Below are 52943 nucleotides of genomic sequence, written 5' to 3'. Positions count from 1 at the left end.
CGAGCGGCCAGATGAAGCGGGCCAGGATCAGCAGGCTGGTCAGGCCGAAAATGAGCTGGGGAATAGGTTTCGCTCCGGATCGGATCGGTTAAGGCTGTGCAGGTCGGCGCCCAGCGAAGGTAGGGTGGATCGGCCGCGCGCGTAAGCCGCCATCATCAGCACATCTTCGGCAAGTTGCGCTTCGCGGAAACGTCCTGCGCGCACACGGCCGCCGCCCCGCAAAGCCGAAGGCCACGTTGAAGCTTTGGTTGAGGTCCCCAGGCGCCTCCCCGCATAGACATCACCAGCCGCTCCTTCGGAAATAGAACTTGAACGTCGCTCAATTTTCGCCACGGCCGCAATCGTCTGGGGGCTGACGCGTCGATCCTCCGATGGCGGCGGTCGGGCATCATCTCGCCACTCGGCTGCAGCGTGATGGGTTTCGCGGAGTTTATCATCGGGCCGCGCGCTGCGCGGACCCGTTGGCTCTACATCCTACGCTGCCCCTACACTGTCGGGTTCGGCAGATTGACCCACACTTTCGAGCGGCTGCGAGCGCCCGGGTTATTTCGGAATAATGGAAAAGTACCGCTGATTTGCCCGACGCGTCAAGTCGTACTTCGGAGTGCCGGCGGCAACCTACTTTGCATGGGGTTGTTTTCGATATTTTGGGTGGGCAGCTCTGCTTCCTCGATCGCATCGGGCGGATTGACCGGCGTGGCGACCGCATCCATATGCATCTGCATGAACCGGCTGCTCCCCGCCGTTTCGCACCCACCCGGACACAGCCAAATACCATCGGCTCCCCGTCCCTAACGCTCCGGAGTCGCCGTGGCCGCCCTCTCCATACTCGATCTCGTCCGCGTCACCGAGGAAACCGACGCGCGCGGCGCGCTCTATAACGCGCGCGATGTCGCTCGCCATGCGGAGGCTCTCGGCTATCGCCGCATCTGGGTGGCGGAGCATCACAACATGGCGGGCATCGCCAGCGCCGCGACGTCGGTCGTGATCGGGCACATCGCGGCGGGCACCAAGACCATCCGGGTCGGCGCCGGCGGCATCATGCTGCCCAACCACGCACCTTATGTCATCGCCGAACAGTTCGGCACGCTGGCGCGGCTGTTTCCGGACCGCATCGACCTCGGCCTCGGCCGCGCGCCGGGCACCGACCAGCTCACGCTGCGCGCTCTGCGCCGCACGCCGGAATTGGCCGAGAACTTTCCGCAGGACGTGCTTGAGGTGCAGGCTTTCCTCGCGGCGGCCGGTCCCAACCAGCGCATCCAGGCGGTGCCGGCCGCCGGCACCGACGTGCCGCTGTGGATTCTCGGCTCGAGCAATTTCGGCGCGATGCTGGCTGGCGAGCTCGGCCTGCCCTACGCGTTCGCCTCGCATTTTGCCCCCGAGCTCTTGATCCAGGCGCTGCAGATCTATCGCGCCCGCTTCAAGCCGTCGGAGCAGCTCGATCGTCCCTACACCATGGTCGGCGTCAACATCATCGCCGCCGACACCGACGAGGAGGCGCGGCGGCTGGCGACCACGCAGCAGATGTCGTTCACCAACATCTTCCGCGGCGCGCGCGGCCTCAGCCAGCCGCCGATCGACGACATCGAGAGCTACTGGTCGCCGTCGGAGAAGGTGCAGGCGATGCGGATGCTCGCGCGCTCCATCATCGGCTCGCCCGCGACGGTGCGCGCCGGCATCGACGCGCTGGTCGCGGAGACCGGCGCCGACGAGCTGATGATCGTGTCCGACGTCTATGATCACCAGAAGCGGCTGCGATCGTTCGAATTGATCGCCAAGGCCGGCGGGATCGCGCCGCAGACGTAAACCTGCAGGATGGGTGGGATCACTTCGGCGCACCGGCGGGCGCCTGCGATTGCGCGAGCTGGCCCAGCGTCACGCTCAGCGAATTCGGCGCATTGTCCCGCAGCATCGAAAGCTTGACCGAACTGCCCGGCGCTCCCGCATAGACCTTCTTGGTCAGTTCGTTGGCGCTCTTGATCGGCTCGTCATTGACCGAGGTGATCACGTCGCCTCGCCTCAATCCGGCCTTCGCCGCCGGACCGCCGGTCTGCACGCCGACCACGACCGCGCCGTGCAGATTGTTCGCACCTAAGCTTTCGGCAATGCCGGGGGTGATCGATTGAATCTGGGCGCCCATCCAGCCACGCGTGACCGTGCCCTTGTCCTTCAGCTGCGGGATCACCGTCTTCACGGTATCCGCGGGTATCGCAAACGCGACACCGACCGAGCCGCCGGAGGGCGAGAAGATCAGGCTGTTCACGCCGATCACCTCGCCATGCGTGTTGAAGCTCGGCCCGCCAGAATCGCCGCGGTTGATCCGCGCGTCGATCTGGACGAAATCTTCCGACGACCCGGTCTCCAGGTCGCGTGCACGCGCCGAGACGATCCCCGCGGTGACGGTGTTTCCGAGGCCGAATGAATTACCTGCCGCGAGCACCCAATCGCCGGTGCGCGGCGCCTGATCCGCGAGCTTGACATAGCTGAAGTCGGTCCGCCCATCGACCTTGAGCAGGGCCAGGTCGCTGACCGGATCCTTGCCCAGGACTTTCGCCTTGTAGACCTTGTTGTCGCTGGTGCGGACATCGGCGCGGTCGCTGCCGCCGAGGACGTGATTGTTCGTCACTGCGTAGCCGTCCGCCGAGATGAAGAAGCCCGAACCGATCGAGGTCATCTCACCCAACTTCGGCACATTGCCCGGTCCGCGCCTGCCAGGATTCGGAACAGCCCTCCCTGGCGTGTCCTGATCGGGCGAGCCGTCCGGCCCGAGAGAACCGCCGGGGGAGTCTACCGGGAGACTCGCCTGGAGAAGAGTCGTCGTCATCCGCCGCTGCCGCCACCTTGGCGTTGACGCCAATCACGGCCGGCCCGACCTTCTCCGCAAGGTCGGCGAACTCGCCGGGACCACCATTGCCATGATCCGCGCGCGAATTCACTGGCTGTGCGTGGGCAAGACTTGCGCTCACAAGACTAGCGCCCACCAGCAACGCCGACGTGAAGGCGGCGGTGACGAGCGACGTGCGAAGGCAGACGAAGGCCGAATTTCTCTGATTCATCTTCCGCGTCCATGTTTGGGATCAGCCGATTGCTCCTGGATGAGTTGCCGGCCCGGACGCGACGATCAGTGAACCGTTCCCTGCAGCACAGGGGCGCAATGCCGAGCGACGGACGGCAACGGATAGAGGCGCAGACCGTTCCACCGGCATCCGCGGGTGGACGAGTGGCTCGCCACCTTTGCGCCGCTTTGCGCATCAAATCGCCGGGTTTTTGCTTGCTTTGGCCGCCTGTGCCTCTACGGTGCGCCCGCAACGACGGAGACGATCTCGACTATGGACGCCGCAATGAACTGCCCGAAATGCAATTCCGAGCATGCCTATCAGGACGGCGTTCTCTGGGTTTGCCCGGAATGTGCCCATGAGTGGAGCAGCGATGCGGCCGCGGCCGCCGAGACCGCCCAGCAAGCGGGCGTGCGCGACGCGCACGGCAACCCGCTGACGGACGGCGACAGCGTCATCGTGATCAAGGACCTCAAGGTCAAGGGCTCGTCGTCGGTGGTCAAGGGCGGCACCAAGGTCAGGAACATCCGCCTCACCGAGGGCAGCAACGGACACAACATCGCCTGCAAGATCGACGGCATCGGCGCGATGAATCTGAAATCGGAGTTCGTCAAGAAGGCCTAGCGTAGCCCAGCTTACGCATCCGCCAATGCTTTCGCCGGTGCGGCGGCAGCCTTCGCGACGTGCCGGTTCTTGTCGTCGACCAGCACGACCCGCGGATGAAATTTGCGCGCCTCGTCGGCGTCGAAGCTGGCATAGGCGACGATGATGACCTTGTCGCCAGCCATGGCAAGCCGTGCGGCCGCGCCGTTGAGGCCGATGGTGCCCGATCCCGCCGGCGCCTCGATCACGTAGGTCGAGAAGCGCGCGCCGGTGTCGACGTTATAGATGTCGACGCGTTCATTGATGAGGAAACCGGCGGCCTCGATCAAATTGCGGTCGATCGAAATCGATCCCTCGTAATGCAAGTCCGCTTCGGTGACGTGCGCGCGATGAATCTTGCCTTTCATCAAAGTCACTTGCATCGAGACCATCCCGTATCGTTGCGTCGGAACTTTCCGCGCCGCCAATAACGGCGCGCCGCCTCCGCGTCAACGTTGTCCGGGTGTACGCTCGCTTCGAGCGCAGTTCCGCCGCGATGGGTTTGTCCTGAAATCGCCGACCGCGCCGGTCTGCAATGCTCCACGCCACCCAAATCGAAGAATGAACGCGCTGCGGCGGAGCCTTTCCGGAGCAAGCTATTATTTGTGACCCGGTGGCGAACGCCCTACTCCTGCTTGCTCGCAATCTCGTTCGCCAAGACCACTATCACCTCGCCGTCGAGGATCGGCTTCGCGACCTCAAAGAAGCGCGCCACAGCCGGCGAATTGTTGTGCCGGTCCATCGCCGCCTGATCCAGGTATCGCTCATACGTCGAAAATATCCGCGGACTGTCGAACATCCTGCGAGACGTAGTAGCCGACGGTGGACGGCTCGTTGGCGCGGACATGCTCGACGACGTCGAGCAACGCCTGACGCATCGCCGCCTCATGGCCCTTCTTCGCGCGGATGATCGCCGTGATTGCCAGCATGCACTCTCTCCGGAGGTTGGTAGCCCGTAGGACGGGTTTCGTGGAGTTTATCATCGGGCCGCGCGACGCGCGGCCCCGTTGGCTCGACCCATCCTACACGCTTTTGACTGGCTCACACCCGGCTCAACGCCTGCGCGATGTCGGCCACCAGGTCGGACGGATGCTCGATCCCGATCGAGAGCCGGATTGTCGAATCCAGCACGCCGATCCGCTTGCGGATATCGGCTGGCACGCCGGAATGCGTCATGGTGGCCGGCAGGCTCGCGAGCGACTCGGTGCCGCCGAGGCTGACTGCGAGCTTGAAGATCTGCAGCGAGTTGAGGAATTTCTCCGCCGCCTGCTGCCCGCCGACGATATCGAACGAGAAGGTCGAACCGGCGCCGCTGCTTTGGCTCGCGAACACGCGCCCCGCAGGCGACGCCGGATCGTGATGGCCGAGATAATGCACCTGCGCCACCTTGGGATGGTCGCGCAGATAGTCGGCGACGATCCGCGCGTTGCGGTCGGCCTTTTCCATGCGCAGACTGAGCGTTTCCAGCGAACGGCTGATCATCCAGCAGGAATGCGGATCGAGCTGGGTGCCGATCGCGCCGCGCAGCGCCTTGATGTCCTTCATCAGCTTCTTCGAGCCGAGCGCCGCGCCCGCGATCAGGTCGGAATGACCGCCGACATATTTCGTCAGCGAGTACAGCGAGAGATCGGCGCCGTGCTCGATCGGCCGCTGAAATACCGGCCCGAGCAGCGTGTTGTCGCAGGCGATGATCGGCGTATGGCCCCGTGCCTTGCCGATCGCATCGGCGATGCGCCGCGTCAGCGCGATATCGACCAGGCCGTTGGTCGGATTGGCCGGCGTCTCGATGAAGATCATCGCGACACGGCCCTTCTTCATCGCCTCGTCGGCAGCGGCGCGGATGACACTCTCGTCGAGGCCGTCGGCAAAGCCCACGGCGTGAATCGAGAAGCCCGCCAGTGTCCTGGTGAACAGCGTCTCGGTGCCGCCATAGAGCGGCTGCGAATGCAGGATCACGTCGCCGGGCCGCGCGAAGGCCAGCACCGTGGTCGAGATCGCCGACATGCCGGAGGAGAACAGCGCGCAGCTCTCGGTGCGCTCATAGATCGCAAGCCGGTCCTCGACGATCTCGCTGTTCGGATGATTGAAGCGCGAATAGACCAGCCCCGCCCCCATGCCCTCCGGAGGCTCGCGCCGGCCCGCGACAAAGTCGAAAAAGTCCTTGCCGTCCTCGGCGGTGCGGAACACGAAGGTCGAGGTCAGGAACACGGGCGGCTTGACGGCGCCCTCCGACAGCTGCGGGTCGTAGCCGTAGTTCAGCATCTGGGTTTCCGGATGCAGCAGGTGATTGCCGATATGGGTTTTGGACGGAAACGGTTTTGTCATGGCCGGTCTCCTGTTCACGGGCCGCCGCGCTGGCGGCGATTCCCGGAATGATGGGACCAGCATACCCCAGCTTTATGCCATTCAGCCAAAGCACGGCATCAGACAGTTCTGGATAACGAACGGCCGGCGTGCGCCCTGCTCCGCCGGCCGTTCCGAATGTCAGGCAGTGTGAAGACGCGGGCTACCAGCCGCGATCCACGTTGCGCACCTCGCCGGTCCGCGCGTCGACATCGACCTTCATCCAGCGGCCGAGGCGGTCACGCCCCTCGACCTCCCACTCGTCGCCGAGGAACTGGGTGTTGGACACCGTCACGATGCCGAGACCGGTCGCGACATCGAGCGCGGCCTCCATCGAGACCTGGCTGCCGGAATCGTAGGCCATCGCCGGCGTCGCTGCGCCGATCGCCAGGGCCGCGATCGCGGGAATAATGAAACTTCGCATGGCTCACTCCTCATGGAACAGGATGTTATGCCGCATAAAACGAGCGGCGCACCCATCAGTTCCGACAACAGGAGTGCGAAGCAGCGCGAAACTTCGGCAGTTGCGGCGATTTGGTGGCGGTTCCGGTTTCATCGACGCGCGCCGTTCGCCTTGCGCGCTCGCTTCTTCCACATTCGAAATCCGCCCTCGAATGCGTTGGCGTTGTCGCCGAACCTCACCTTGGGCGGCGGGTTGTCGACCTTGTCGGCATTGCCGCCGCCGAGCACGATGTACTCGGGCTCCAGCGCGGCTGACAGCCGCGCGATGACGTCGTCGACGCTCTTGCGCCATTTCTTCCGGCCGCGCCGCTCGAGACCCGCGGCGCCGACATAATCCTCGAACGTCGCGCCCTTGCGGTACGGCAAATGACCAAGCTCCATCGGCTCGTAAACACCGTCCACGATCATCGCCGAGCCGAGGCCGGTGCCGAGGCCGAGAAACAGCATCCGGCCGCCCTGATAGCTGCCGATCGCCTGCATCAGCGCATCGTTGACGACCCTGGTCGGGCGGCCGAACGCGCGGTGAAAATCGAAGCCGGCCCAGCCGCGGCCGAGATTGTGCGGCTCGGTCAGCGGACGGTTGTGAACGACCGGTCCGGGATAACCGACCGAGATCACATCATACGACCAGTCCTTGGTGAGCAGCTTGACCTGCCGCACCATCTCGGTCGCGGACAGAGTTGGACCCGAGTCGAATTCGCGCTTGATGCGCTCCTTGTCGGTCATGACCTTCACATGCGTGCCGCCGACGTCGATCGCCAGCACGGTGCGGCGCGACGCGGGCCTGTTCATTTTCTTGCTGGTCTTGTTGCCTGCCTTCTTGGCCATCAATCCGCTCTCCTATGCGCCGAGTGGAGCAGAGAAACGTATCGCGCGCCACAGCGGCGTTCGCGATCCGACTCCAGTTTGTTCGCGAAGAACGAATCGGAATCAGGAAAATCGGCGCGATCCAGATGTTAACAACGCACATACATCGACCGCATCCGAACAATCGATGTTGTATCATGATGGGATTATTGCTTTCGGCGTGCAACACCGCGGCGCATCTCAGGCACACTGCGTTCTCCCGCATCACTGATCGATCGATGAGTTCGCACCACGGCCACGTTCCCGATCCGACTCCAGTTTGTTCGCGAGGAACGAATTGGAATTCGAAAAATCGACGCAAAACGATTCTTAACAAGAGGTTTGCGCGATTCGATGCCGCGGCGCTTCGTACGGCGGATGAGCGCAAGCGTAATCGGACATCCACCGACGACATCACCGCGTCGGGTTACTCCGCGCCCATTATCGGCCGCGCTTCGCGCGGACCGGTCGGGTCGCCCGCCCTGCACGCTGAGCGAGCCGCCAGCCTTTGAGGTGAAGCCAGAGCGCTTCGGCGACCGGTCCGTGCGAATGCTGACGATGACGGACTGCCGCAAGATTTTCCTCGCGGCCCGGAAAATTCGGTCCAGCGATGCTGATCAGCCTGCCGTCCCGTAGTTCGTCCTCGACCAGCCATGCGGGCAGATGGCCCCAGGCGAGACGATGCAGGATCAGCTCCTTCTTCATCATCTGGTCCGGCACGCTACACTGATGCGCACCTTCGATCAGGAAGAAGTCTTCCGACGACGCTCGCCGCGCCGTGTCGCGGATGACGCACTGCGTGAAGGGGCGCATCTGCTCCGGCGTGACTTTCTTCGTCCACGCAAACGGCAGAAAGCCGGGAGCGACGACCGGCACCATGGTCGTGCTCGAGAGCTTGATCTGCTCGAAGCGCGAATCGGACGGCTCCGCGCGATGAAACACCAGATCGGCGTTATCATCGATCAGGCGCTCGAGCGGCCCGCCGACCGCCTCATATTCCATGTGCAGGCGCGTGTTGGGATGGCGGGCAAAGAACGCCGAGAGCATCTGCAGCACCGGCGGCCGCGGGCACAGGTCGCCAATGACCACGCGCAGGACGACCTCTTCTCCGCCGGCAAGCTGCTCCGCATAGCCCTGCAGCAGATCGAGTTCGCGCAGCGTCACCTGCGCGCGTGCGTGAAACGTCCGGCCGGCGTCCGTCAGCCCGATACGGTATCCGCTGCGATCGAACAGCGTGAGGCCGAGTTGCTGCTCGAGCCGGGCGACAGCCGCAAACACCGACGGGTGCGACCGGTTCAGCGCCGTGCCGGCGGCCTGAAAGCTTCCCTCGGTCGCGACAGCGTCAAAGCAGCGCAAATCGTGCAGCTTGATCCGATCCATTGTCCATAAAACCTACAGAGATTGATCAATCTTAGTAATTTTTCTTCGAAGGCGCGAGTCCTAGCCTGGGTCGACGCGAAGCCTGCCGGCTTCCACCAGCACAAGGGACTGACGAGATGAGCGGCGATCGACGCTTCACCACGGCGGATGGCTGCCGGATTGCGTACCGCATCGACGGTCCTGACGATCGGCCGGTGCTCGCGCTGTCGAACTCGATCGCCACCAACCTGCACATGTGGGACCGTTCGATGCCGGCCCTCAGCCGGTCGTTTCGGGTGCTCCGCTACGACACCCGCGGTCACGGCGGTTCGGACGCGCCCACGGGCGCCTACTCGATCGACCGGCTCGGCCGCGACGTGGTCGAACTGCTCGACGCCCTCGGCATCGATCGCGCACATTTCCTCGGTCTGTCGCTCGGCGGGTTCGTCGGGCAATGGCTCGGCATCTTCGCGCCTGACCGCATCGACCGCCTGATCCTCTCGAACACCTCGTCCTATCTGGCGTCCGAACTGCCGTTCGACGAGCAGATCCGCGCGGTGCTTGCGGCCAAGGACATGAATGGAATCGCAGACGGCTTCATGCGCAACTGGTTTCCGGCGACGATGCTGGCCGCGCCGAACGAGGTCGTCGACGAATTCCGCAACATGGTGCTGACCACGCCGCCGCGCGGTCTCGCCGGATGTTACGCCGCACTGCGCGACGTCGATCTCCGCCGCGCCATCTCGCTGATTGCGGCGCCGACCCTCGTCATCGGCGGCGAGAGCGACACGGTCACGCGGGCCAGCCACAGCGCTGATATCGCCGCGACAATCACCGATGCCAAGCTTGTCCTGCTGCCCGGCGTTCACATCCTCAATATCGAGCAGCCGGATCGATTCAACAGCGAGGTCGTGAGCTTCCTGGCGCTCTCCACCACATGACTGCGTAGCCCGGATGAGCGAAGCGACATCCGGGACCGCTCCAAGAGTACGTGATCAGGCCCGCATATCGCTTCGCTCGTGCGGGCTACATGGATCACGCACCACATGTTCCCCATTCGACTCCATTTTGTTCGCGAAGAACGAATTGGAATCGAACAAATCAGCGCGGAGCGATCTTAACAACACGTTTGCGGATTCGATGCCGATCGACTCTATGGCGCGGATTAGCGCAAGCGTAATCCGCCCTCTGTTGCGTAGAGACAGCGCCGGGTTACACGGAGCTGACCCGCCTTCCGCACGGTCCAATGTCGTATTCAAGCTCCGGCCGCAGCGCGCGCATCTTCTCCGCCAGCCTTTGGCTTGCCGTCTCCTCCGCGCGCGCGAGGCGATTGACCAGCGCGACATAATCGGCATCGCTCTTGTGCTGGTTCAGCTTTGACTGGCCCTCGATCTCGTCGACGACGATGTCGATCACCCTGATCCCCGCCAGCATCGCTTCGCGCTTGCTGGGCTCCATCTGCATCAGGTCCCAGGGTTGCTTTTGCAGCCGCGCCTCGGAGACCGCGAGCAGCGCGTCGCCATGGCCGCGGTTCTCGCCATGATCGCGCAGATGCGCGACGCCGGACAAATGCACCGCTTCGTAGAGCCAGGTCGAGACGTTGTCGGGTGAGACATACCAGTCGTTCGAGATGTAGGCGTCATCGCCGGAGACGATCAGGAGGAAGCGCCTGACACCGTCGGCGAGCTCGACCAGCGGATTCTTCGCGGTGAGATGGATCTGCACGATCACGCGATCGTCGCGCCGCTCGATCACGAACGGCACGTGGGACGCGCGCGGGCCGCGTGCATCGGCGGCGACGATGGCGCCGAAGCCGCGCGCCGCCGCAAAGGCGAGCGCGCGGTCTTGCTCAATGCGAAACTGGGGACGGAGGATGTGCATGGCGGCGGCGCTCGCGAGCTGGAGGGAGACGACCCAGCAAGGCTAGCGCAACTTTCGCCGGAGATCACCGCCATGCACGATCCGGCTCAGCAGATCATGGCATTGTCGCCGTGATCGCAGACGCCGCCGGGCTGGTCGCGAGGCAGCGCCTCGGACTCGCCGAAATGCGGGACCGCCATGCGCGGCGGACCGCCGCTCCAGCGGCCGGCGGCGGCATGGCTCTTCACGAGCGCGGATGGGCCCGCCGCCGGCACTTCGTGTGCCATGGCCGACGCCGTCAGCATGGCGAGCGCGGTCAGCGCGGCCGCAATCTGTTTGATCCCTGACATCAGTTGCTCCTGTTGGATCTGGCGCGCCGGCGCATTGTTCGCCGCCCGCCGATCGGTTCGCGCTCACATCATGATCGATCGCTCTGCCGTCTTGTTCCGACGCCATGAGGCAAGCGTTTGGATGCAAGACAGTCCACCCGTGCATCTTCTTCCACGTCGATCCGACACGATCGGTTGATCGCAGCGTGACAGACGAGGTCCCGACGCGAACCGGCAAGACAAACCCGGCTGCGCCGCCTGCGACAAAACAGCCCCACGGGCAACTCAGCAAAACCTGTCGATATCAGAATAAGAAAATATTCCGCTTGCTGCCCTTTGCTCGCGGCCCATGGGTACGATCAGACAAAACATGTCGCGAGAATGCGGATGTATGACTTGCAGCGCACCACACGTTCGATGTCGTCCCGGCGAAGGCCGGGACCCAACCACAAAAGGATGTTGTTGAGCATCGCTGGAACGACGAGTCCCATTCACTACACTTGCTGCGGCGTATGGGTCCCGGCCTTCGCCGGACGACGAATGGAGAAAGATGCGCGCGCCGACTCCATCACCGTCATGCCGGCAGTAAAGGCGAGGGCTTTGCCCAGGAATGATCGAGCTTAGCAATGCCGCGGAATCCCGATCCGCCGTTGAACTGACTGCAACTGGCAGGTTACGCTGTCTCCACGCTCACGCCCTCCCGCTGGAAGGATTTCCCCATGAACGGCAATCGATATTATGGCGTCCGCGTCGAGGGCGCGAAATACGGCGTGGGGTTCGGCTCGGCGCTGGCGATCGCGATCTCCTACACCAAGAACCATTCGATCCTGTGGGCCATCATCCACGGTATCCTGGGCTGGCTCTACGTCATCTACGCCGCACTGTTCGGGTGATGCGCACAAGATGACCGTCATCTCGATCCAGTCACAGGTCGCCTGGGGCCATGTCGGCAACAGCGCCGCCAGCTTTCCGATCCAGCTGCACGGCATCGATGTCGTCGCCGTGCCGACCACGCTGCTCAGCAATCGGCCGGGCTATCCGACCATCCGCGGCCGGGTGCTCGACGTGCAGCTGGTCGCTGACCTGCTGCGCGGCATCGAGGAGCGCGGCGCGGTCGAGGCCGCGCGGCTGATCCTGTCGGGCTATCTCGGCTCGGCCGACATCGCGATGGACGTGGCCGACTTCGTCGAGCGCGCGAAGGCGACGAACCCGGCCCTGCTCTATTGCTGCGATCCCGTGCTCGGCGACCGCGACCGCGGCATGTTCGTGCGATCGGACATTCCGCCGCTGGTGCGCGACCAGCTTTGCCCGCTCGCCGACATCATCACGCCCAATCATTTCGAGTTCGAATTCCTCTGCGGCGCGCGCGTGACGACGATCGACGACGTCGTCGCGCAGGCGAGTGCGCTGATGGCGCGGGGACCTGCGACCGTCGTCATCACCAGCGCCGAGCTGGCGGGCACGCCGCACAGCGAGATCGAGACGCTGGCGATCGAGCGCACCCAATCCGACAAGACTTGCGCCTGGCGCCTGCGCACGCCGCGGGTTCCGATCAGCCCGTCCGGCACCGGAGACCTGTTCGCCGCGCTGTTCGTCGCCGCCCGCGCGCGCGGCCTGGCGACGCCGGATGCGCTCAGCCACGCTGCGTCAGGCATCCACGGCGTGCTGGAGCGCACGGCGCAGAGCGGAACCGAGGAAATGCGCATTGTCGAAAGCGCCGGCGTGATGCTTGATCCGAAGCCACGCTTCGCGGCGGTCGCCATCGCCGTATCCTGACATCCGGGACAGGTCTTCATGATCGACATCACCACCCTCCTCACCTACGCCGCCGTCGTGCTCGGTCTGTTCCTGATCCCCGGGCCGGCGGTGCTGCTGGTGCTCGCGCGTTCGATCACCGGCGGAGCGCGCGTCGGCGTCGCGACCGGGTTCGGTATCGCGCTCGGCGATCTCGTCCACACCGCGATGGCGACATTCGGCCTCTCGGCCGTGCTGATGACCTCGGCGCTGGCGTTCTCGGTCGTGAAATATGCCGGCGTGATCTACCTGATCGTGCTCGGCGTCCGCGCCCTGTTCGAGAAGAACGACGAGCTGGATTTGCCGGCGGCGCAGCCGGTCGATCCGCGCCGCGCGTTCCGGCAGGCGATCTGGGCGGAAATGCTCAATCCGAAGACCGCGCTGTTCTTCCTCGCCTTCTTGCCGCAGTTCGTGCATCCCGGCCACGGCTCGGCGGTGGCGCAGTTCGCGACCCTCGGCCTGATCTTCGTCGTGATGAGCGCGGTCTACACCTCGCTGCTGGCGCTCGCCGCCGGCCAGATCAGCCCGTGGATCAGTCGGCATCGCCGCATCGGGCAGTGGCAGGGCCGCGTGGTCGGCACGATCTATATCGCGCTCGGTGTCCGCCTTGCGTTCCAGGAGCGCTGATGTCCCCGCTCAAGCCGCAGGCCAGCTACGACGACTTCGCCCGCCTCGATATCCGGATCGGCGAGGTCGTCGAGGTGCAGCCGTTTCCCCGCGCCCGCAATCCGTCCTACAAGGTCGGCGTCGATGTCGGCGCCGGGCGAATCATGTGGTCGAGCGCACAGATCACGAATTACGAGCCGGCGGCGCTGGTCGGCTCGCTGGTCGTGTGCATCTGCAATCTCGGGCCGAAGAACATCGCGGGTTTCACCTCGGAACTCCTGATCCTCGGCGCCAAGGACGCCAGCGGCGAGGTGATCGTGCTCGGCCCGCGCAGCGAGGTTGCGATCGGCGAGCCGATCTTCTGACGTCGGGCTGATCACGGCCGCGTGATTCAAATCGTCTGGATTTCCCGTAGTTTACCGATGGGGGATCACCCGGATTCTCAGTGCCCGCGCGCGCTGCTATTGCAGCGCGCGAGAATCGCTTCGGCATGGGAATCGGAAGAATGTCCGCAGTTTTCTTTCACTGCTCCGACGACAAGCACGTCATCCTGGATCGCACCGGCGCCGCGATGGATCTGGCGGAGGCGCGCGTGTATGCGGAGCAACTGGCGCGCAGCTTTGTCATGACACCGAGCGTGGAGGACTGGCGCAACTGGGCGGTCCACGTCACCGACGACATCGGAACCGAGATCTTCGAGCTGCCGTTCACCGCCATCCTCGGCGAGCTGCACTGAGGGCATGCCATGAATGCGATGGAACTTGCCCTGCAGCCGTTGCGACGCCACCTCGCCCGCCTCGTCGCGCGCTGCGTCGCGCTGATCGATGGCGTCATCAATCCCTATCGCCCCGAACTGTATTACATGCGCGGGCCTGGCCCGAAGTGCCGCGCCCGGCGGCAAGCCGCACTGCGCGACTAGCTTCGCGGCATCCACAACGAGAAAAGGCCGGCGGGCGTTACGCCACCGGCCTTCTCCTGCAGCTGCCGGTTCCCGGAGTCCGGTTCCGCTGCGATTCCACTTGGTCTTGAGCTTGCGACGACTGTTTTAATCAAATCTTAACGGCATGGCGGTGAGCTGGTTCAAAGGACTCCTTCGCCGTGCGGCGTGGCTTGTTCGTTCGTCGTGCTTGATGCGCTGCACATCGTTTTTGCGCCGATCGCACGCCGATTGTGCGCCACGCATCTTAGGGAATGCTCGACTGAGTGTTACCCTGTGATGCAAACCGAAACGGAGACTTCGGAATGCCGTACTACACCTTCGATCTCGTGGTGGGGGACGAGTTCCGCAATCAAGGAACCATCATCCTCGAAGACATCAGCCTCGCCTCCGACCGCGCCGACCAGCTCGCCAACGAGCTGTCGCAGGTCAAGCCGGAGCTGAAGGCGCGCGGCTGCGCAGTGCGCGTCACCGACATCGACCGGCGCGAGCTCTACCGCACGCCGCTCGATCCCGTGCCGCGGTGGCGCCGGGCGGGCTAGCGTCCGTCGGTTAGGGTTGCGGCGATCGCGCTCGCGCGGTCCTTGTGTCGTTGCGCGACGGCGGGGTCGTCTAGCCTGCCCGCCGTCAGCTCTGATGCGGTCCGCGCATCATCTTCAGCGCGTCCTCGATATGGCGCCAGTCGCGCGCGTCGTCGGTCTCGCCCTTGCTCTCGCAAGCAACGGCGTTCTGCGCGGCCTGGGCGATCGCCTGCGGACCGTGCTTCAACAGCATCTGCCGCGCGATGGTGTGGATTTGCATCTCGGCTAACATGGCGCTCTCCTCGGCTGTCGACTGCTGACATCAGAAACCACTGAGCGCCGCGTCTGGTTCCAGCAGCGCGCCGGGCGCGACACAATCAGCGGTTCCCACACGCTGCGGCGGCGGTTACAGAAAGAGCCATGGCGCAGAACATCTATGACGATCCCGGCTTCTTCGCCGGCTACAGCCAGCTGCCGCGGCAGGTCCGCGGACTGCTCGGCGCGCCCGAATGGCCGGCGGTCCGCGCCATGCTGCCCGATGTCGCGGGCAAGCGCGTGGTCGATCTCGGCTGCGGCTTCGGCTGGATGTCGCGCTGGATGCGCGAGCAGGGCGCATCCGACGTGCTCGGCATCGACCTCTCGCAGAACATGATCGCCCGCGCCACCGCCATGACGCAGGATGCGGCGATCACCTACGAGATCGCCGACCTCGAGACGCTGGAGCTGCCGAAATCGACCTTCGATCTCGCCTACTCCGCCCTCGCCTTCCACTACATCAGGGATTTCGATCGCCTGGCGCGCATGCTGTATCGCGCGCTGGTCCCGGAGGGGCATCTGGTCTTCACTGTCGAGCATCCGGTCTATATGGCGGCGGCCCATCCGGACTGGGGGCAGGACGAAGACGGCCGCAAGACCTGGCCGGTCAACCGCTACTTCATCGAAGGCGAGCGCCGGACCGACTGGTATGTGAAGGGCGTGCTGAAATATCACCGCACCATCGGCACCACGCTCAACGCGTTGATCGCCGCCGGCTTCACGCTGCGCCATGTCGAGGAGTTCTGCCCGACACGCGAGCAGGTCAAGGCGATGCCCGAACTGGCCGACGAGTTCGAACGGCCGATGATGCTGCTGGTGTCAGCGCAGCGCTAGGCCGCGAGCAGCTTGTTCGAACTCCTCGGGCGGGTATGATTTACCGTCCTTGTCGGTGATCACCACCTGCCACCCCTCGCTCGCCCAGACCTTGGCCTTGGCGATGATGATGAAGGTGCTCTCGCGCTCGATCCTGACCGTTTCGTTCTCGCGTTCTGCGATCATCTTGTAGGCCAACGCTTGTCCCTCGCCGACTTGGTCCATCCGGCGTTTGTTGGCAGCGGCTTTGGGCCGGATTTCGCTGGGACTGTGACAATTTGGTGGAACCGCCGGCGCAGGATCCGCTAGCGCGCAACGTTCGGTCGCGCCTATGCGAGCTTTCCCATCAAGGTCGGCATATCCAGCGCCAATGAGTTGACGTTGACGCTGCGCGCGAATCGCATCTGCGGTCCCTCGAAGGTGCGGGTCACGGTATCGCGAAACGCCGATTCCACGAAGGTCCAGGTCATCACGAAAGTGCGCAGGTCGCGCCAGGTACCGCTCGCGACCACGCGCATCAGGTCGGGCTGGTATTCGTGATGCAACTTGTTGCCGGTCGTCGTCGTGGTGCCCTCGCGCGGCGCATCGAGGCCGACCTCGATCCGGTGCGTGCCTCTGCCGTCCTCGAGCGTGCGAAGCCGTCCGTTTCTTGATTGTTGTTTGGCATCGCCGCCCTCCAAAGCAGAACGGAGGCTATGGCGTCGGCCTGCGCTGTCAACGCATGCGGCGCGCATGGCGGCCCACAAGAAAAACCCCGCCCTGGAGGGACACCAAGGCGGGGAAGGTTCATTGGGTAGAAATCCACGCGCCTGGAAATGGAGAGCGCGGGGAAGTAGCGGCAACAATTCGATTTGCCGCCGTCGTTCGGACAACAGGATTAAAGCGCACGCAACGCCGGGACTTTTTCCCGATCGAGCTGGCAAAAATCCCGAACCTGGCTTGCGCCACGCTGTTCACTGCACGACGTCGAGCCTGACATTCGTGATGCCCTTGCCGATCATGCCGAGCGATTGCGCCGCAGAATGCGAGACGTCGACGATGCGCCCGGGAACGTAGGGTCCGCGGTCATTGACGCGCACCGTGACCGAACGGCCGCTCTTGACGTCGGTGACGCGAAGCCTGGTGCCGAACGGCAATGTCGGATGCGCGGCGGTCAACTCGCGCCCATCGAACTTCTCGCCGCTCGCGGTCGGCTGCTCCTCGCTGTAGAAGCTCGCGACGCCGTGCGAGGCGATCTTGCTGTCGCCCGTTTTGCGCGAGGCATAAGGCGTATGCCTACGCGCAGTGGCGACGCGTGTGCGCGTGGCCGACGACGCAGCCCGTGTCGGCTCGATCGATACCGGCCGGCTCGCGAGCGCCTGCGAGCGCTGGCTGACAACGGAGGACTGCGCGCACGCCGCGAGCGACGCCGCGCCGATCATCACCGCAAGCAGCCGGAGCGGCTTTCGGGCATGCACAAACAGGATCGGGGCCGCAGCACCATGCGCGCTGCATTTGACGCCGACGTACGAGTTGACTGCATCGTCGCGTGACATGTTGCACCCCCAACTTGCGCCCCCAGCCCAAGCCGAAAATCCAACGGCCTATCAGCCGAATCCAATCGGGGCGGAACGGTGGCGGAGCACGGTCGGACGTGCCGGACGCGATGCGATTTGCCCTCGGGTGTGGTGGATGCGCCACACAACCCAGGGAGCTTTCATCCGGAATGCAGTACGGGGCGCTACGCGAGAGGCCGTGGACGCTCGTGCGCTTCGTCCCCGGCTTGGGTTCCCGAAACTCCCCAACCTCTCCACCCTCTCGCCTTGCTTTGGTCAAACCGGACTGGAGTCGTGGGGCAGGGTCAGGGGTCAATACAGAGCGTAAATTTGCCGGCCGCCCATTTGCGGTTGACCTTGGAATGAAACGGGGACCGCCATGCAATCGACACTGAAAGACGCAGATCCACACGATATTTTCGCGATCGAACCGAGCTTCGCTCCGGTACGTCCGGACAACGCCGCAGCGCCAGCCGGAAGGGCAGCGCCGGGGCAACGCGAGCCCTATTTCGGCTCGAGCCTCGCGCCTACGTCCACCCCCCCGGTCGCATCCGCCGCGACCGTCGCCTCGGTGCCGCCGGTCACGCCAATGTCAGTGGCGGTCGAGCCGGCCTATAGCGCGCCAAGCCATGACGGCCGACTGGACGACATCAGATTGGACCGCGCGCCGCGCCCCACCAGCAAATGGGCGATCCGCGCCTTCTGGTTCTGCTTCGCGATCGCCGGCGCGATGGGCACCGCGGCGTGGCAGCACTATGGCGATCGCGCCAAGCAGATCGCCGCCGAGTGGGCGCCTCAGATCGCTGCACTGACTTCGCTGATCCCGGGCAAGGCAGCCTCCGCCTCGGATCAGGCGAGTGCGCCGCCAGCACAGGCGGCGGCCACCGATCAGGCGGCAGCTGAAGCCGCACCGGCCACTCCGCCACAGGACGTCGCCACGGCCGCGCCCGCGGCAGCCGCGCCGGCACCCGCCCCTGCCGCGGCACCGGCTGCGGCAGCAGCGCCGGTTGCGCCCGCTACCGCGGCGGCACCAGCCGCAGCGGCACCTGACCAAACACAGTTGCTGCAATCGATGGCCCGCGATCTCACGTCGATGGGACAGCAGATCGAGCAGTTGAAGACCAGCATCGATCAGCTCAAGGCCGGCCAGGATCAGTTGGCACAGCGCGTCGCGAAGACGACCGAGACCAGGGCCGTCGAGCCGCGGCCGGTCGCTCCGCCGCGCCCGCGCGCCGCGGTCACGCCGCAGGCGGCGCCGCATGCCGCCGTTGCGCCGCCACCGGTGCGCCGGCCGGCGCAGGCCTATATCCCGCCGCCTCCGCCGCCCGCTTCAGCAGCGCCGCTGCCGGCTCCCGCCGCCCCGCAGGCCGTTGCGGCACCGCGGCCGGTGCAGCAGCAGTCCTCGGTTGTTGACGCGGATGATGGCGGGCCGGTGGTTCGGCCGCCGATGCCGCTGCGCTGAAGCCTGACTGACCTTTAAAAAAGCGTGCGGCCGATCGCGATGACGCGATCGGCCGCAATACACTTTGTATTCGAATTACGCGCTCTGTCCCGGCGGCAGAACGACCACGGTCGCGCCCGGCTTGACCCGCTGATAAAGGTCGATCACGTCGCCATTGGTCATGCGAATGCAGCCCGACGAGATCGCCTGCCCGATATATTCGGGCTGGTTGGTGCCATGGATGCGATACAGCGTGTCCTTGTTGCCCTGGTAGAGGTAGATGCCGCGGGCGCCGAGCGGATCGGCCGGTCCACCGGCGACACGCTTCGGATACGGCCCGAGCCGCTCCTGGATATCCTGGGTCGGAACCCAATCCGGCCATTCGGCCAGGCGGCCGACCGTGGCGACGCCGGAGAAAGCCATCGCCTCCTCGCCGACAGCGACGCCGTAACGGATCGCCTTGCCGCCGGGCAGCACGTAATAGAGGTAGCGCGCGTCGGTATCGACCAGGATCGAGCCCGGCTGCTCCCGACGGGTGTACTCGACAATGTGCCGCTGGAACTGCTGCGGGATCTTGGCATCCGCATAGGGCGGATGCGCCAGCAATTGCCGATCGCGCGACGTCATCGCGACATCCGTCGCCGGCGACAGCGTCGCCTGCATGCAGCCGCCAAGCGCAAGCGATCCCACCAGCACCGCAGCAAGCCCCAACTTTGACACGATCATTCTCCCCTGCGTCAACTTGTGCCACATGCTGCCGAAATCGTGCTCAAATCGTGGCAGCGAGGTTGGAACACGTCTGTTTGATCGGTTCTTTCCGTGAGTGTGTCCTGGCGGTTGCACTCGGTTCCCTTGGACGCTAGCCTCGCAAAAAACGTCCAAAACCTCCGGAGGAAATTCATGCGTTACGCTCTGCTGATCGGCGGCCTGATTGTCGCAGCAACCCCTGCCCATGCCGATCCGCGCGCGGCCTATGTCACGATGGTGCTGCAGGCCTTTGCCGCCAAGGTCGAGTGCCCCGGCACCGATCTGGTTTATCAGGACCTCGTGCAGCGGGCGCAGGACATGCATCTGCCCGACGGCACCACCGAGAAGGTGCGCAAGGCGATCGCCTTCATGCATACCGGCGGCAAGATGGGCGAGAAGCAGGCCGACGACCTGATGACGGAAGTTGCGATCGCAACCCAGACCACCGACCTCGATCAGCGCCGCGCCGGCAGCATGACGACCTGGTGCCAGGACCAGAAGACGCGGCTTGCGGGCTACATCAGGACGAAGGAATAGAAAGCGTTTTCGAGCGAAGCCTGTCCCACACTTGATGCGGGATGGGCACCGGTTCGCGTGAAGAAAACGCGTCGAACGAGAATCCTCAATCGAGCTCCGGCGGCGCGAACCAGTTGGTCAGCGACAGGCCGCCGTCGACCACGATCGACGCCCCGGTGACGTAACCGGAGAGCTTGTGCGAGAGCACGGCAAGCGCCATCGGCGCGAGATCGTCCGCCTGGCCAAGCCGCCCGAGCGGAATGTGCTTTGCCAGCGCGGGATCGGCGACGAAGCCGCCGGCCGCGATCGCGCCGGGCACGAGCGCATTGACGCGGATGCCATAGCGGCCCCAACTCTTGGCAAGCTCCTTCACCAGCATCGCCATGCCGGCCTTCGCGGTCGAGTAATGCGGCAGGTTGCGCGGCGTGCCGACATGCAGCGAGGTGAGCAGCAGGAACGAGCCGGGCGTCTTCGCCGCGATCAGCCTGCGCGCCAGTTCGCGCGACAAATGAAAGCCGGCATCGAGATTGACCGCATGCATCTGCCGCCAGATCTCTTGATCGACGGCCATCGCATGATCGGCTTCGCGGCGCGGCGGCGAAGCACTGTGGACGAAATGGGTCACCTGCCCGAGCGAGGCTTGCGCATGCGCCAACAGGGCGTCGCACGCCGCGTGCTGCGCGAGATCGCCGGCCCACGCGACCGCGAGTTCGGGACGGGGCGCGGCCTTGATCGCCACCAGAACCCTGTCCTCATACAGATCGGCAAACACCGTCCGCACACCTTCGCCGACCAGGGCCTGCGCAATGGCGCGGCCGATGCCGTTGCCCGCGCCGGTGACCAGGGCTGTCTCGCGTGCGGGATCGAACGGCGATGTGAAGAGGCTCATGATCGCGAAACTCCCGGGATTGGCAGACCTGCGCTCAGTAGGGCGGCGCCTTGCGCGCCCGCTGTGCCTTGGCGGCTTCGATCCACCAGGAAAAATCCTCGGCAAAGCGCGGAAAGGCGCGTTCGAGCGCCTTGCCGCCCTCGCCGATCGGCTTGCCCTCGGCCGACAGCGTCTGCGCGATCGGCCCCGCACCGATCGTGCTCGATACCACCACCATGCCCATCTCGGACAGCGTACCGTGCCAGGCGGTCGCGGCACGCACGCCGGCGAACCGCCCGGCCGAATAGCTTGCGATCGCCGCGGGACGCCAGAACCATTCCTCGAGGAAATGGTCGGTCAGGTTCTTCAGCCCGGGCTGGATGCCCCAATTGTATTCGCCGGTGACGAACAGGAAGCCGTCAGCGTCGCGGATTTTTCCGGCCAGCGTTTCGAGCACGGCCGGCGCCTGCCCCTTGGGATGTTCCTTGTACATCCGGTCGAGCATCGGCAGGCCGACCTCCTTGGCATCGATCAACTCGACATCGTTGCCGCGGGCACGAAGGCCGTCGACGACGAAGTGTGCCAGCCGGATGCCCATGCGATCCGAGCGATAGGAGCCGTAGAACACGAGTATGCGGTGGGTCATTGGGCGATCCTAGCATGGTGCGGCAACAGCGTCCTGCGGCGCGGCGCGCGGTGAGCCGCCGCGCACAAGTGTTAACCGGCATTCCGGCTCGCTTCGCCGGCATTAAGCAATTCGTCGCAGGCCCTTCGCCGTGGCCAAAAATCGCCAGATTTGTTTTCTGGATATGTTTTCGCTTCGAGAAGGAGGAACCGACATGCGGATCGCAAAGCTGGTTTTCGCAGGCTCGCTCGCAGCCATCGCCGCCGTTGCCACGCCCGCGCTGGTCAAGAGTACCGAGCGGCAGAAGGCCGACGACAAATCCACGACCACCACCTCGTCCGGCTGCCAGGCCTATCAGCAGGCCGCCGATGGCACCTGGAACCAGCTCCCCTGCGGCGAAGCGGGCTCGAACGGCGCCACCCAGCACCGCCCCGCGGCCAAGGGCGCTGACGACGACGAGCACTGACGCGTCACGCCCTGCCGCCACGCGCGGCCGGGCGACGCGGCGCCTTCGACTTTCGGACCAAAACGGCCGGGCCGTTGCGGCGGCTCCCGCATCATAAACCCAAGCTTAATGCACGCCCGCTACGGTTGAGGCCTCCCCTCTCTCGTCAAGAATGGCGCGCATCCCATGAAAATCGGTACTCTCCTGACGGCCGCGATCGTCTCATTGTCCGCGGTCGGCGGCGGACTGGCGGCCTATGTCGCGGTGACCAAGTACCAGACCATGGACAAGATCTCGACCGCGCAGAGCCGGCTCGAAATCGTCCGCGCCGTCGGCGACATCCCGCGCTACATGAACTCCGAACGCGGCATGTCCACCAACCTCTTGTTCAGCACCGGTGCGATCGACCAGAAGCAGATCACCGATCTCGACAAGCTGCGCAAGCTGACCGACGGCGCGCTCGCCAAGGTCAATCAGGTCCGCGCCACGCTGCCCGGCTCGCTCGACGACGGCGAAGCGGTTGCGAGCGCGATCGATGCGCTGAAGGCCAAGTTCGCCGCGCTCCGCGACGCGATCGAGAAGGCGATCGCAGGTCCGGTCGATGCCCGCCGTCCGGCGGCAACCAAGATCGTCGCCGACAACTCCGTCTTCAACGCCGGCGTCACCGTGCTGCTCGACGAGCAGGTGCGCCGCCTCGCCGGCCTTGACGGCAACGCCTACCGCCAGGCCAGCTACGCCAATGTCGCCTGACGCTGCGCGACACCGGCGGCCTCAATGCCAGCCTGCACAAGGCGCTGGTCGGCGCCAAGCGCGTCGCGACCGAACAGGAAAAGCTGGAGCTGTTCCGCAGCACCGGCCGCACCGAGCAGATCCTCTCGACGCTGCAGGAGTTGCGCAACAATCCGGCGACATCAGCCAATGTCCTGACGGCGCTGGGCAAGATGCAGGCCGACTACGTCGAGCGTTTCGGCAAGGCGCTGAAGCTCGCCAAGGAAGGCGCGATCTCCGGCAAGTATGAGCAAGACGTCGAGACCTATTACGCCGAATCCCAGATCGGCCTCGCCTCCATCATCACCGTGCGCGACGCATTCTACGAGAATGCCGAGCAAGGCCTTGCGGGCGCGTATTCGTCGGCGCGCTTCAGCTTCGTGGTGGCGCTGATCGGGCTGCTCGCGGTCGTTGCCGTCAGCGCCGGCCTGATCGTCATGGTCCGCCGCCGCATCCTCAACCCGATCGCGGCCCTCACCGGCCGGATGTCGCGTCTTGCCGCGGGCGAAGTTGCCGAGACGATCCCGGGCGCCGCGCGCAAGGACGAGATCGGCGCGATGGCCGCCGCCGTGCAGGTGTTCAAGGACAACAAGATCGAAGCCGATCGCCTCGCTGCCGAGAAGGAAGCCGAGAACGACGTCAAGATGCGCCGCGCCCGCGTGCTCGACGATCTGACCCGCGCCTTCGAAGCCAAGGTCACCGAGCTGGTCGGCGGATTGTCCGCGGCATCCTCGGTGATGGAGGACACGGCGCAATCGATGTCGGCCACCGCCGCCGCCACCAACCGCCAAGCCGCAATCGTCGCCGCGGCGTCCGATCAGACCTCGACCAACGTGCAGACGGTGGCGAGCGCCACCGAGGAGCTGACCTCCTCGATTTCGGAGATCGCCCGCCAAGTCGCGACCTCGACCGAGATCGCCGCGCGCGCGGTCGACCATGCCCGGCGCACCGGCGACACCGCGCGCTCGCTGGCCGAGGGCGCGCAGAAGATCGGCGACGTCGTGACGCTGATCCAGAGCATCGCGGCACAGACCAATCTGCTCGCGCTCAACGCCACCATCGAGGCGGCCCGCGCCGGCGAGGCCGGCCGCGGCTTTGCCGTGGTCGCGTCCGAGGTGAAGTCGCTGGCCGGCCAGACCGCGAAGGCAACCACGGAGATCTCCGAACAGATCACCGCGATCCAGACCGCGAGCGACGAGACCGTGACGGCGATCCGCAGCGTCATCGACGTCATCACCGAGATCGACCAGATCGGCACCGCGATCGCCGCTGCGATCGAGGAACAGGGCTCGGCGACCAAGGAGATCTCACGCAGTGTTCAGGAAGCCGCGCGCGGCACGCAGGAGGTCAATTCCAACATCTCCGGCGTGCAGCGCGCCGCGGACGACACCGGCGGCGCCGCGAACCAAGTGCTCGGCGCAGCCGAACAGCTCTCGACGCAGTCCAAGGACCTCGCCGGCCAGGTCAACCGCTTCCTGTCCGACGTGCGGGCGGCGTAACCGAGAGCACGTGGCGACCACGTGGCAGGTTTTCTCCTCGTCATTGCGAGGAGCGACAGCGACGAAGCAATCCATGTCTCCACTGCGGCACGATGGATTGCTTCGCTTGCGCTCGCAATGACGGGTTTGCCTGAGGGCCGCGCGCCCTGCTAGCCGCCGCGCAGGCCGAGCACGCGGCGGGCGATCGCCTGGCGATGCACCTCGCTCGGCCCTTCGTACACCCGCATCAGGCGCGCCTTCTGCCACAGCGCGTTCAGCGGCAATTCCAGCGTCACGCCGAGCGCGCCGAGCGTCTGCATGGCGTGGTCGCAGGCGTCATAGGCCATCTCGGTCGCGAACACCTTGATCATCGAGGCCTCGTGGCGGATGTCCTCGCCGCGGTCGGTCTTGTCGGCAGCCTCGCGCACCATCAGCCGGCACGCATGCATGCGCGTGGAGATATCGGCGATCCACCACTGGATCGCCTGGCGCTCGGCGAGCTTGACGCCGAAGGTCTCGCGCTGCCTGGCGTGCTCGCACATCATGTCGAGCGCACGCTTGGTGATGCCGACGCAGGTCGATCCCATCTCAAGCCGCCGCGTCCGCAGCCGCAGCTGCATCGGCGCGTAGCCCTTGCCGACCTCGCCCAGCACGGAGTCCTTCGGGATGCGGCAATCCTCGAACACGATCTCATAGGTCGAGCCGCCGCCGACCATCGGAATCTCGCGCTCGATGACGAAGCCCGCCGTGCCCTTCTCGACGATGAAGGAGGTGATGCCGCCCTGGCGCTGATCGTTGCCGACCCGCGCCATCACGATGATGAAGTCGGCGGCGCGTGCATTGCTGATCCAGATCTTGCGGCCGTTGAGCACCCACTGTTCGCCTTCGAGCACCGCGCGCGTCTTCATGCCCGCGGGATCGCCGCCGGCGCCGGGCTCGGAGATCGCGATCGCCGAGGCCATCCGGCCTTCGATATAGGGCTGCAGATATTTCTTCTTCTGCGCGTCGGTACCGACCGCCTGCAGCATGCGCAGGTTCGGCGAGTCCGGCGGCAGCACGAACGGCACGCAACTGCGGCCGAGTTCTTCGTGCACCGCAGCCATCGTGCGCGTCGGCAGGTCGTGGCCACCGAGATCCTCGGGCGCATCGAGGCCCCAGAGGCCGAGCTCCTTCGAGACGTCGCGCAGCCGCTTGCGCTGTTCCGACGTGAGCTCGGGGTGATCGCTGCCGGGCAGCTTCGATTTCAGATAGTGCGGCTCGAGCGGGATCAGTTCGCGATCGACGAATCTCGCGACGGTCTCGCGGATCATGGCTGTCTGTTCATCGTCGCTCATCTGGGATTCCTCGCCCGCGCGGTTGTGCTTCAAAAAACCAGTAGCGCATTTTTTACCGGCGAGAATAGCGGAAACGCGCAGCCGTGCTCACGCTCGCGCGATGGTTTCACGGCGCGGAATTCAATATCCCGCGGCGTGGTCGGCGCGTACGCAAATGCGCCGGACACGCCCGTGCATCGCGCAACCGAGCGTGCCGCACGAGGTTGTTCCCCTGAGCAAGCGAACGACGCGGCGCTAATCGGCAAAGCCGACGTAGCGGACAAAATCGTTGTTGGCCTCGCGGTCGGAGCGCACCGCATTGGCGGCAAAGCTGTCGTCGGGATAGCCCATCGCGACGCAAGTCATGATCACCTCGTCTTCCGGGATGTCGGCGACCTCGCGCACGATGTCGGAGCGCATGATGCCCTGGCCGTTGATCACGCTGCCAAGGCCGCGATCCCAGGCTGCCAGCACGATGCCGTAGCAGAGCGCGCCGAGATCGAAATGGCAGACCGCGCCCGGATCGAGGATCCGGTCGTAGGTCAGGACCAGCGACACCGGGGCGTCGAACTGGCGGAAGCCGCGCAGCACCCAATCCTGCCGCATCGGCTTGTCGTCGCGGGCGATCCCCATCGCCCCGAACAGCTTCTTGGCGATGTCGACCTGGCGGCCGCGGTGCACGCCCTGGTATTCGCCATGGCTGATGATGTCGCGCTTCACCTTGGCACCGGCGACCATCTCTTCCATGTTGCGGCGGCGCACTTCCTCCAGCGGCGCCCCGGCCAGGACGTGGACGTGCCAGGGCTGGGTGTTCATCGAGGACGGCGCGCGCTTGGCCACCTCGATGATCTCCTCGACTGTCGCCCGCGACACCGGCTGCTTCTTGAACCCGCGCACGCTTTTGCGTGACTGTACCAGCGTCTCAAATTCCATTCCGCGCTTCCCCGATTTTGTTCCGCGCTGCACGCGGAATTTCCTTGATCTGATCGGGTTATTTTATCGACAAAATCGGCCATGGGAACTTGATCGGGCCAAGAATCCCGTATCCAATCCGGCCACTGGTTTGGTTTAGGGAGAACCCAGATGAAGCGGATTTTCTTGGCGGCGGTGATCGCGACCTTTGCCGCCGGTTCGGCATTTGCACAGGACGCCTCCTGCGAGACGAAAGCCGTCGGCAAGGACGGCAAGCCGCTGGCCGGCGCGGCCAAGACCTCGTTCATGAAGAAGTGCACTACGGATGCCTGCGAGACCAAGGCAGTCGGCTCCGACGGCAAGAAGCTCGCCGGCGCGGCCAAAACCTCGTTCATGAAGAAGTGCCAGAGCGGCGCCTGAGCCCCTCGCCGACGCCTTTCCCCCTCATCGGGACAGACTTCAATCGGGACAAACATCGGGTCGCGCAGGGCGCGGCCCGAACGGCTATTGGCCGGTGGATCGCCCCTGATAGGCGGGCGCCCTCAGAACGAGACGCCGACCCGCACGCCCCTGCTCCAGACCCGCCGGCAACGCTTCCGGGTGTTGCCGTGAAACATTTCGAAACGTTCCGGCAACTGGATCGGTTTGGCAAATTCCAGGCACGCCCCGCCGGCCGAATAGTCCACCAGCCGGCACTCGATCAGCGGCGCCTTCGGTTCAAGCTGGAGCTCGACCACGCTGGACACGCATCCGCTCGGACGAACACGCGCAAATCTCCGGGGATGCATTGCCGTCGCCTCTGGTGAAATCGTACCCACAGGCTCGTCGGCGGCCGTTAAGATTCCGTTCAGATCGATGGTTACGAACCGTGTCCGCGGGACGGATCGGCGCGGGTGGCGCCCGGACGGCGCGAGGCGGCCAGCGTCTCCGACGGCGCTTCTCCGAACTGCGACCGATAGCTGCGCGAAAAATCGCTTAAATGCCAAAATCCGTAGGCCAGCGCGCACGTCTTGACACTCGGCGCACCGGCCAGCAGTTGCTGGCGCACCAGCCAGAGCCGGCGCAACCGCAAATAGCGATGCAGGCTGACGCCCCGGTAGCGCTGGATGGCGTCATGCAGCGTGCGCACCGACACGCCGATCTGCCTGGCAAGTTCGCCGCTGTAGATCGGGTGCGCCACGTCGCCTGCCAGAATTGCGCGCGCGTCGTTGAAGACCTTGAACTGGCGCGTCGTGTTGGCCCGCATCGTCCACTTGGCCGGTACGATCTCGGCGAAGGCGTTGTCGATCGCCGCAAGCAGCGTCTCCTTGATCGACTCGCCGCTAGCGAACGGGGCATCATCGGTCGGCTGCGAGGTCACGAGCAGGATGTGCCTTACCACTTCGCGCAGCCGATCCTGCGCGCGTTGAGAAATTTCGTGAATGCTGAAATGAAGACCCGGCTGTGGCCAGCCGCGGTCGACAATCTCCGGCGTAAACATCACCGAGGCATATTGGCGGGGCGTCTCCTCCACCGACGAGTAGAACGCGCCGCCGCCACCGAGCACAATGACCGCGCGATCGCGCTCGACGCCGTTGAAGCGGATCGGGACCCCGTCATCCATCGTGAAGCCGACCGCAGTGGTGTGCGGCGCAAGCTGTGCGTCGACGATCCGCGGAAAGGACTGCGTGTAGTTGAGCTCGCATCCCGGCAAACTCAGGATGACCTGCTCGGCCGAAATCTTCCGCGCAAGTGGCGTGAAATCAACATCCAGATTTCGGATCGAACTCCGGAATGCATCAACATCGTCAAAACGAAAAACTCTCGGCACCGGTAATGGCGCCGTCAAATGACCGCTCCCGTGAAATACTCTTGAAAAATTGCGTGCGACGCGGCGCCTTGCGCGCCGGCCGCATCAATAAATTCCATGCACAAAATGCGAATCGTCCAATAGGTTCAATCAGGAAAAATGCGGTCCGTTCGTCGAACCGGACAATCCGCCAATGTAACGCGGCTGCCGAATTTCGATAGTCTTTAGCGGGATATCCACCGCCGCAATCGGCCCTCCCCATCAATTTCTATACCCCTATTAAAGATTCGAGGAGCAAATTGGCATCGGGAACGATGATGTTCCTCGTCGCGGACCATTTTAGAGACCGCAATGACAGTCATTGCCTCGCCCGATCTTATTGCCAAACTCGACCATGTCTTGAAAGCTGGTTCGCCCGACCTCCGCACGCGCATGCTGCAGGAGGTGGCCGGGTTGTTTCTCGAAGACGCTCACCGCCTCAGCGCGCACCACGTCGAGATGTTCGACGGCATCCTGGTCCGCCTGACCGAGAGCGTCGAACTACGGACCCTGACCACGCTCAGCCGCTCGTTTGCCGATTTGCGCCTGGTGCCGCGGGAACTCGCGCGCCGTCTGGCCAACCATGACGACGCCGATGTCGCCGCTCCGATCCTGCGCAAATGCGAATGCCTCCCCGATGCCGACCTGATCGACATCGCCTGGATGCGGGCCGAGGGACACCTCTGCGCGATCGCAGGACGCAAGGCCGTCAATGCGGAGCTCACGGACATTCTCGTGATGCGAGGCGACAGCAGCGTGCTTCGAGTCCTCGCGCGCAATCCCGGCGCTGATATGACCAGCGCAGGCCTCGCCATGATGGTCGATGCCGCCGAGCGCGACGACGACATCGCCGACGCGCTGATATCGCGCAGCGACCTGCCCCATCGCGTTCTTGTCGACCTCGTGATGCGATCAACGCCGCGCCAACAGGCCCGGCTGCTCAAACGCGCACGCCCCGACATTCAGGACGCGATCCGCGCTGCGATCGATGCCAGCGCAGCCCGCGCCTACGCAACCCCACCAGCCACAATCGACTATGCGGAGGCGCGGGCCACCGTGCTGGCCTTGAACAGAACCGGGCAGTTGAACGATTCCAGCGTCAACCGTTTCGCGATCAGGCGAGAGGTCCGCAACGTCGTTGCGGCGCTGGCGCAGCTCGCAACCGTTCCGATCGAGACGATCGCACCGCTGATAGAAGCCGCCGACATCAGCGGACTCGTGATCGCCTGCCGCGCATCGCGACTGAACTGGAACACGACGGCTGCCATCGTCAGCTACCGGAAGGCCGGCCTGACGGTTGCACCCGATGAGCTGCAGCGCGCACGGGACATGTTTGAAGGACTGGCGCTATCCAACGCGCAGCGCACGATCCGGTTCGGTTCGCTTAGCGAGCTGACCGCGAAGCGCTCCCAGGCAGTGTGAGTGATGCAATGACGTATGGTGACCGCAGGGCGGAACGCGTCAGGCTCGAGACGCGCTATCCCGTCAATCTCATGGGTGTCGACGGCACGTGGCGGCGGAGTTGCATCCTGCTCGACGTCTCGCAGAGCGGGGCCCGGCTCGAGGTCGACGGATCGCTCGATGTGCTGAAGGCCCAGGAGTTCTTCCTGGTGCTGTCCTCGCGTGGACTGGCCTTCCGCCGCTGCGAACTGGTTCGCGTCGACGGTGCCGAGATCGGCGTGAGGTTCATCGAAGAGAGACGGCGAAAGGGACGCCCCGTCATTCCAAGGTGAGGATTGCAAAATGAGGATTGGCGCAACCGGCCCGAAGGGAAGTTGACGACATGACCGTACAGAGAGCGACCAACATCAGGGTATCGACCGCCTCCGCCGCACCGTTGCGCGGGACCATCGAGATCGACTGCGCCGGCACCGTCGCGACGTTTGCGATCGACGAGGAAATGGCGCATCGCCTGTGCGCCGATCTGGAACGGTTTCTGACCCAGGTCCCGCGCCGGACCCGCGCAGCGCGGTGACCTTGAGCTACCGACTGTCGCGCGCCTACTCCCGCTTGAAGCGATAGTCGAAGCGATCGCCATCCGCCTTGATCAGGCCGACCGTCGGGGCCGGAAAATGGATCGGCAGGATCAGCGTGTCGGTCTCGGCAACGGAGGCAAAGAATTTCCGCCGCGATATCGCCGACTGCTTCGGGTCCCAATCGGGCTTGGCCGACCATTCCGGTTCGCGGCACTGGATTGCATGGTGCATCAGGTCGCCCGCGACCACCGCGCGCTGCCCCTTCGAGAAGATGTTGATGCAGCAATGGCAGGGCGAATGGCCCGGGGTCGGCGTCAGCGTCACGGTGTCGTCGAGCGCGTAGTCGTCGTCGACCAGGAGCGCCTGCCCGGCCTCGACGATCGGCAGACAATTGTCGCGGAACACCGTACCGGGCGGATTGGCGCCCTTGGCGTTCTCGGCCTCCCAGGCCGCATACTCGCCCTTGTGGAAGACGTATTTCGCGTTCGGGAAGGTCGGCACCCAGCGCCCGTCGCGCAGCGTCGTATTCCAGCCGGTGTGGTCGATGTGCAGATGGGTGCAGAACACATAATCGATCTGCTCATAGGAGATGCCGAGCGCGAACAGCTCGTTGCGCCAGCGCTCCTTGCCCGGGAAGTCGAACGGCGGCGGGTGGCCCTTGTCCTCGCCGGTGCAGGTATCGACCAGGATGGTGTAGCGCGGCGTCCGCACCACGAAGGTCTGATAGGTGATCACCATCATGCCGCGCGCGGCGTCGAAGACCTCCGGCTCCATCGTCTTCAGATGATGCTTGAACACATCGTCGTTGTAGGTCGGGAAGAAATCCTGCGGCCGCCGCCACGGTCCTTCGCGCTCGATCACCGCGTCGATCGTGATGTCGCCGATCCTGATCTGCTTCATGGTTGTTTCGCTCCCGGTTTTTTGTAAAGCGTAGCGGGCGGCACTTCGCCTCACAAGCCGAGCGCCGTGCAGCACGCCATGCGGCTTTGCATTGCTGGAGGGAAACAACCATGCCGCAATTCATCCGAAATCCTGCTCATGCTGCGGGAATGACCCATTGCGCGATTCCGATCGTCCTCCTGATGCTCACGACATTGCCGACAGCGGCGGCAGCCGCGCCCGACACCGTTTTCTTTCCGAGCGCCGACGGCAAGACCGAGATCGTCGGCTACCTGTTCAGGCCGCAAACGCCGGGCCCGCACCCTGCCATCGTGCTGCTGCACGGCCGCGGCGGCCCCTATTCGACCAACGTCAACAAGGACTGCACGCTGGTGTCGCGGACCAATCCGTCGGCGGCCTGCAATGCCGGCAGCCTGTCCAAGCGCCACGCGATGTGGGGACAGTATTGGGCCGACCACGGCTATTTCGCGCTGCTGCCGGACAGTTTTGGTCCGCGCGGCAAGGCGCACGGCTTCGGCCGCTACACGCATGACGATCCTGATCGCAGCGACGTCAATGAAAAGACTGTGCGGCCGCTAGACGCCGAGGGCGCGCTGAGCTGGCTGCGCAGCCAGAAGGAGATCAGCAGCAACCGCATCTTCCTGCAGGGATGGTCGAATGGCGGCAGCACCGCGCTGAACGTGATGCAGCGGCAAGGCGCGACGACGTCGGGGTATCGCGCCGCGCTCGTGTTCTATCCGGGCTGCGGGCCGGCCGCGCTGCTGGCGCAGACGCTCGGGTCGGCAGCACCGATCACGATGTTGCTCGGCACGGACGACGAGGAAGTATCGCCCGACCGCTGCCGGGACGTCGCCAGCCGCTCCGTTGCTGCCGGCAGCAAGATCGACGTCGTGGTTTATCCGGGTGCCACCCACGATTTCGACGATCCCGGCCGTCGCCGCCAGTCGAATCCCGCCAACAGCGCGGCGCTCCAGGACGCGATGGTGCGGGCGATTGCCGCAGTGGACGGCTTGAAGGATTAGGCCGCCGCAAATCGACCAGAAAGCCCCCCTACCCGGGCCGGCGATCCAGCAAGGAACCGAGTTGCTTGGGCAGGAAACTGGAATACGCGGCAGCGGCGATCGTTGCCGTCGCCGCCGCAATCTACCTTAACAACACGAGCCTTCTCGCAACGCATGCCGGCGGCAAGCCGGTGCTGCTCGCCCATCGCGGCATGGCGCAGCGTTTCGACGAGCGCGACCTCAAGAACGACACCTGCACCGCGGCGCGCATGCTGCCGCCGACCCATGACTATCTCGAGAACACGATCCGCTCGATGCGGGCGAGCTTCGAGCGCGGCGCCGATATCGTCGAGCTCGACGTCCATCCGACGACCGACGGCGAGTTCGCGGTGTTTCACGACTGGACCGTCGATTGCCGCACCGATGGCCAGGGCGTCACCCGCGAACAGCCGATGGCGCGGCTGAAGATGCTCGATATCGGCTATGGCTACACGGCCGATGGCGGCAAGACCTTCCCGTTCCGCGGCAAGGGCATCGGCCTGATGCCGTCGCTGGACGAGGCGCTTAAGACCTTTCCGGATCGCCGGCTCCTGATCAACGTCAAGAGCCGCGATCCCTCCGAAGGCGAGAAGCTCGCAACGGTCTTGAACCGGCTCGCCGCCGAACGGCGCAAGCTAATCATGGTTTATGGCGGCGACGAGCCGATCGAGACGATCCGGCGGCTTGCGCCGGAGACCCGAACCATTTCGCGCGCGACGCTCAAGAGATGCCTCGTCCGCTATATCGGCTATGGCTGGACCGGCATCGTTCCTGATGCCTGCCGCAACGCCATCGTGCTGGTGCCGATCAACTACGCGCCCTGGCTATGGGGATGGCCGGACCGCTTCCTCAACCGCATGGCCGCGGCCAACAGCGCGGTCTTCGTGCTCGGGCCTTATCAGGGCGGCGAATTCTCGACCGGGGTCGACGATGCCGACCTGTTCCGGCGCCTGCCCGAAAGCTATTCCGGCGGGATCTGGACCAACGAAATCGAGACCATCGCCCGCCTCGCCGGGCGTTAGATCCGGCCTCCTCCTGTCATCTCTCCGTCATAGAAATTGTGCGACTGAAGCGGCTCGTCGCATCGAGGACAACGCTATGAACGCACCGAGCCTGACCCGCCCCAAGATCGCCGAAACCGTCATCGAGCCGACGGTCAAGCTGCGCGAGGTCAGGGTCGGACGTTGCTGTGAGGTTCTCGGCGACACCGCGATCGAATACACCGAGCTTGGCGACTACTCCTATCTCGGCAGCGGCTGCATCGTCGCCGACGCCGTGATCGGCCGCTTCTGCGCGATCGCGGCGCAGGTCCGGATCGGCGCGCCCAATCATCCGCTCGAGCGCCCCTCCCAGCATCGCTTCACCTATTGTCCGGAATATTACACCGCCTCAGCCGAGCGCGATCATGACTTCTTCAGGAACCGACGCGCGGATCGCGTCGTGATCGGTAACGACGTCTGGATCGGCCACGGCGTGATCGTGCTGCCCGGCGTCACCGTCGGAGACGGCGCGGTGCTGGCGGCCGGCGCCGTGGTCTCGCGCGATGTCGCGCCCTACACCATCGTCGGCGGCGTGCCGGCCCGGCCGATCAAGGAGCGGTTCAACCGCAAGATCGCCGCCGAGCTGTCGCAGATCGCCTGGTGGAACTGGCCGGCTGAAACCATCTGGGAGCGCCTGCCGGAATTCCAGTCCGGCGACGTCGAGGCGTTTTGCGCGCGATGGCGGACTTGAGCTAGCTCCGCAGTCCCGGCGCTTCCTGGCCGGTACGCGCGACATACTCAGTGTAGCCGCCGCCATATTGGTGGATGCCGTCAGGGGTCAGCTCCAGCACGCGGTTGGAGAGCGCGGCGAGGAAGTGCCGGTCGTGCGAGACGAACAGCATCGTGCCCTCGAACTCGGAGAGCGCATTGATCAGCATCTCCTTGGTGGCGAGATCGAGATGGTTGGTCGGCTCGTCCAGCACCAGGAAGTTCGGCGGATCGAACAGCATCTTGGCCATCACCAGCCGCGCCTTCTCGCCGCCCGAGAGCACCCGGCACTTCTTCTCGACGTCGTCGCCGGAGAAGCCGAAGCAGCCGGCGAGCGCGCGAAGGCTGCCCTGCCCGGCCTGCGGAAACGCGTCCTCCAGCGACTGGAACACGGTGCGCTCGCCATCGAGCAGGTCCATCGCATGCTGGGCGAAATAGCCCATCTTGACGCTGCCGCCGACCGCGACCGCGCCGTCGTCGGGCTCGGTTGAACCGGCGACCAGCTTCAGGAGCGTCGACTTGCCGGCACCGTTGATGCCCATCACGCACCAGCGCTCCTTGCGACGGATCATGAAGTCGAGGCCGTCATAAATGCGCTTGCTGCCATAGGCCTTGTGGACGTTCTTCAGGCTGACGACATCCTCGCCCGAGCGCGGTGCCGGCTGAAATTCGAACGCCACGGTCTGCCGCCGCCGCGGCGGCTCGACCCGTTCGATCTTGTCGAGCTTCTTGACCCGGCTCTGCACCTGGGCGGCGTGCGAGGCGCGCGCCTTGAAGCGCTCGATGAATTTGATCTCCTTGGCGAGCATTGCCTGCTGCCGCTCGAACTGCGCCTGCTGCTGCTTGTCGGAGAGCGCGCGCTGCTGTTCGTAGAACTCGTAATTGCCGGAATAGGTGGTGAGCTGGCCGGCGTCGATCTCGACCACCTTGTTGATGATCCGGTTGATGAACTCGCGGTCATGCGAGGTCATCAGCAACGCGCCCTCATAGCCTTTCAGGAACTGCTCGAGCCAGATCAGGCTTTCGAGATCGAGATGGTTGCTCGGCTCGTCGAGCAGCATGACGTCCGGACGCATCAAGAGGATGCGCGCCAGCGCCACCCGCATCTTCCAGCCGCCGGAGAGTTTGCCGACGTCGCCGTCCATCATCTCCTGGCTGAAGCCGAGACCCGCCAGCGCCTCGCGCGCGCGGCCGTCGAGCGCATAGCCGTCGAGCTCCTCGAACTGATGCTGCACCTCGCCATAGCGCGCGATGATATCGTCCATCTCGTCGGCCTTGTCGGGGTCGGCCATCGCGGCCTCGAGTTCCCTGAGCTCGGCCGCGACCACGCTGACGGGCCCTGCCCCATCCATCACCTCGGCGACCGCGCTGCGGCCGGACATCTCGCCGACATCCTGGCTGAAATAGCCGATCGAAATGCCGCGATCGAGCGAGACCTGGCCCTCGTCCGGGATTTCCCGGCCCGAGATCATCCGGAACAGCGTGGTCTTGCCGGCGCCGTTCGGCCCGACGAGGCCGATCTTCTCGCCCTTCTGGAGCGCCGCGGAGGCTTCGATGAAGAGGATCTGGTGGCCGACTTGCTTGGAGACGTTATCGAGGCGGATCATGCTCTAATACTGGGGAACTGAGGGTTTGCGGCCTCTTATTCGATCTGGGACGTGGGTGGAAGCCCATTCCGCAGGTTCGTGCCGCGTTTCGTGCATGCCACGATCGTTGCCAATCGAATATGACATGAAGCGGTTCGACGATCGGTTTTGGGGCATCTTATGCAAGTCTGGTTTCTCTATCTGCTCGCGCTCGGCGCCGGCATCTGCGTCGCCGTTCAGCAGGTCCTGAACGGCAATCTCAGGTCCGCCCTCAACTCGCCGGCCTGGGCCGGGCTCGTCAGCTATCTCGGCGGGCTCGTGACGATGGCGGTCGTGCTGGTCGCGACGCGCGAGCCGGTGCCGTCCTGGAAGCTGGTGACGGCGGTGCCGTGGTGGGCCTGGAGCGGCGGCGTCCTCGGCGGCATCTTTATCCTGCTGATGATCCTGCTGCTGCCGCCACTCGGCGCCGCGACCCTGCTGGCACTGGTGGTTGCGGGTCAAATGCTCGCGGGCATCGCGATGGACCATTTCGGCTTGTTCGGGCTGGCGCAGCACCCGGTGTCGGTTTCACGGCTGGCCGGCATCGCGCTGATCATCGGCGGCGTGCTTCTGATCAAGGATTGACGGGCTCTCGTCAGGCGCGGCGCATCAGGCGCAATTCGGCGGACAGGCGAAGGCTGCGCTTGCCGGCCAGCGCGATGCCTTCGAGCTCGGCACCGTCCGCACGGCACGAACCGGCAAAACCGATGCCGACTTCATAACCGCCGAACACCGGGTACTCGCCCTTCGCCGGCGTATGCTCCTGGTTGACGATCTCGCCTCGCCAGCGGCCATCGGCCGACGAATACGAACCGAGATAGTAGAAGAACGCATCGCCGCCGAGAATGCGGCCGTCCATCAGCAGCATGACCCCGGTGAGCCCGGCATCGACACCGTCGAGCGCGCGCAGATGGATCGAGTACAGTCCGTTGACGATGCCGCCGGGACCGACCGCCCCGCGCGGCGGCAAGGCCTCGTCGTCGAGCGGCGCCAAATTCGCCCAGAACACGCCGTCCGGCATGGCGTCAGCCTTGCCCTCGAGCAGGATGGTGGACCCCTCGCTCCTGCCGCGCACCTTGATGACGGTGACGTCGGCGCCCATCAGCGGCTTGAAGTTCGGATCGTCATTGTGGCGCTCGGTGATCACCTCGGCGGCGATCTCGCCTTCCGTCACCTGATAGGTGCCGAGATGGGCAAAGGCCGAATTGCCGCCCAGCATCCTGCCGTCATGCATGCACATGATGCTGCGGCCGAATGCGCCGTTGATGCCGTACTCGACCTTGTAAAGTCCGTTGAGCACGCAAAAAATCCAAAAAAATAAAATTGATTCTGTTCGCCACATAGCACCGGGCCGAACGCCGCACCATTGCGTCTTTTGGCGCAGGCAAACCCGCGATGTCCGGGTGTGGACAGCGGCCAATTCGTCGCTTAGCTGTAGGCACCGCCCGCGTCGTGCTGCGTCACGCGGGATCCGGTCTGCCGGTTCTCTGATCTCCCAGTTCATTGTGTCCAAGCATTTGCGCATTCCGCCAATGGTCGCGCGGCCGCACCCGGCCTCGACACAGGCGAGGCTTCGAGGAGCATCACATGATCAATCGCCTTGGCCTGGCGGCGCTGGCGCTGCTGCTCGGCAGCGGTGGCACAGCCCTGGCGCAGTCGCTGCCCGACTATATGGGACCGATCTCCGGTAAGACCTCATCAACGCCGGCCGACGTCGCGACCAAGGACGTGCTCGCGCTCAACACCGGCATGTTCGAGCTCTATGGCGATGCGGCGCGGATTTTCCAGAAGAACATCCTCGACAAACACCCTGTGATCCTCGGCCTGTTCTCCGGCGCCGGCGGCCGCCTGATCCTGTACCGGCCGGGCAAGCCGCCGACCGAGGCGCCGCAGGTGCCGATCGTCTATCAGCTGCTCAAATCGGTCGGCCACAGCACGATGGCGCTGGCCGAGGTGGTCGGCCCCTATGTCAACAATCCCGACGACAAGGCATGGCGCGGGTCGATGCAGGCCTATCGCAGCCGGATGCAGTCGGCGCTCGACGGGCTCGATGCCACGCCGATGCAGGCGGACTGGCGCGACAACAACCGTGCCATCCTCAAGAACAACATCGCCTTCATGGATGAATGCCTCACCGCCGGCGCGATCCCCTTCGCGACGCTCGAGGCGTTCGGCAAGAAGCAGGCGCCGCTGCTCGCCAAGAACGTCGCCTGGGCCGCGCAGACCCAGGTCGCGCACTGGATGACGGTCATGGCCGACTGGAAATCCCAGCTCGGCGCCGACTGGGACAAGACCTACGGCGCGAGCAACACGATCTATGTGGCGCGGCAGAACAACGTGATCTTCAGCGTGCTGGCGCAGTTCTTCGGGCCTGACGCCATCAACAGCCGCCTGATGCTGATCGAGACGATCTCCTTCACCACGACGCCGTCGGACATGCTGGAGTCGCTGACCCGGATCATCGCGGACCGCTCGGTCGGCGCGCTGTTCTTCGGCAGCTATCACCTGATGGACTATGAGCTGATGGGGGGCGACGCGCGCGAGGCGATCATTGCCGAGACCAAGAAGCGCGGCATGACCGCCTTCCTGCCGCCGCTGGTGCCGTTCGGTTCCAAGCAGTGGCCGACGCTGATCACGCCAGGTCCGGGACCGGCCACCATCGCCGACCTGAAGTGAGCCCAAAGCAACAAGTGAGGCAGCTACGACCTATTGCGGCGTTGCGGTTGCGCTCGCTTTGCCGCAATACTTTCGCGTGTATTGCACCAATTGTTAAACCCCGGCGCGATATGCCGTCGTCGAGGTGTCGATGAAAGATCAGACCATGCGGCCTTCGCGACGCGATTTCGTGAAGTGGTTGTCGGCAGGCGGCATCTCGGTCAGCCTGTCGCATCTGGCGCTGGCGAAGGAACCGGCTTTCGCGACCCGCGAGACGCTGCCCGGCCGCGGCCATTTCAACCCGGCGGAAAAGGGCGCCGGCCGTGTCGACGGCGTCGCCAAGGTCACCGGCGCAAAACTCTACGCGTCCGACTTCCGCGCCGCCGACATGCCGGGCTGGCCCGCGACCACCGCGCACGCCATCCTGGTCCGCGCCGATGACGCGACGCATGTCTATGCCGGCATGGACCTCGCCCGTCTCGATGGTCCGGCAAAGCCGTCGGTTATCGTAACCGCTGCCGATCTCGACCGGATCGGCACGCGGGTCCCGGAGTTTTACACCGGCGACCTGTTCTGCCCGGTCGGCAAGACGCCGCTCTATCTCGGACAACCGGTCGCGCTGTTGATCTTCGAGCAGTTCGACGCCTTCGACCGCGCGCGCCTCGCGCTGCGCGACGGCGGCTTCGTCAAATTCGGCGACGAGACCGGGCCGGTCATCCTGCCGAACTACGGCGCGTATCGCTTCACGCGCGTGGCGGGCGCCTCGCCTGACGCGCCCGACGTCTATTCGCCGATCCAGGCCGGTTGGGTTTCGCCGAGCCGCATCCAGAACGCGGCGCTGCCGGTCTGGCTGCCGCTCGCCAAGGAGACCAAGGCCGACTACGCCAAGGCCGCAACCCATGGCGAAGCGATCCGCGCCCAACTCGCCAAGGACGATCCGACACAGCTCGTGCTCGACCGCGAGTTCGAGACCCAGTCGGTCGATCCGATGTTCCTCGAGCCGGAGAGCGGGCTCGCCTGGTACAGCGACAACAGCGGCAATCTCGAACTGGTGCTCGGCGTGCAGTCGCCCTATGAGGCGACCGAGTTCGATCGCCTTCATGTTCGGCAAGGCTCGCCCGCCGTTCCGGCCCTCGCACATCAACGCGCAGTTCGCCCATGTCGGCGGCGGCTTCGGCGGCCGCGACCATACCCCGTTCGTGCTTTACGTGGCGCTGGCGGCGATGTTCTTTCCGGGCCGTCCGGTGCGGCTGGCGCAGGACCGCTACCAGCAATTCCAGGGCGGCATCAAACGCCACCCGATCAAGATGCGCTCGCGGATCGGCATCGATCGCGCGAGCGGCAAGATCACGGCATTCGCCGCCGACCATGTGCTCGACGGCGGCGGGCTCGCCAACTTCTCCGCCAATGTCGCGGTCGTTGCCGCGACGGCTGCGATCGGTATCTACGACATCCCGAAAGTCGACGTCACCACCGTGGCGCTGCATTCGCGCGGCGTCACCGCAGGCTCGATGCGCGGCTACGGCACGCTGCAGACCATGACCGCGCTCGAAGTCCTGATCGACGAGGCGGCGAGCGAGCTCAAGGTCGATCCGATCGCATTCCGGCGCAACAATGCGCTGAAGCAGAACGGCCGGACCATGACCGGCAATCCCTACATCGTGTCGGTGCGCACATCAGACATCCTCGACAAGCTCGAGAAGCATCCGATCTGGCGGCAGCGCGCTGACTTTAAGCAGAAGGCGCCGGAGGGGCGGCTGGTCGGCACCGGCGTCGCTTGCGTCACCAAGGATTACGGCTCGGGTGCGGATTGCTCGCTCGGCCGGGTCGAGATCGATGCCGAAGGACGGATCGCGATCCACTGCGACCACGTCGAAATGGGCAATGGCGTCGGCACCGCGCTCGCCAACCGGGTCGCGAGCCATCTCGGCGCCGTCGCCGATGAGGTCGCGGTCTCCCGCGTCGACAGCTATGACGCGCTTGGCCTCGTTACCTCGGGCGATCCCTACACGATGGATCAGAAGACCCAAGATATCGCCGAGAGGAACCCGCGCTGGGTGCCCGCGATCAGCTCGGCGACCAGCGCGTCGATCGGCGCCCATGTCGGCACGCACTCGTCGGCCGAGGCGGCCCGCATCATCTTCCGCTTCGGCCTGTGGCCGGCGGCGCTCGAGCTCTGGCACATCGCCAAGGCCGATCCCCGCGCCCGCCAATGGGACAAGGCGCACTGGAAGGATGGCCAGCTGGCGCTCGACGATCTCGCGCCGCTGCCCTTGCCGAAGCTTGCCGCGACCGCGCATGCGCGCGGCTTCGTCACCGGCGCCATCACGCACAGCTTCTCGCGCTGGGCCTGGTCGCGCGCCCGCTTCCCGCTGTTCGGCGAGCAGTACCGCGCCGAGATCGACGCGCTCGCTATTCGTCGCGGCCGGAGCCAGTTCGAGCGGATCGACCGAACAAGCGTGAAATTCCCGCCGACCGACAACAACCGGATCGGCACCGCCTACACCTCGATGTGCGGCACGCTGGTCCGTGTCGAGATCGAGCGCGCGACCGGCAGCTTGCGCATCGCAAAGGCCTACAGCGTGTTCGAATGCGGCCAGGCGCTGGTGCCCGAAGTGGTGCTCGGCCAATCGCACGGCGGGTTCGCGATGGGCGTCGGCTACGCATTGCTGGAAACCCTGCCCCCGTTCGAAGGCGGCCCCGGCAACGGGCAGTGGAATCTCGGCCAGTACCTGATCGCGCGCGGCTCCGACCTGCCGCTGCACGATCTCGAGATCGAGATGCTGCCGCCGCTGACGCCGGACGAGCCGCCGAAGGGCATGGCCGAGGTGGTGATGATCCCGATCGTGCCGGCGCTGCTCAACGCCATCAACGATGCGACCGGCCACCGCTTCCGCTCATTGCCGGTGACAACAAGCCTGCTCAAGGGAGCGCTGGCGTGACGACGCTCAACCTTACCATCAACGGCCAGAAGCACGGCCCGATCGAGGTCCGCGACGACCTCTCGATGAACGATTTCCTTCGGGAAATGCTCGGGATGACCGGCACCAAGTTCGGCTGCGGCGCCGCGCAATGCCTGAGCTGTGCCGTCATCATCGATAATCCCGACGGCACGAGCTACACCACCCCGACCTGCGTGGTGCCGGCCGCGAATTTCGAGGGCAAGGCGATCCGCACCGTCGAGGGCCACGCCAGGGACGGCGAACTCTCGGCGTTGCAGCGCGCCTTCATCGACCACTTCGCGTTCCAGTGCGGCTATTGCACGGCCGGCTTCCTCAACGAGGGCCAGGTGCTGCTCGAACGGCTGGCGAAGACGCCAGTAGCGCGGGATCAACTCGAGAGCGTCATTGCGGATGCGCTCGACGGCCATCTGTGCCGCTGCACCGGCTACATCAAGTATCACCAGGCGGTGCGCGACGTGATCCTCGCCGATGCCAAACGCTATCTGACCGCCAGCAAGTGAGCGCGCAAGAATGCCATCGGAAACGCGGTTTCGGATCGTTGCGGTGCTGACGGCGCTCGTGACCAGCCTGTGCGCAGGCTACGCGGCGTCGGAAAGCGCGAGCCACGCCCTCGCCTCGCCCGAAAGCTTTGCCGGCATCGAGAATGTCGAGCAGCGCTCGGCGGCGATCTTCACCGAGCTCGGCAAGGTGTTGACGCATCCGCGCTGCACCAATTGCCATCCCGCCGGCGACAGCCCGCGGCAGGGCGATATCAGCCGCATGCATCAGCCACCGGTGACGCGCGGTGCCGACGGCCGCGGCAAGGACGCCATGCGCTGCTCGATCTGTCACCAGCACGCCAATTTCGACCCCGGTCGGGTGCCGGGACACCCGGAATGGCACCTTGCGCCGCGCGAGATGGCATGGGCCGGCAAGACCGTCGGCGAGATTTGCGCGCAAATCCGCGACCCGGCACGCAATGGCGGCCGCAAGGTCGAGGAGCTGATCGAGCATATCGGCAAGGACACGCTGGTGGGCTGGGCCTGGCATCCCGGCTTCGGCCGCGCACCGGCACCGGGCACGCAGGCGCAGGCCAGCGCGCTGGTCGAGGCCTGGGTGAAGACCGGCGCGGCTTACCCAGCGCCTTAGTTGCGCAACGCACGAACTAGTGGCGCTTGAAATACTGCACGTCGCGCTCGTGCTTCTCCGCCGCCGCTCGCGACTTGAAGGTGCCGAGATTGCGGCGCTTGCCGGTCTTCGGATTGACCTTGCGGGAATACAGCCGGTACTCGCCGGAACTTAGTTTGCGGATCATCGCAACGCCTCGCCAATGCCTTTCGCATGTCAACGACATGCCGCGGCGAGCGTTCCAGTTCGGTTAGAAGCAGAGATTGGTCACGGGATTGCCGCGCTTGTCCTTGATGACATAGGGACAGCGGGCCCGCTCCAGCGCCTTCTTGGCATCCTCGTCGCCGAGCGCCGCCGCCCGCTCGTAATAAGCTTTCGCGGCATCGCTGTCCTTCGGCCCGCCGCGACCGGCCTGCGCGAAGGCGCCCATCCGCTCCAGCGCGCCCGGATGGTTCTGCGCAGCGGCCTTCTCGAACAGCGCCCGCGCGCCGACATCGTCCTGCGCGCCGCCCTGGCCTTCGGCCAGCATCATGCCGAGCTGGTACTGCGCTTCGGCATTGGTCTCGGCGGATTTGGCGAGCAATTCGCGCGCGCGTGCCGGATCAGCTGCCGCGCCGCCGCCGCCGAGCGCGGCGAGATTGCTGACGCCGCGCGCGTTGCCGGCCTGCGCCGCGCGCTCGAACAATTTGCGGGCCTGCGCCTCGTCTTTGGCAACGCCGGTGCCGTTGCCGTAGAGCACGCCGAGCTCGACCATCGCCGAGGTCGAGCCCTTGTCGGCGGCCTTGCGCCAAACGCTTGCGGCTTCCGCCGTCTGCCGGTTGGCGGCATAGGCCCGGCCGAGCTGGTACATCGCGCGGCGCGACGATCTTGCGGCCACCGCGCAGTACTTGATCGCGGTCGCGATGTCGGCCGACGCGATGTCGGGCACGCCCTTCACGTCGGCCGGCTTGTCGGGATCGGTGGGATCGGCGGCAAGCCGGTCGCACAGCACGAGGTCGGCCGATTGCGCATGGGCAAGCACGGGCGCGGCCAGCGCCACAGCGAAGACAATCGCGTGAAGTGGTTTGAACATGACCAGCAGGTTGCGTCGCGGTGCGGGCGAATTCAAGGCTCGAGCCCGGTCTCGCGCAGCACTGGCGCGACATCAGCCGACGACAGATAGCGCAGCAGATGACCGGCGGCCGCTGCGCGCTGCGAGGCTGCCATGCGGCCGGCGGAGAACACCGCCGGGGTCTGCAAATCCAGCGGAATCGGCCCGACGACCTCGATGCCCTCGATCTGCTTCAACTCGCTAACCTGCTGGATCGCGAGGTCGGCCTCGCCGCTGACGAGCTTCTCCGCGGTGAAGCCGCTCGGAATGATCACCGCCCGCGCGTTGATCGCCTCCACAATGCCGAGACGCTCGATCAGCTGCGCGAACAGGATGCCGCTGGCGCCGAGCCGCGAATAGGCCACCGCCCGCGCACCGAGCAGCGCCGCACGCAGCGCGGCTTCAGTCGCGATGTCGGGATGAGCCGCCCCGCCTTCACCGCGACGCCGACATAGGAGCGCGCGAGATCAACGGCACTTTCCCGCGCAACGCGGCCCTCGCCGATCATCTCGTCGAGGCCCTGGCGGGTCAGGATCACGAGATCGGAGCCCTCGCCGCCGCGCAGGCGTTCGAGTAGTGCCAGCGTCGGGGCGAAATCGGCGTCGATCGCAACACCGCTCGCCGCCTGATAGGCAGCGGCGAGCCGCGCGACCGCGCCCTTCAGCGCCAGTGTCGAAAGAACGCGAACCGAATTGCCCATATGGCCTATGCCCGCCGCATCAGCTTGAGCGCGGCCGTGAGGCGCAGGCTGCGCTTGCCGGCAAGCGCGGTCGCCTCCAGCACGGCGCCCTCGGCGTCGCAGGTGCCGGCAAAGCCGATGCCGACCTCGTGGCCGCCAAAGATCGGGTTCTCGCCCATCGCCGAAGTGTGCTCCTGATTGAGGATCTGGCCCTTCCAGCGGCCTTTCTCGGAGGTGTAGGTGCCGAGATAGTAGAAGAAAGCGTCGCCGCCAAGGATGCGGCCGCTGTTCAGCAGCATCACGCCGGTGAGGCCGCCGTCGACCCCGTCGAGCACGCGGATGTGGATCGAATAGAGCCCGTTGATGACGCCGCCCTCGCCGACCCCGCCGGCGAGCGGGATGTCCCCCTCGGTGATCGGCGTCATCACCGACTGGAACGGCACGCCGGGCAACTCCTTCAGCTCGCCCTTGAAGCGGTAGAGGTCGCCGTCCGGTCGGCCTTTGGCAATCAGCGTGGCGTCATCGGTACCGGCCATCGCGCGGTAGTTCGGATCGGGGTTATGGCGGACGGTCTGGATCTCGACTGCGACCTCGTCGCCGGCTTTCTCGTAGGTGCCGATATGGGCGAACGCCGAATTGCCGCCCAGCATCTTGCCATCGCCGACATACATCACGCCGCGGCCGACGGCGCCGCCGAGTTCGAACCGGACCTTGTAAAACCCCTCAAACAAGCGCCGCATCCCCGGCAGCCAAGATGCACCCGTTATCTAGCGCGGTTCATAACGCAGCGAAACCGGTTTCGGCGGAACGCCGCCTGCAAAGGGTATCGCTAAATAGCGAAGGTCCGCCAAGGCTGTCGCCCTGGCGGACCCGATTTGCGGTACCGGATGGCTCCATCCGGGTCCGATAGCAGCTTAGGCCGCAGCCACTTAAGCCGCAGCCTTGGCGCCGGTCGGAACCTCGGAGATCGTCTTCAGGATCTGCGAAGCGATCTGGTAGGGGTCGCCTTGCGAGTTCGGGCGACGGTCTTCCAGATAGCCCTTGTAGCCGTTGTTGACGAAGGAGTGCGGAACGCGGATCGAGGCACCACGGTCAGCCACGCCGTAGCTGAACTTGTTCCAGGGCGCGGTCTCGTGCTTGCCGGTCAGGCGCTTGTCGTTGTCCGGGCCGTAGACGGCGATGTGATCCATCAGGTTCTTGTCGAAGGCCTTCATCAGGCTCTCGAAGTACTCCTTGCCGCCGACTTCGCGCATGTACTTGGTCGAGAAGTTGGCGTGCATGCCCGAGCCGTTCCAGTCGGTGTCGCCGAGCGGCTTGCAATGGAATTCGATATCGATGCCGTAGCTCTCGGTGAGGCGCAGCATCAGGTAGCGGGCCATCCACATCTGGTCAGCGGCGGTCTTGGAGCCCTTGCCGAAGATCTGGAATTCCCACTGGCCCTTCGCCACTTCGGCGTTGATGCCTTCGTGGTTGATGCCGGCGGCGAGGCAGAGATTGAGATGCTCTTCGACGATCTTGCGGGCGACGCTGCCGACGTTCTTGTAGCCGACGCCGGTGTAGTACGGGCCCTGCGGCGCCGGATAACCCTCTTCCGGAAAGCCGAGCGGACGGCCGTCCTTGTAGAAGAAGTATTCCTGCTCGAAGCCGAACCAGGCGCCTTCGTCATCCAGAACGGTGGCGCGCTTGTTCGAGACATGCGGCGTCTTGCCGTCGGGCATCATGACTTCGCACATCACCAGCACGCCGTTCTCGCGCGCGGCGTCGGGATAGCAGGCGACCGGCTTCAGCACGCAGTCAGAGCTGTGGCCTTCAGCCTGCTGGGTGGACGAACCGTCAAAGCCCCACAGCGGAAGCTGTTCGAGGGTCGGGAACGACGCGAATTCCTTGATCTGCGTCTTACCGCGCAGGCTCGGCGTCGGCGTATATCCGTCGAGCCAGATATACTCGAGCTTGTACTTGGTCATTGAACCTCTCTGTTGATGATGCAAAACCGTGAGGAACCGAAAGCCAGTCGGCCGCCGCACGCGTACCCGGCCACCATCGGCCGGCTCTTACTAAGCAATTAAAATGCCAGTCGCTGCACTGCGGCGGCCGCCCGGCCGCGGATGTCCACAGCGGAGATCGCATTTTTTTCTGCGACATAGCAGCGCGGCTGACATGCGCCGCGGTCAGTCAAAATCTTCTCCCAGCGCCCTCCGCCGCCCGTTTCTGCAGCAAATTCGGCTACGGCATCGCCTGCCGCTTAATGCGGCGGCAGGGCCATGTGACAGTTCGTGTCCAACGATCGGGTGCCCCGCAACCATCGTCGCGGCTCAAGCGTTGGTCAGCAGCATCCTGCCTCACAGGATGCAAACCCGAATCTGCCCACGAATTGATCAAGCAATGACTATTTCTTGTTCACTTGCACCCCGCCCAGCCCGGGCCGATATCGAAAACACGGTAACCACACGCGAATGAGTCGGGCGCACCATGGAGGCTCGCTCCGGCCAAAGGAGACTTTGACATGATCACCACGGGCCAAAACCAAGGACCGATCCAGGGATCGGCAACGATCTATCAATTCCCGGCAGGGGGCCGCGCGGCTCTCGGCGGACGCCGCTACGGCGAGGCGCGGACCGCGCTCGAACTCGCCGCTGAAGTCGAGACCTCGGCCTGCAGCGAGAGCTGGTACCATCAGGCGGCCATCGACGACGCCAAGCCGGGCCGCGATCACTGATGCCGATGCGATCGAGGGGCGCGACGCAAAAACGTCAGACAGCAGCAGAGCAATAACAAGGGTCGGAACGCGAGCGTTTCGGCCCTTTTTATTTATGCCAGCTCGCATGCCGTCGCCGGCCGCCTCGCATGCCGGAGCCTGGCAAGCCCGGCCCGGCTGATCTCAAGCGTGACCCCGCCACCTTTATAGCGCGTGCCCGTCAGCGACAGGCGCTTCTTCAGCGTCACCGCCTTGCCGTCGAGTTGCAGATGCGCGCGCGTATCCCCGTTGAAGAACCCGGCAATGAACTGCGTGCCGTCAGCGCAGCGATAATTCCGGAAGGCGGACTGCGCCGACACGTTCGAGGAACCAAAGAGCTCGAAAAGAATTGCGCCGATGACAATGGCGCCCCCGCGATAAGTCATATTCTCCCCCCAACGGGCCGGTTATAGACCTGTCTGCGCCGCTATTCCTGCGCCAAGACCTCATCAGCTGCAACAGGCCCGCCCGATGTCCGAAGCCCCTGCCCGTCATCTCAATCTCGCCGGCGCCAGCAATTTTCGCGACCTTGGCGGCTACCAGACGCGCGACGGGCGGACGGTGCGCTGGCGCCAGATCTTCCGCTCCAACCATCTTGCGCATCTTACCGAGCAGGACGTCGCCGTGGTGCGCTCGCTCGGGGTCAGGAGCGCGTTCGATTTTCGCGGCGTCGCCGAGCGCGCCGAGGCGCTGTGCGGCATGAGCGACGTCACCGTGCATTCACTTCCCGTCGAGCCGACCGTGGTGGCTTCGCTGCGCGAGATCGCCAGCAACCGTCAGCTCTCGGAAGCCGATGCGATCGACGTGATGCGGAACTCCTACCGGGGCTATGTGCAGGACAACACCGCGCGCTACCGCACGCTGTTCGTCCATCTATTGGAAGACCGGGCGCCGCTCGTGATCCACTGCACCGCCGGCAAGGACCGCACCGGCTTTGCTTGCGCGCTGATCCTGCACGCGCTCGGCGTGTCCGAGCAGGTGATCGCGGACGACTATCTCTTGACCAACCAGTTCTACAAGCGCGACCCGGCCCACAGCACCGAGCTGCCTGACGACGTCAAGCAGGTGCTCGGCACCGTGCGCGCGGCATTTCTGGAGGCTGCATTCGAGGCGATCGATGCCGACTATGGCAGCCTCGACGGTTATTTCCGCGAAGGCCTCGGGCTCGGCCAGGCCGAGCGCAAGGCGCTTGAAGGCCGCTATCTGCAGGTCTGACCCGTTCGCCCGACTTTTCGAGCGACGTGCACACCGGTTCGCGAAGAAAACGCGGCTGAACTAAAAAAGCTCAGGCCGCTGCGGCCTCGAGCTCGAGCTCCGCATCGAGGTCGGCAATCACATCCTCGAACGCCGAGATCGCCTGCTGGATCGCGGCGATCTGCATCAATTCCCAGCTGCCCACTGGTCCCTTGCGGTTTTGCAGCGCCACCACGAGATCGCGCCGCTGCTCCTTAAGCTGAACCAGCGGTAAACCGTGATCCGGAAGATTTCCCATTCGCATAACCCCTGCCTTGGCTGGAGTTCCGCTTCTAAGGAAAGGGTTCTGCAAACGACTTACAGAACTACTGCAAATTTTATCCAACAGGCCCAACCCCGTAGTCTTACGTAGTCGGGCCGACGTCGTTGGGCTTACGTGATCGCCTCCGGCTTCAAGGCGTCGTCGATCGCGCCGAACAGCGACTGGGTCACGCAATTGGTCGCCCATTCGCTGGTATGAAGCTGCCCGCCATCGTCGAGCTCGGCGAGCGGAATCCCGTCATCGGTCCAGCGCTTCATCAGCGCGAAGCGGCTGAACAGATTCACCTTCTTGCTTGCAGTGACTTCGGCGATCATCGGCATGATCACGTTGGCGAGATTGAGCGCAGCTTCCGTGCCGACGATCGCCTGCGTGTACTGGGAATCCATCACGACGACGTCAAGCGGAAGCGCTGTGAGCACGCCGAGCCCCGCCTCCAGCGTCGCGCGCACTTCGGCCGGATTGTAGCTCTTGTAGACGGCGTTGGTGCCGACCTGCCAGATCACCAGCACCGGCGCCTCGGCCGTCACGTCGGACTCGATGCGCGAATACTCCTCCGGCGCCTCCTGACCGCCGATCCCGCGATTGATCACGTCGATCATTCGGCCGAAGAAGCGTTGCCGCAGCAGCATCTCGAGCCGCGGCGGGAACGGCAGGATGTTGTCAGCGCCCGCGGTCGAGGACGATCCGAGCGCCACCAGCTTGATCTTGCGCTGATGCCGGAGCGCATCCGCGAAGTGCGGCAGCTTATGTCCGAACCTGACGAGATCGGGATGGGTTTCGCACGGTCTGGGTGTCGGCATAGCAAACATCCTTGAGGTGAATGAATTGATGAATGCGCGCAGTAGGTGGCGAAATTGGCGGCATTGCAAATGAATTCCGCCTGATCATAGTGGGCATTCGTTTGCTCGCGAATGCGGAGACCGCCATGCACGGAAAAGCCATCGTCATCACGGGCGCCCTTGGCGCGCTTGGCAAAGTGGTCGCCACAGAGGCGCTGGCGCGCGGCGCGCGCGTCGCCGGCATCGATCATGCCGCGTCAACGCTTGCGGCGACGGCCGACCATATCGAGCTGGGCGGCGTCGACCTCACCGACACGGCGCAGGCGACGGCCGCGATCGACAAGGCGGCCGCGCATTTCGGCCGGCTCGACGGGCTGATAAACATCGCCGGCGGCTTTACTTTCGAGGCGGTCGGCGACGGCGATCCGGCGACCTGGCAGCGCATGTATGCGATGAACGTGATGACGGCGCTCAACACCTCGCGCGCCGCCATTCCGCATCTCACCAAGTCGGGCGCCGGGCGGATCATCAATATCGGCGCGCTCGGCGCCTTGCAGGCGGCCTCCGGCATGGGTCCCTATGCCGCCTCGAAGGCCGGCGTGCACCGCCTTACCGAGTCGCTCGCGGCGGAACTGAAGGGCAAGGTCACGGTCAACGCGGTGCTGCCCTCGATCATCGACACCGCCGCCAATCGCGCCGCGATGCCGAAAGCCGATATCTCCAAATGGGTGACGCCGAAGGAGCTCGCCGACGTGATCCTGTTCCTCGCCAGCGATGCCGCGAGCGCCGTCACCGGCGCGCTGCTGCCGGTGAACGGGAGGGTTTAGTCCGCAACCAGCAGCCGCAGCTTCGACCTGAAGCGGATGCTCTGCTTGCCGGCGAGCGCCATACCGTCACCTTCGGCGGTCTGGTCGGTGTAGGTGCCGGTAAATCCGATCGTGACCACCTTGCGTTCCCACACCGGACGCTCGCCATAGGTCGGCGAATGCTCCTCGTTGGTGACCTCGCCCTTCCACTTGCCATCGGCGGCGGTGTAGCTGCCGTAGGCAAAGAAAAACGAGTTCGCCGCCGCGCATCTGTCCGTCGCGCAGCACCATGACGCCCTGGTTGCCGCCAGAGACGCCGTCGAGAAATTCGACGGTGATGTGATAGAGCCCGTTCCGGATCATGAGCTGCGCCTGGTCCCGGTTCTGACAATAGCCGTTCGGCCCTGCCTTGCGCAAATTCCATCCGCCCTCGGCGGGCCCAATTCCGGGCTATGCTGACGCACCGAGTTCGCGGCCGATGCCGCAGGAGCCTGCCTGTTGGAAACCGCGCTTTATCTGCCCGTCAAACGCTTCCTGGAAAAGCTCGGCTTCACGGTAAAGGGCGAGATCGGCGGCTGCGACCTCGTGGCGCTGAGCGGCGATGATCCACCGGTCGTCGTGATCGGTGAACTCAAGCTCGCCTTCAATCTCGAACTGATCCTGCAGGCGGTCGATCGCGCCGGCGCCGCCGACGAAGTCTGGATCGCGGCAAAGGTGTCGGCCCGCGGCAAGGGCCGCGAGAGCGACGCGCGCTATCGCAATCTGTGCCGGCGGCTCGGCTTCGGCATGCTCGGCGTGACCGATCGCGGCGACGTCGAGGTGCTGGTGCCGCCGCCGACGGCGGCGCCCCGCCGCAATCCGAAGAAGCGTTCACGGCTGATCAACGAGCACCGGAAGCGCAAGGGCGATCCCGCAATGGGCGGATCGACGCGGGCGCCGATCATGACCGCCTACCGGCAGCAGGCGCTGGCCTGCGCCTGTGCGCTTTCGGATGGGCCGCGGCGGGTGCGCGACCTCCGCGCAGATATTCCCGACGCCGGCAAGATCCTGCTGCATAATGTCTATGGCTGGTTCGATCGCGCCGAGCGCGGCATCTATGTGCTGACCGATGCCGGCCGCGCCGCGCTGAAGCGCTGGCCGCAGCAACAGACGAGTGCATCCGGGGCAGAAGCCATCCCGTAGAGCATGATCCGGAAAAGTGCGAAGCGGTTTTCCGAAAAGATCATGCTCGAACAAGAACCTAAAGCGCGATGATGACTTGGCTTCATCGCGCATTGGAGGGGGAAATCATGATCGTCGTCACCGGCAGCGTCACCGCCCGCCCCAACTCGTTCGACGAGGTGCGGCGGCTGAGCCTTGAACATGTTCATCGCTCGCGCACCGAGCCCGGCTGTATCTCCCACGCGGTCCATGTCGACTGCGAGAATTCGCTCAGACTGGTGTTCTTCGAGCAATGGGCCGACCGCGCCGCGCTGGCGGCCCATTTCGCGGTCCCTGCGTCGCGCGCTTTCGTCCGCTCGCTGCAATCTCTCGCGGCTGCGGCGACCACCATCGAACTTTATGACGCTCACAAGATTGAGAGACTCTAGCTGCATGGCTGGATTGCCATCTCACATTCATATTGCAATGCAACATTGGGGACCTTACGTATCTCCCGCGATTCAATGATGAGGCGGCGATGAGCGGAGACTGGAACACCAAGTATGGCACCCGGCGCGTGCGGCATGATCCGCCGACGCTGGAAGAAGCAATCTTCGCTGCCATCGGCATCACCGATGACGTGGAGGCCCAGGCCGAGATCGCGTCGGCCCTGATGGGGCTGCCCTATGACGACGTGCTCGCCGAGGTGAAGAAGACCGCGCGCGTCAGTGCCCGCACCGGCACGGCAACCCGTGTCATCGCCGGCGAACAGGGCGCGCAGCGCTCCGTGGTAGTCGAGCGCCGCGTGGTCCGCCGCTTTGCGACCGACAAGCGCACCGGCACCTGAGACGCACCATCCAATTGCTGAAAGAAAGAGGGCAATCCATTGAGTGGATTGCCCTTTTCGTTTGATCCGAATTCTTGTTGGGCGCGTGTCCTTCACGCGAACCGGTATCCACTTCGCTTGGAAACGCTTCCGATTCAGGCCGCCCGGCCCCAGCCGGAGATCTGCATCACCATGCGCCAATACGCGCGGTTCATTTCGACGATCGCGTGCGCAGCCTCGACCGGCGTCACCGCGGCGACAGCCGGCGCCGCTTCGGGCTGCTGCTGCTCGCTCAGGTCGATGCTGCCGGTCGAACTCGCCATGACGGAAGGTCAGCTGGGCACCGAACTTGGTGGCGAGCGCCCGCATCGCATCGTTCTGTGCGCCAGTGGTGATGCGCAGGCTGCCGTAGCCCTTGGCGTGCGCCTCGGCGATCAGCTTGCGGAACAGGGTGCTGCCGACGCCCTTCCGCCGCGCCGACCGCTCGACGCTGAAAGCGATCTCGGGCTGGGCATCCGGAGACTGCTCCGGCGGATGCAACTCGGCCGCGCCGCGGACCACGCCGTCCTCGAAATAGGCGATGATGACCGTGCCGTCATTGGCGCAGCGCTCGGCGTAGCGGCGGATGAAACTGTCGTCGATGAAGCCATGAAAACGATCATGACGGCTGGTGCGATCCAGCCGCAGCAGGTGATCGCGCAGCAGCGGAAGCTCTTCCTGCTGGCTCAACGTCCGCACGGTGCCCTTGGCGGCCGTCGAACGAATGGAATCATAGTTCATTTCATAACTCCTCTTGGTAGCCCTCGAGGAGGCGTCGAGTCCCTAGCAATACCTATATTGTGCGACGCACCATAAAATTCAAGTGCCGAGATTCATTCAATTAAGGCATGTGGTGATTGGAAAATCACATTATCACCCCATCATAGTACCAGCTGTGTCTGGGTCACCACCGCGACCAGCTTGCCGTCTTCGGTCTCCAGCCTGGTCTGCCACACCTGGG

At 64.9% G+C, this 52943-nt stretch carries 65 protein-coding genes and 4 pseudogenes (2 of these 69 only partly in view); 33 read left to right on the top strand and 36 right to left on the bottom strand.

What is annotated here, in order from left to right; genetic code table 11:
* Together ACSKB9_RS01455 and ACSKB9_RS01450 are read right to left on the bottom strand one after the other, a co-directional pair.
* On the bottom strand, positions 1–64 hold the start of the coding sequence (locus ACSKB9_RS01455) for a metallophosphoesterase (protein ID WP_438080015.1). 1061 nt of this gene lie to the left of the window's left edge; 64 of the gene's 1125 nt are visible here — the first part of the coding sequence; it begins with the start codon at positions 62–64; the stop codon falls past the left edge of the window.
* Between the two features lie 523 nt (positions 65–587).
* The gene (locus ACSKB9_RS01450; RefSeq protein ID WP_438071266.1) at positions 588–725 is read right to left on the bottom strand and encodes a hypothetical protein; all 138 of its coding nucleotides are present in this window, start codon (positions 723–725) and stop codon (positions 588–590) included.
* Positions 726–810: 85 nt separating this feature from the next.
* Between ACSKB9_RS01450 and ACSKB9_RS01445 the strand changes: the two genes are divergently transcribed.
* Positions 811–1806 carry an LLM class flavin-dependent oxidoreductase gene (locus ACSKB9_RS01445; protein WP_438071264.1) on the top strand — a complete coding sequence of 332 codons (996 nt, stop codon included), beginning with the start codon at positions 811–813 and terminating at the stop codon, positions 1804–1806.
* 19 nt (positions 1807–1825) lie between these two features.
* Here ACSKB9_RS01445 and ACSKB9_RS01440 read toward each other — a convergent pair whose 3' ends face one another.
* The gene (locus tag ACSKB9_RS01440) at positions 1826–2692 is read right to left on the bottom strand and encodes a S1C family serine protease (protein ID WP_438071262.1); all 867 of its coding nucleotides are present in this window, start codon (positions 2690–2692) and stop codon (positions 1826–1828) included.
* A 637-nt stretch (positions 2693–3329) separates the two neighbouring features.
* On the opposite strand from ACSKB9_RS01440, the gene ACSKB9_RS01435 reads away from it, so the two are divergent.
* The gene (locus ACSKB9_RS01435) at positions 3330–3680 is read left to right on the top strand and encodes a zinc ribbon domain-containing protein YjdM (RefSeq protein ID WP_438071260.1); all 351 of its coding nucleotides are present in this window, start codon (positions 3330–3332) and stop codon (positions 3678–3680) included.
* An 11-nt stretch (positions 3681–3691) separates the two neighbouring features.
* Here ACSKB9_RS01435 and panD read toward each other — a convergent pair whose 3' ends face one another.
* The 6 genes from panD to ACSKB9_RS01405 all read right to left on the bottom strand — a co-directional run bounded on the left by panD (position 3692) and on the right by ACSKB9_RS01405 (position 8729).
* Positions 3692–4081: an aspartate 1-decarboxylase gene (gene panD / locus ACSKB9_RS01430; RefSeq protein WP_438071258.1), complete on the bottom strand. Its 390-nt coding sequence runs from the start codon at positions 4079–4081 to the stop codon at positions 3692–3694.
* A 381-nt stretch (positions 4082–4462) separates the two neighbouring features.
* On the bottom strand, positions 4463–4627 hold the full coding sequence (locus ACSKB9_RS01425; protein ID WP_438071256.1) for a putative quinol monooxygenase: 165 nt from the start codon (positions 4625–4627) through the stop codon (positions 4463–4465).
* Positions 4628–4739: 112 nt separating this feature from the next.
* Positions 4740–6023 carry a cystathionine gamma-synthase family protein gene (locus ACSKB9_RS01420; protein ID WP_438071255.1) on the bottom strand — a complete coding sequence of 428 codons (1284 nt, stop codon included), beginning with the start codon at positions 6021–6023 and terminating at the stop codon, positions 4740–4742.
* 181 nt (positions 6024–6204) lie between these two features.
* Positions 6205–6465, bottom strand: coding sequence for a PepSY domain-containing protein (locus ACSKB9_RS01415; RefSeq protein WP_057019961.1), 261 nt, complete (start codon positions 6463–6465; stop codon positions 6205–6207).
* A gap of 128 nt (positions 6466–6593) precedes the next feature.
* Positions 6594–7331 carry an ROK family protein gene (locus tag ACSKB9_RS01410; protein ID WP_438071253.1) on the bottom strand — a complete coding sequence of 246 codons (738 nt, stop codon included), beginning with the start codon at positions 7329–7331 and terminating at the stop codon, positions 6594–6596.
* Between the two features lie 459 nt (positions 7332–7790).
* Positions 7791–8729 (bottom strand): LysR family transcriptional regulator, encoded by a 939-nt coding sequence (locus ACSKB9_RS01405; protein WP_438071251.1) that lies wholly within the window; start codon positions 8727–8729, stop codon positions 7791–7793.
* A 116-nt stretch (positions 8730–8845) separates the two neighbouring features.
* Here ACSKB9_RS01405 and ACSKB9_RS01400 point away from each other — a divergent pair, with 116 nt between their 5' ends.
* The gene (locus tag ACSKB9_RS01400) at positions 8846–9649 is read left to right on the top strand and encodes an alpha/beta fold hydrolase (protein WP_438071249.1); all 804 of its coding nucleotides are present in this window, start codon (positions 8846–8848) and stop codon (positions 9647–9649) included.
* Positions 9650–9920: 271 nt separating this feature from the next.
* On the opposite strand, the gene ACSKB9_RS01395 is transcribed toward ACSKB9_RS01400, so the two are convergent.
* Positions 9921–10589, bottom strand: coding sequence for an FMN-binding negative transcriptional regulator (locus tag ACSKB9_RS01395; RefSeq protein ID WP_438071247.1), 669 nt, complete (start codon positions 10587–10589; stop codon positions 9921–9923).
* Between the two features lie 86 nt (positions 10590–10675).
* On the bottom strand, positions 10676–10918 hold the full coding sequence (locus ACSKB9_RS01390) for a hypothetical protein (RefSeq protein ID WP_057019953.1): 243 nt from the start codon (positions 10916–10918) through the stop codon (positions 10676–10678).
* Positions 10919–11616: 698 nt separating this feature from the next.
* On the opposite strand from ACSKB9_RS01390, the gene ACSKB9_RS01385 reads away from it, so the two are divergent.
* The 7 genes from ACSKB9_RS01385 (at position 11617) to ACSKB9_RS01355 (ending at position 14776) form a co-directional block, all read left to right on the top strand.
* Positions 11617–11790 (top strand): hypothetical protein, encoded by a 174-nt coding sequence (locus ACSKB9_RS01385; protein ID WP_016840760.1) that lies wholly within the window; start codon positions 11617–11619, stop codon positions 11788–11790.
* Positions 11791–11800: 10 nt separating this feature from the next.
* Complete coding sequence (pdxY, locus tag ACSKB9_RS01380; protein WP_438071245.1) at positions 11801–12673, top strand: pyridoxal kinase PdxY; 873 nt, start codon at positions 11801–11803, stop codon at positions 12671–12673.
* Between the two features lie 18 nt (positions 12674–12691).
* Positions 12692–13318 carry a LysE family translocator gene (locus ACSKB9_RS01375; protein WP_438071243.1) on the top strand — a complete coding sequence of 209 codons (627 nt, stop codon included), beginning with the start codon at positions 12692–12694 and terminating at the stop codon, positions 13316–13318.
* Entirely contained in the window at positions 13318–13662 is a 345-nt protein-coding gene (locus tag ACSKB9_RS01370; protein WP_225163046.1) for a tRNA-binding protein, read from the top strand. Before ACSKB9_RS01375 ends, ACSKB9_RS01370 begins: the two co-directional genes overlap by 1 nt.
* A gap of 140 nt (positions 13663–13802) precedes the next feature.
* A complete protein-coding gene (locus ACSKB9_RS01365; RefSeq protein WP_028332292.1) occupies positions 13803–14033 on the top strand; it encodes a DUF6894 family protein in 231 nt (76 codons plus the stop codon).
* A gap of 9 nt (positions 14034–14042) precedes the next feature.
* Positions 14043–14216, top strand: coding sequence for a hypothetical protein (locus tag ACSKB9_RS01360; RefSeq protein WP_168857013.1), 174 nt, complete (start codon positions 14043–14045; stop codon positions 14214–14216).
* 323 nt (positions 14217–14539) lie between these two features.
* Positions 14540–14776, top strand: a complete 237-nt coding sequence (locus tag ACSKB9_RS01355) for a hypothetical protein (RefSeq protein WP_016840755.1) — start codon at positions 14540–14542, stop codon at positions 14774–14776.
* 85 nt (positions 14777–14861) lie between these two features.
* On the opposite strand, the gene ACSKB9_RS01350 is transcribed toward ACSKB9_RS01355, so the two are convergent.
* Positions 14862–15047, bottom strand: coding sequence for a hypothetical protein (locus ACSKB9_RS01350; RefSeq protein WP_076832116.1), 186 nt, complete (start codon positions 15045–15047; stop codon positions 14862–14864).
* A 128-nt stretch (positions 15048–15175) separates the two neighbouring features.
* Between ACSKB9_RS01350 and ACSKB9_RS01345 the strand changes: the two genes are divergently transcribed.
* On the top strand, positions 15176–15904 hold the full coding sequence (locus tag ACSKB9_RS01345; protein WP_438071240.1) for a class I SAM-dependent methyltransferase: 729 nt from the start codon (positions 15176–15178) through the stop codon (positions 15902–15904).
* Here ACSKB9_RS01345 and ACSKB9_RS01340 read toward each other — a convergent pair.
* From ACSKB9_RS01340 to ACSKB9_RS01330, 3 genes are all read right to left on the bottom strand, one after another.
* On the bottom strand, positions 15890–16108 hold the full coding sequence (locus ACSKB9_RS01340) for a hypothetical protein (protein WP_438071239.1): 219 nt from the start codon (positions 16106–16108) through the stop codon (positions 15890–15892). The two genes, ACSKB9_RS01345 and ACSKB9_RS01340, sit on opposite strands and share 15 nt — an antisense overlap.
* Positions 16109–16212: 104 nt before the next feature.
* Entirely contained in the window at positions 16213–16563 is a 351-nt protein-coding gene (locus ACSKB9_RS01335) for a hypothetical protein (RefSeq protein ID WP_438071238.1), read from the bottom strand.
* A gap of 273 nt (positions 16564–16836) precedes the next feature.
* Complete coding sequence (locus ACSKB9_RS01330) at positions 16837–17418, bottom strand: septal ring lytic transglycosylase RlpA family protein (protein ID WP_438071236.1); 582 nt, start codon at positions 17416–17418, stop codon at positions 16837–16839.
* Positions 17419–18007: 589 nt separating this feature from the next.
* On the opposite strand from ACSKB9_RS01330, the gene ACSKB9_RS01325 reads away from it, so the two are divergent.
* Entirely contained in the window at positions 18008–18880 is an 873-nt protein-coding gene (locus ACSKB9_RS01325; protein WP_438071234.1) for a hypothetical protein, read from the top strand.
* Between the two features lie 75 nt (positions 18881–18955).
* Here ACSKB9_RS01325 and ACSKB9_RS01320 read toward each other — a convergent pair whose 3' ends face one another.
* Positions 18956–19585: a L,D-transpeptidase gene (locus tag ACSKB9_RS01320; RefSeq protein WP_438071233.1), complete on the bottom strand. Its 630-nt coding sequence runs from the start codon at positions 19583–19585 to the stop codon at positions 18956–18958.
* A 174-nt stretch (positions 19586–19759) separates the two neighbouring features.
* Between ACSKB9_RS01320 and ACSKB9_RS01315 the strand changes: the two genes are divergently transcribed.
* On the top strand, positions 19760–20143 hold the full coding sequence (locus ACSKB9_RS01315; protein ID WP_016843931.1) for a hypothetical protein: 384 nt from the start codon (positions 19760–19762) through the stop codon (positions 20141–20143).
* Positions 20144–20228: 85 nt separating this feature from the next.
* On the opposite strand, the gene ACSKB9_RS01310 is transcribed toward ACSKB9_RS01315, so the two are convergent.
* Both ACSKB9_RS01310 and ACSKB9_RS01305 read right to left on the bottom strand, forming a co-directional pair.
* Entirely contained in the window at positions 20229–21011 is a 783-nt protein-coding gene (locus ACSKB9_RS01310; protein ID WP_438071232.1) for an SDR family NAD(P)-dependent oxidoreductase, read from the bottom strand.
* A 34-nt stretch (positions 21012–21045) separates the two neighbouring features.
* Positions 21046–21636 (bottom strand): NADPH-dependent FMN reductase, encoded by a 591-nt coding sequence (locus tag ACSKB9_RS01305; RefSeq protein ID WP_057019944.1) that lies wholly within the window; start codon positions 21634–21636, stop codon positions 21046–21048.
* Positions 21637–21829: 193 nt separating this feature from the next.
* On the opposite strand from ACSKB9_RS01305, the gene ACSKB9_RS01300 reads away from it, so the two are divergent.
* Together ACSKB9_RS01300 and ACSKB9_RS01295 are read left to right on the top strand one after the other, a co-directional pair.
* Complete coding sequence (locus tag ACSKB9_RS01300) at positions 21830–22081, top strand: hypothetical protein (protein WP_438071231.1); 252 nt, start codon at positions 21830–21832, stop codon at positions 22079–22081.
* Positions 22082–22246: 165 nt separating this feature from the next.
* A pseudogene (locus ACSKB9_RS01295) lies at positions 22247–24327 on the top strand (methyl-accepting chemotaxis protein).
* A gap of 149 nt (positions 24328–24476) precedes the next feature.
* Here ACSKB9_RS01295 and ACSKB9_RS01290 read toward each other — a convergent pair.
* Positions 24477–25640 (bottom strand): acyl-CoA dehydrogenase family protein, encoded by a 1164-nt coding sequence (locus ACSKB9_RS01290; protein WP_438071230.1) that lies wholly within the window; start codon positions 25638–25640, stop codon positions 24477–24479.
* A gap of 234 nt (positions 25641–25874) precedes the next feature.
* Entirely contained in the window at positions 25875–26552 is a 678-nt protein-coding gene (locus tag ACSKB9_RS01285) for a nitroreductase (RefSeq protein WP_438071228.1), read from the bottom strand.
* Between the two features lie 150 nt (positions 26553–26702).
* Here ACSKB9_RS01285 and ACSKB9_RS01280 point away from each other — a divergent pair, with 150 nt between their 5' ends.
* Complete coding sequence (locus ACSKB9_RS01280) at positions 26703–26951, top strand: hypothetical protein (protein WP_021079659.1); 249 nt, start codon at positions 26703–26705, stop codon at positions 26949–26951.
* A gap of 122 nt (positions 26952–27073) precedes the next feature.
* Here the strand turns inward: ACSKB9_RS01280 and ACSKB9_RS01275 are convergent, their stop codons facing one another.
* Complete coding sequence (locus tag ACSKB9_RS01275) at positions 27074–27319, bottom strand: PilZ domain-containing protein (protein ID WP_438071226.1); 246 nt, start codon at positions 27317–27319, stop codon at positions 27074–27076.
* A 71-nt stretch (positions 27320–27390) separates the two neighbouring features.
* The gene (locus ACSKB9_RS01270; RefSeq protein WP_438071224.1) at positions 27391–28134 is read right to left on the bottom strand and encodes a helix-turn-helix domain-containing protein; all 744 of its coding nucleotides are present in this window, start codon (positions 28132–28134) and stop codon (positions 27391–27393) included.
* Positions 28135–28908: 774 nt separating this feature from the next.
* On the opposite strand from ACSKB9_RS01270, the gene ACSKB9_RS01265 reads away from it, so the two are divergent.
* The 3 genes from ACSKB9_RS01265 to ACSKB9_RS01255 are packed head-to-tail and all read left to right on the top strand — an operon-like array spanning position 28909 to position 30334.
* Entirely contained in the window at positions 28909–29781 is an 873-nt protein-coding gene (locus tag ACSKB9_RS01265) for a DUF2336 domain-containing protein (protein ID WP_438080013.1), read from the top strand.
* An 8-nt stretch (positions 29782–29789) separates the two neighbouring features.
* Positions 29790–30092, top strand: a complete 303-nt coding sequence (locus tag ACSKB9_RS01260; protein ID WP_057019938.1) for a PilZ domain-containing protein — start codon at positions 29790–29792, stop codon at positions 30090–30092.
* 50 nt (positions 30093–30142) lie between these two features.
* The gene (locus tag ACSKB9_RS01255) at positions 30143–30334 is read left to right on the top strand and encodes a hypothetical protein (RefSeq protein ID WP_076832084.1); all 192 of its coding nucleotides are present in this window, start codon (positions 30143–30145) and stop codon (positions 30332–30334) included.
* A gap of 25 nt (positions 30335–30359) precedes the next feature.
* On the opposite strand, the gene ACSKB9_RS01250 is transcribed toward ACSKB9_RS01255, so the two are convergent.
* Positions 30360–31235: an MBL fold metallo-hydrolase gene (locus ACSKB9_RS01250; protein WP_057019936.1), complete on the bottom strand. Its 876-nt coding sequence runs from the start codon at positions 31233–31235 to the stop codon at positions 30360–30362.
* A gap of 110 nt (positions 31236–31345) precedes the next feature.
* Between ACSKB9_RS01250 and ACSKB9_RS01245 the strand changes: the two genes are divergently transcribed.
* The 3 genes from ACSKB9_RS01245 (at position 31346) to ACSKB9_RS01235 (ending at position 34006) form a co-directional block, all read left to right on the top strand.
* Entirely contained in the window at positions 31346–32257 is a 912-nt protein-coding gene (locus ACSKB9_RS01245; RefSeq protein WP_438071222.1) for a dienelactone hydrolase family protein, read from the top strand.
* 65 nt (positions 32258–32322) lie between these two features.
* Positions 32323–33297 (top strand): glycerophosphodiester phosphodiesterase family protein, encoded by a 975-nt coding sequence (locus tag ACSKB9_RS01240; RefSeq protein WP_438071220.1) that lies wholly within the window; start codon positions 32323–32325, stop codon positions 33295–33297.
* 76 nt (positions 33298–33373) lie between these two features.
* Positions 33374–34006, top strand: coding sequence for a DapH/DapD/GlmU-related protein (locus tag ACSKB9_RS01235; protein ID WP_168857003.1), 633 nt, complete (start codon positions 33374–33376; stop codon positions 34004–34006).
* A 1-nt stretch (position 34007) separates the two neighbouring features.
* On the opposite strand, the gene ACSKB9_RS01230 is transcribed toward ACSKB9_RS01235, so the two are convergent.
* Entirely contained in the window at positions 34008–35630 is a 1623-nt protein-coding gene (locus tag ACSKB9_RS01230) for an ABC-F family ATP-binding cassette domain-containing protein (RefSeq protein ID WP_253608876.1), read from the bottom strand.
* Positions 35631–35789: 159 nt separating this feature from the next.
* Between ACSKB9_RS01230 and ACSKB9_RS01225 the strand changes: the two genes are divergently transcribed.
* Positions 35790–36233, top strand: a complete 444-nt coding sequence (locus ACSKB9_RS01225) for a DMT family transporter (RefSeq protein ID WP_016843015.1) — start codon at positions 35790–35792, stop codon at positions 36231–36233.
* Positions 36234–36243: 10 nt separating this feature from the next.
* Here ACSKB9_RS01225 and ACSKB9_RS01220 read toward each other — a convergent pair whose 3' ends face one another.
* The gene (locus ACSKB9_RS01220; protein WP_057019933.1) at positions 36244–36948 is read right to left on the bottom strand and encodes a GrlR family regulatory protein; all 705 of its coding nucleotides are present in this window, start codon (positions 36946–36948) and stop codon (positions 36244–36246) included.
* Between the two features lie 287 nt (positions 36949–37235).
* Here ACSKB9_RS01220 and ACSKB9_RS01215 point away from each other — a divergent pair, with 287 nt between their 5' ends.
* The 4 genes and pseudogenes from ACSKB9_RS01215 to ACSKB9_RS01200 all read left to right on the top strand — a co-directional run bounded on the left by ACSKB9_RS01215 (position 37236) and on the right by ACSKB9_RS01200 (position 42394).
* Positions 37236–38324 carry a hypothetical protein gene (locus ACSKB9_RS01215; RefSeq protein WP_438071217.1) on the top strand — a complete coding sequence of 363 codons (1089 nt, stop codon included), beginning with the start codon at positions 37236–37238 and terminating at the stop codon, positions 38322–38324.
* 145 nt (positions 38325–38469) lie between these two features.
* A pseudogene (locus tag ACSKB9_RS01210) lies at positions 38470–41245 on the top strand (xanthine dehydrogenase family protein molybdopterin-binding subunit).
* Positions 41242–41766: a (2Fe-2S)-binding protein gene (locus ACSKB9_RS01205; RefSeq protein WP_438071216.1), complete on the top strand. Its 525-nt coding sequence runs from the start codon at positions 41242–41244 to the stop codon at positions 41764–41766. Before ACSKB9_RS01210 ends, ACSKB9_RS01205 begins: the two are co-directional and overlap by 4 nt.
* Positions 41767–41776: 10 nt before the next feature.
* Positions 41777–42394, top strand: coding sequence for an Isoquinoline 1-oxidoreductase subunit (locus tag ACSKB9_RS01200; RefSeq protein WP_438071214.1), 618 nt, complete (start codon positions 41777–41779; stop codon positions 42392–42394).
* 16 nt (positions 42395–42410) lie between these two features.
* On the opposite strand, the gene ACSKB9_RS01195 is transcribed toward ACSKB9_RS01200, so the two are convergent.
* From ACSKB9_RS01195 to ACSKB9_RS01175, 5 genes and pseudogenes are all read right to left on the bottom strand, one after another.
* The gene (locus tag ACSKB9_RS01195) at positions 42411–42560 is read right to left on the bottom strand and encodes a hypothetical protein (protein ID WP_092086355.1); all 150 of its coding nucleotides are present in this window, start codon (positions 42558–42560) and stop codon (positions 42411–42413) included.
* A 63-nt stretch (positions 42561–42623) separates the two neighbouring features.
* Entirely contained in the window at positions 42624–43445 is an 822-nt protein-coding gene (locus ACSKB9_RS01190) for a tetratricopeptide repeat protein (RefSeq protein WP_438071212.1), read from the bottom strand.
* A gap of 32 nt (positions 43446–43477) precedes the next feature.
* A pseudogene (locus ACSKB9_RS01185) lies at positions 43478–44163 on the bottom strand (substrate-binding domain-containing protein).
* A gap of 5 nt (positions 44164–44168) precedes the next feature.
* Positions 44169–44873 (bottom strand): GrlR family regulatory protein, encoded by a 705-nt coding sequence (locus ACSKB9_RS01180; protein ID WP_438071210.1) that lies wholly within the window; start codon positions 44871–44873, stop codon positions 44169–44171.
* Positions 44874–45071: 198 nt separating this feature from the next.
* A complete protein-coding gene (locus tag ACSKB9_RS01175; protein WP_024581543.1) occupies positions 45072–46106 on the bottom strand; it encodes a glutamine synthetase beta-grasp domain-containing protein in 1035 nt (344 codons plus the stop codon).
* A gap of 539 nt (positions 46107–46645) precedes the next feature.
* Between ACSKB9_RS01175 and ACSKB9_RS01170 the strand changes: the two genes are divergently transcribed.
* Positions 46646–46858 carry a DUF2735 domain-containing protein gene (locus ACSKB9_RS01170; protein WP_050386610.1) on the top strand — a complete coding sequence of 71 codons (213 nt, stop codon included), beginning with the start codon at positions 46646–46648 and terminating at the stop codon, positions 46856–46858.
* Between the two features lie 92 nt (positions 46859–46950).
* Here ACSKB9_RS01170 and ACSKB9_RS01165 read toward each other — a convergent pair whose 3' ends face one another.
* Positions 46951–47196 (bottom strand): MliC family protein, encoded by a 246-nt coding sequence (locus ACSKB9_RS01165; protein WP_438071208.1) that lies wholly within the window; start codon positions 47194–47196, stop codon positions 46951–46953.
* Between the two features lie 151 nt (positions 47197–47347).
* Between ACSKB9_RS01165 and ACSKB9_RS01160 the strand changes: the two genes are divergently transcribed.
* Positions 47348–48091 (top strand): tyrosine-protein phosphatase, encoded by a 744-nt coding sequence (locus ACSKB9_RS01160; RefSeq protein WP_438071206.1) that lies wholly within the window; start codon positions 47348–47350, stop codon positions 48089–48091.
* 70 nt (positions 48092–48161) lie between these two features.
* On the opposite strand, the gene ACSKB9_RS01155 is transcribed toward ACSKB9_RS01160, so the two are convergent.
* Both ACSKB9_RS01155 and ACSKB9_RS01150 read right to left on the bottom strand, forming a co-directional pair.
* Positions 48162–48368, bottom strand: a complete 207-nt coding sequence (locus ACSKB9_RS01155) for a hypothetical protein (protein WP_035634033.1) — start codon at positions 48366–48368, stop codon at positions 48162–48164.
* 134 nt (positions 48369–48502) lie between these two features.
* On the bottom strand, positions 48503–49192 hold the full coding sequence (locus ACSKB9_RS01150) for an SGNH/GDSL hydrolase family protein (RefSeq protein WP_438071204.1): 690 nt from the start codon (positions 49190–49192) through the stop codon (positions 48503–48505).
* A 125-nt stretch (positions 49193–49317) separates the two neighbouring features.
* On the opposite strand from ACSKB9_RS01150, the gene fabG reads away from it, so the two are divergent.
* Complete coding sequence (gene fabG / locus ACSKB9_RS01145; protein ID WP_028332327.1) at positions 49318–49998, top strand: 3-oxoacyl-ACP reductase FabG; 681 nt, start codon at positions 49318–49320, stop codon at positions 49996–49998.
* Here fabG and ACSKB9_RS01140 read toward each other — a convergent pair.
* Positions 49995–50132, bottom strand: a complete 138-nt coding sequence (locus ACSKB9_RS01140) for a hypothetical protein (protein WP_246668340.1) — start codon at positions 50130–50132, stop codon at positions 49995–49997. The genes fabG and ACSKB9_RS01140 overlap by 4 nt on opposite strands.
* Positions 50133–50475: 343 nt before the next feature.
* Between ACSKB9_RS01140 and ACSKB9_RS01135 the strand changes: the two genes are divergently transcribed.
* The 3 genes from ACSKB9_RS01135 (at position 50476) to ACSKB9_RS01125 (ending at position 51964) form a co-directional block, all read left to right on the top strand.
* The gene (locus ACSKB9_RS01135) at positions 50476–51159 is read left to right on the top strand and encodes a DUF2161 domain-containing phosphodiesterase (RefSeq protein WP_438071202.1); all 684 of its coding nucleotides are present in this window, start codon (positions 50476–50478) and stop codon (positions 51157–51159) included.
* Positions 51160–51266: 107 nt separating this feature from the next.
* Positions 51267–51566: a putative quinol monooxygenase gene (locus ACSKB9_RS01130; RefSeq protein ID WP_438071200.1), complete on the top strand. Its 300-nt coding sequence runs from the start codon at positions 51267–51269 to the stop codon at positions 51564–51566.
* A gap of 89 nt (positions 51567–51655) precedes the next feature.
* Positions 51656–51964, top strand: a complete 309-nt coding sequence (locus tag ACSKB9_RS01125; protein WP_016843036.1) for a hypothetical protein — start codon at positions 51656–51658, stop codon at positions 51962–51964.
* Between the two features lie 134 nt (positions 51965–52098).
* Here the strand turns inward: ACSKB9_RS01125 and ACSKB9_RS01120 are convergent.
* Positions 52099–52723 (bottom strand): annotated as a pseudogene (locus ACSKB9_RS01120) (N-acetyltransferase family protein).
* Positions 52724–52863: 140 nt separating this feature from the next.
* Positions 52864–52943 carry the 3' end of a PaaI family thioesterase gene (locus ACSKB9_RS01115; protein WP_057019919.1) on the bottom strand. It continues 319 nt past the right edge of the window, so only the last 80 of its 399 coding nucleotides appear in the window; its start codon lies off the right edge, out of view — the gene reads right to left on this strand; it ends in the stop codon at positions 52864–52866.

Source organism: Bradyrhizobium sp. BR 1433, assembly GCF_051547665.1.
Taxonomy (GTDB): Bacteria; Pseudomonadota; Alphaproteobacteria; order Rhizobiales; family Xanthobacteraceae; genus Bradyrhizobium; species Bradyrhizobium australafricanum.
This window is presented reverse-complemented; position numbering and strand designations above follow the sequence as displayed.

Bases quoted from the DNA above. Each gene is read 5' to 3' on its own strand.
- ACSKB9_RS01245 (WP_438071222.1), top strand. From the start codon at position 31,346: ATGCCGCAATTCATCCGAAATCCTGCTCATGCTGCGGGAATGACCCAT.
- ACSKB9_RS01395 (WP_438071247.1), bottom strand. From the start codon at position 10,589: ATGCACATCCTCCGTCCCCAGTTTCGCATTGAGCAAGACCGCGCGCTC.
- ACSKB9_RS01375 (WP_438071243.1), top strand. From the start codon at position 12,692: ATGATCGACATCACCACCCTCCTCACCTACGCCGCCGTCGTGCTCGGT.
- ACSKB9_RS01275 (WP_438071226.1), bottom strand. From the start codon at position 27,319: ATGCATCCCCGGAGATTTGCGCGTGTTCGTCCGAGCGGATGCGTGTCC.
- ACSKB9_RS01405 (WP_438071251.1), bottom strand. From the start codon at position 8,729: ATGGATCGGATCAAGCTGCACGATTTGCGCTGCTTTGACGCTGTCGCG.
- ACSKB9_RS01225 (WP_016843015.1), top strand. From the start codon at position 35,790: ATGCAAGTCTGGTTTCTCTATCTGCTCGCGCTCGGCGCCGGCATCTGC.
- ACSKB9_RS01285 (WP_438071228.1), bottom strand. From the start codon at position 26,552: ATGGAATTTGAGACGCTGGTACAGTCACGCAAAAGCGTGCGCGGGTTC.
- ACSKB9_RS01290 (WP_438071230.1), bottom strand. From the start codon at position 25,640: ATGAGCGACGATGAACAGACAGCCATGATCCGCGAGACCGTCGCGAGA.
- ACSKB9_RS01355 (WP_016840755.1), top strand. From the start codon at position 14,540: ATGCCGTACTACACCTTCGATCTCGTGGTGGGGGACGAGTTCCGCAAT.
- ACSKB9_RS01250 (WP_057019936.1), bottom strand. From the start codon at position 31,235: ATGAAGCAGATCAGGATCGGCGACATCACGATCGACGCGGTGATCGAG.
- ACSKB9_RS01170 (WP_050386610.1), top strand. From the start codon at position 46,646: ATGATCACCACGGGCCAAAACCAAGGACCGATCCAGGGATCGGCAACG.
- ACSKB9_RS01230 (WP_253608876.1), bottom strand. From the start codon at position 35,630: ATGATCCGCCTCGATAACGTCTCCAAGCAAGTCGGCCACCAGATCCTC.
- ACSKB9_RS01400 (WP_438071249.1), top strand. From the start codon at position 8,846: ATGAGCGGCGATCGACGCTTCACCACGGCGGATGGCTGCCGGATTGCG.
- ACSKB9_RS01260 (WP_057019938.1), top strand. From the start codon at position 29,790: ATGACGTATGGTGACCGCAGGGCGGAACGCGTCAGGCTCGAGACGCGC.
- ACSKB9_RS01315 (WP_016843931.1), top strand. From the start codon at position 19,760: ATGCGTTACGCTCTGCTGATCGGCGGCCTGATTGTCGCAGCAACCCCT.
- ACSKB9_RS01195 (WP_092086355.1), bottom strand. From the start codon at position 42,560: ATGATCCGCAAACTAAGTTCCGGCGAGTACCGGCTGTATTCCCGCAAG.
- ACSKB9_RS01435 (WP_438071260.1), top strand. From the start codon at position 3,330: ATGGACGCCGCAATGAACTGCCCGAAATGCAATTCCGAGCATGCCTAT.
- ACSKB9_RS01235 (WP_168857003.1), top strand. From the start codon at position 33,374: ATGAACGCACCGAGCCTGACCCGCCCCAAGATCGCCGAAACCGTCATC.
- ACSKB9_RS01150 (WP_438071204.1), bottom strand. From the start codon at position 49,192: ATGCCGACACCCAGACCGTGCGAAACCCATCCCGATCTCGTCAGGTTC.
- ACSKB9_RS01385 (WP_016840760.1), top strand. From the start codon at position 11,617: ATGAACGGCAATCGATATTATGGCGTCCGCGTCGAGGGCGCGAAATAC.
- ACSKB9_RS01410 (WP_438071253.1), bottom strand. From the start codon at position 7,331: ATGGCCAAGAAGGCAGGCAACAAGACCAGCAAGAAAATGAACAGGCCC.
- ACSKB9_RS01330 (WP_438071236.1), bottom strand. From the start codon at position 17,418: ATGTCACGCGACGATGCAGTCAACTCGTACGTCGGCGTCAAATGCAGC.
- ACSKB9_RS01340 (WP_438071239.1), bottom strand. From the start codon at position 16,108: ATGGACCAAGTCGGCGAGGGACAAGCGTTGGCCTACAAGATGATCGCA.
- ACSKB9_RS01350 (WP_076832116.1), bottom strand. From the start codon at position 15,047: ATGTTAGCCGAGATGCAAATCCACACCATCGCGCGGCAGATGCTGTTG.
- ACSKB9_RS01325 (WP_438071234.1), top strand. From the start codon at position 18,008: ATGTCAGTGGCGGTCGAGCCGGCCTATAGCGCGCCAAGCCATGACGGC.
- ACSKB9_RS01215 (WP_438071217.1), top strand. From the start codon at position 37,236: ATGATCAATCGCCTTGGCCTGGCGGCGCTGGCGCTGCTGCTCGGCAGC.
- ACSKB9_RS01310 (WP_438071232.1), bottom strand. From the start codon at position 21,011: ATGAGCCTCTTCACATCGCCGTTCGATCCCGCACGCGAGACAGCCCTG.
- ACSKB9_RS01255 (WP_076832084.1), top strand. From the start codon at position 30,143: ATGACCGTACAGAGAGCGACCAACATCAGGGTATCGACCGCCTCCGCC.
- ACSKB9_RS01175 (WP_024581543.1), bottom strand. From the start codon at position 46,106: ATGACCAAGTACAAGCTCGAGTATATCTGGCTCGACGGATATACGCCG.
- ACSKB9_RS01305 (WP_057019944.1), bottom strand. From the start codon at position 21,636: ATGACCCACCGCATACTCGTGTTCTACGGCTCCTATCGCTCGGATCGC.
- pdxY (WP_438071245.1), top strand. From the start codon at position 11,801: ATGACCGTCATCTCGATCCAGTCACAGGTCGCCTGGGGCCATGTCGGC.
- ACSKB9_RS01320 (WP_438071233.1), bottom strand. From the start codon at position 19,585: ATGATCGTGTCAAAGTTGGGGCTTGCTGCGGTGCTGGTGGGATCGCTT.
- ACSKB9_RS01420 (WP_438071255.1), bottom strand. From the start codon at position 6,023: ATGACAAAACCGTTTCCGTCCAAAACCCATATCGGCAATCACCTGCTG.
- ACSKB9_RS01190 (WP_438071212.1), bottom strand. From the start codon at position 43,445: ATGTTCAAACCACTTCACGCGATTGTCTTCGCTGTGGCGCTGGCCGCG.
- ACSKB9_RS01300 (WP_438071231.1), top strand. From the start codon at position 21,830: ATGCGGATCGCAAAGCTGGTTTTCGCAGGCTCGCTCGCAGCCATCGCC.
- ACSKB9_RS01280 (WP_021079659.1), top strand. From the start codon at position 26,703: ATGAAGCGGATTTTCTTGGCGGCGGTGATCGCGACCTTTGCCGCCGGT.
- ACSKB9_RS01370 (WP_225163046.1), top strand. From the start codon at position 13,318: ATGTCCCCGCTCAAGCCGCAGGCCAGCTACGACGACTTCGCCCGCCTC.
- fabG (WP_028332327.1), top strand. From the start codon at position 49,318: ATGCACGGAAAAGCCATCGTCATCACGGGCGCCCTTGGCGCGCTTGGC.
- panD (WP_438071258.1), bottom strand. From the start codon at position 4,081: ATGCAAGTGACTTTGATGAAAGGCAAGATTCATCGCGCGCACGTCACC.
- ACSKB9_RS01160 (WP_438071206.1), top strand. From the start codon at position 47,348: ATGTCCGAAGCCCCTGCCCGTCATCTCAATCTCGCCGGCGCCAGCAAT.
- ACSKB9_RS01365 (WP_028332292.1), top strand. From the start codon at position 13,803: ATGTCCGCAGTTTTCTTTCACTGCTCCGACGACAAGCACGTCATCCTG.
- ACSKB9_RS01345 (WP_438071240.1), top strand. From the start codon at position 15,176: ATGGCGCAGAACATCTATGACGATCCCGGCTTCTTCGCCGGCTACAGC.
- ACSKB9_RS01450 (WP_438071266.1), bottom strand. From the start codon at position 725: ATGCAGATGCATATGGATGCGGTCGCCACGCCGGTCAATCCGCCCGAT.
- ACSKB9_RS01130 (WP_438071200.1), top strand. From the start codon at position 51,267: ATGATCGTCGTCACCGGCAGCGTCACCGCCCGCCCCAACTCGTTCGAC.
- ACSKB9_RS01155 (WP_035634033.1), bottom strand. From the start codon at position 48,368: ATGGGAAATCTTCCGGATCACGGTTTACCGCTGGTTCAGCTTAAGGAG.
- ACSKB9_RS01425 (WP_438071256.1), bottom strand. From the start codon at position 4,627: ATGCTGGCAATCACGGCGATCATCCGCGCGAAGAAGGGCCATGAGGCG.
- ACSKB9_RS01390 (WP_057019953.1), bottom strand. From the start codon at position 10,918: ATGTCAGGGATCAAACAGATTGCGGCCGCGCTGACCGCGCTCGCCATG.
- ACSKB9_RS01200 (WP_438071214.1), top strand. From the start codon at position 41,777: ATGCCATCGGAAACGCGGTTTCGGATCGTTGCGGTGCTGACGGCGCTC.
- ACSKB9_RS01270 (WP_438071224.1), bottom strand. From the start codon at position 28,134: ATGGATGACGGGGTCCCGATCCGCTTCAACGGCGTCGAGCGCGATCGC.
- ACSKB9_RS01125 (WP_016843036.1), top strand. From the start codon at position 51,656: ATGAGCGGAGACTGGAACACCAAGTATGGCACCCGGCGCGTGCGGCAT.
- ACSKB9_RS01415 (WP_057019961.1), bottom strand. From the start codon at position 6,465: ATGCGAAGTTTCATTATTCCCGCGATCGCGGCCCTGGCGATCGGCGCA.
- ACSKB9_RS01360 (WP_168857013.1), top strand. From the start codon at position 14,043: ATGAATGCGATGGAACTTGCCCTGCAGCCGTTGCGACGCCACCTCGCC.